Origin of the sequence: Sphingomonas sp., from assembly GCF_017744835.1 — a bacterium.
GTDB lineage: Bacteria > Pseudomonadota > Alphaproteobacteria > Sphingomonadales > Sphingomonadaceae > Sphingomonas.
In genome coordinates this window covers 1-57,671 of sequence record NZ_JAGIAM010000006.1, presented here as the reverse complement: position 1 = coordinate 57,671, position 57,671 = coordinate 1, and the positions used below count along the sequence as shown (strand labels likewise).

The 57,671-nt window shown below is 68.6% G+C and carries 47 protein-coding genes and 1 tRNA gene (1 of these 48 running past the window's edge); 22 read left to right on the top strand and 26 right to left on the bottom strand.

All coding sequences use genetic code 11. The features are described 5' to 3' along the window. The 8 genes from J7500_RS16325 to J7500_RS16290 all read right to left on the bottom strand — a co-directional run. Window positions 1–1,337, bottom strand: the 5' portion of a protein-coding gene (locus J7500_RS16325) for a fimbrial biogenesis outer membrane usher protein (protein WP_294063027.1). It extends 1,159 nt beyond the left edge of the window; the window shows 1,337 of its 2,496 coding nt (coding positions 1–1,337); its start codon is at window positions 1,335–1,337; the stop codon falls past the left edge of the window. A 5-nt stretch (window positions 1,338–1,342) separates the two neighbouring features. Beyond that, window positions 1,343–2,095: a fimbria/pilus periplasmic chaperone gene (locus J7500_RS16320; RefSeq protein WP_294063026.1), complete on the bottom strand. Its 753-nt coding sequence runs from the start codon at window positions 2,093–2,095 to the stop codon at window positions 1,343–1,345. A 105-nt stretch (window positions 2,096–2,200) separates the two neighbouring features. Further along, window positions 2,201–2,371, bottom strand: coding sequence for a hypothetical protein (locus J7500_RS16315; protein WP_294063024.1), 171 nt, complete (start codon window positions 2,369–2,371; stop codon window positions 2,201–2,203). A 52-nt stretch (window positions 2,372–2,423) separates the two neighbouring features. After that, entirely contained in the window at window positions 2,424–2,981 is a 558-nt protein-coding gene (locus tag J7500_RS16310; protein ID WP_294063023.1) for a hypothetical protein, read from the bottom strand. 141 nt (window positions 2,982–3,122) lie between these two features. Next, window positions 3,123–4,145, bottom strand: a complete 1,023-nt coding sequence (locus tag J7500_RS16305) for a hypothetical protein (protein WP_294063022.1) — start codon at window positions 4,143–4,145, stop codon at window positions 3,123–3,125. 14 nt (window positions 4,146–4,159) lie between these two features. Continuing rightward, entirely contained in the window at window positions 4,160–4,456 is a 297-nt protein-coding gene (locus J7500_RS16300) for a hypothetical protein (protein ID WP_294063021.1), read from the bottom strand. 153 nt (window positions 4,457–4,609) lie between these two features. Next, complete coding sequence (locus J7500_RS16295) at window positions 4,610–5,212, bottom strand: hypothetical protein (RefSeq protein ID WP_294063019.1); 603 nt, start codon at window positions 5,210–5,212, stop codon at window positions 4,610–4,612. 139 nt (window positions 5,213–5,351) lie between these two features. Beyond that, complete coding sequence (locus J7500_RS16290) at window positions 5,352–5,981, bottom strand: response regulator transcription factor (protein ID WP_294063018.1); 630 nt, start codon at window positions 5,979–5,981, stop codon at window positions 5,352–5,354. 122 nt (window positions 5,982–6,103) lie between these two features. Here J7500_RS16290 and J7500_RS16285 point away from each other — a divergent pair, with 122 nt between their 5' ends. The 3 genes from J7500_RS16285 to J7500_RS16275 are packed head-to-tail and all read left to right on the top strand — an operon-like array spanning window position 6,104 to window position 8,486. Further along, complete coding sequence (locus J7500_RS16285; protein WP_294063017.1) at window positions 6,104–7,855, top strand: CHASE3 domain-containing protein; 1,752 nt, start codon at window positions 6,104–6,106, stop codon at window positions 7,853–7,855. Beyond that, window positions 7,852–8,217: a response regulator gene (locus J7500_RS16280; protein ID WP_294063016.1), complete on the top strand. Its 366-nt coding sequence runs from the start codon at window positions 7,852–7,854 to the stop codon at window positions 8,215–8,217. Before J7500_RS16285 ends, J7500_RS16280 begins: the two co-directional genes overlap by 4 nt. Further along, on the top strand, window positions 8,214–8,486 hold the full coding sequence (locus J7500_RS16275; RefSeq protein WP_294063014.1) for an Hpt domain-containing protein: 273 nt from the start codon (window positions 8,214–8,216) through the stop codon (window positions 8,484–8,486). Before J7500_RS16280 ends, J7500_RS16275 begins: the two co-directional genes overlap by 4 nt. Window positions 8,487–8,560: 74 nt before the next feature. Here the strand turns inward: J7500_RS16275 and J7500_RS16270 are convergent, their stop codons facing one another. The 3 genes from J7500_RS16270 to J7500_RS16260 all read right to left on the bottom strand — a co-directional run bounded on the left by J7500_RS16270 (window position 8,561) and on the right by J7500_RS16260 (window position 19,646). Next, window positions 8,561–16,699: an autotransporter-associated beta strand repeat-containing protein gene (locus tag J7500_RS16270; RefSeq protein ID WP_294063012.1), complete on the bottom strand. Its 8,139-nt coding sequence runs from the start codon at window positions 16,697–16,699 to the stop codon at window positions 8,561–8,563. Between the two features lie 136 nt (window positions 16,700–16,835). Then, a complete protein-coding gene (locus J7500_RS16265) occupies window positions 16,836–18,143 on the bottom strand; it encodes an Nramp family divalent metal transporter (RefSeq protein ID WP_294063011.1) in 1,308 nt (435 codons plus the stop codon). 126 nt (window positions 18,144–18,269) lie between these two features. Next, complete coding sequence (locus J7500_RS16260; RefSeq protein ID WP_294063010.1) at window positions 18,270–19,646, bottom strand: MFS transporter; 1,377 nt, start codon at window positions 19,644–19,646, stop codon at window positions 18,270–18,272. A gap of 130 nt (window positions 19,647–19,776) precedes the next feature. Here J7500_RS16260 and cyoA point away from each other — a divergent pair, with 130 nt between their 5' ends. The 10 genes from cyoA to J7500_RS16210 all read left to right on the top strand — a co-directional run bounded on the left by cyoA (window position 19,777) and on the right by J7500_RS16210 (window position 31,724). Beyond that, window positions 19,777–20,922, top strand: coding sequence for a ubiquinol oxidase subunit II (gene cyoA / locus J7500_RS16255; RefSeq protein WP_294063009.1), 1,146 nt, complete (start codon window positions 19,777–19,779; stop codon window positions 20,920–20,922). A 14-nt stretch (window positions 20,923–20,936) separates the two neighbouring features. Then, window positions 20,937–22,943 (top strand): cytochrome o ubiquinol oxidase subunit I, encoded by a 2,007-nt coding sequence (cyoB, locus tag J7500_RS16250; RefSeq protein WP_294063008.1) that lies wholly within the window; start codon window positions 20,937–20,939, stop codon window positions 22,941–22,943. Beyond that, window positions 22,940–23,587: a cytochrome o ubiquinol oxidase subunit III gene (gene cyoC / locus J7500_RS16245; protein ID WP_294063007.1), complete on the top strand. Its 648-nt coding sequence runs from the start codon at window positions 22,940–22,942 to the stop codon at window positions 23,585–23,587. The genes cyoB and cyoC overlap by 4 nt, the downstream gene beginning before the upstream one ends. Then, window positions 23,584–23,961 (top strand): cytochrome o ubiquinol oxidase subunit IV, encoded by a 378-nt coding sequence (gene cyoD / locus J7500_RS16240; RefSeq protein ID WP_294063006.1) that lies wholly within the window; start codon window positions 23,584–23,586, stop codon window positions 23,959–23,961. Before cyoC ends, cyoD begins: the two co-directional genes overlap by 4 nt. A gap of 8 nt (window positions 23,962–23,969) precedes the next feature. Next, window positions 23,970–24,668, top strand: a complete 699-nt coding sequence (locus J7500_RS16235) for an SURF1 family protein (protein ID WP_294063004.1) — start codon at window positions 23,970–23,972, stop codon at window positions 24,666–24,668. Beyond that, complete coding sequence (locus J7500_RS16230; RefSeq protein WP_294063003.1) at window positions 24,665–25,981, top strand: ATP-binding protein; 1,317 nt, start codon at window positions 24,665–24,667, stop codon at window positions 25,979–25,981. The genes J7500_RS16235 and J7500_RS16230 overlap by 4 nt, the downstream gene beginning before the upstream one ends. Before the next feature lies 1 nt (window position 25,982). Then, window positions 25,983–26,513 (top strand): response regulator transcription factor, encoded by a 531-nt coding sequence (locus J7500_RS16225; protein WP_294063002.1) that lies wholly within the window; start codon window positions 25,983–25,985, stop codon window positions 26,511–26,513. Window positions 26,514–26,574: 61 nt separating this feature from the next. Next, window positions 26,575–27,651: an ionic transporter y4hA gene (locus J7500_RS16220; RefSeq protein WP_294063001.1), complete on the top strand. Its 1,077-nt coding sequence runs from the start codon at window positions 26,575–26,577 to the stop codon at window positions 27,649–27,651. 69 nt (window positions 27,652–27,720) lie between these two features. After that, on the top strand, window positions 27,721–30,420 hold the full coding sequence (locus J7500_RS16215) for a glycosyl hydrolase (protein WP_294062999.1): 2,700 nt from the start codon (window positions 27,721–27,723) through the stop codon (window positions 30,418–30,420). Window positions 30,421–30,437: 17 nt separating this feature from the next. Further along, entirely contained in the window at window positions 30,438–31,724 is a 1,287-nt protein-coding gene (locus tag J7500_RS16210) for a glycosyl hydrolase family 28 protein (RefSeq protein WP_294062998.1), read from the top strand. Between the two features lie 331 nt (window positions 31,725–32,055). Here the strand turns inward: J7500_RS16210 and J7500_RS16205 are convergent, their stop codons facing one another. The 6 genes from J7500_RS16205 to J7500_RS16180 form a co-directional block, all read right to left on the bottom strand. Further along, window positions 32,056–32,982 carry an aldo/keto reductase gene (locus J7500_RS16205; RefSeq protein ID WP_294062996.1) on the bottom strand — a complete coding sequence of 309 codons (927 nt, stop codon included), beginning with the start codon at window positions 32,980–32,982 and terminating at the stop codon, window positions 32,056–32,058. Further along, the gene (locus J7500_RS16200) at window positions 32,982–33,743 is read right to left on the bottom strand and encodes a hypothetical protein (RefSeq protein ID WP_294062994.1); all 762 of its coding nucleotides are present in this window, start codon (window positions 33,741–33,743) and stop codon (window positions 32,982–32,984) included. The genes J7500_RS16205 and J7500_RS16200 overlap by 1 nt, the downstream gene beginning before the upstream one ends. 3 nt (window positions 33,744–33,746) lie before the next feature. Continuing rightward, window positions 33,747–34,142, bottom strand: a complete 396-nt coding sequence (locus J7500_RS16195; protein ID WP_294062993.1) for a DUF6491 family protein — start codon at window positions 34,140–34,142, stop codon at window positions 33,747–33,749. A gap of 137 nt (window positions 34,143–34,279) precedes the next feature. Beyond that, window positions 34,280–37,963, bottom strand: a complete 3,684-nt coding sequence (locus J7500_RS16190) for a TonB-dependent receptor (protein ID WP_294062992.1) — start codon at window positions 37,961–37,963, stop codon at window positions 34,280–34,282. Between the two features lie 280 nt (window positions 37,964–38,243). After that, on the bottom strand, window positions 38,244–39,659 hold the full coding sequence (locus J7500_RS16185) for a Coenzyme F420 hydrogenase/dehydrogenase, beta subunit C-terminal domain (protein WP_294062991.1): 1,416 nt from the start codon (window positions 39,657–39,659) through the stop codon (window positions 38,244–38,246). Next, a complete protein-coding gene (locus J7500_RS16180) occupies window positions 39,646–40,713 on the bottom strand; it encodes a polysaccharide pyruvyl transferase family protein (RefSeq protein WP_294062989.1) in 1,068 nt (355 codons plus the stop codon). Before J7500_RS16180 ends, J7500_RS16185 begins: the two co-directional genes overlap by 14 nt. A 173-nt stretch (window positions 40,714–40,886) precedes the next feature. On the opposite strand from J7500_RS16180, the gene J7500_RS16175 reads away from it, so the two are divergent. Next, on the top strand, window positions 40,887–42,980 hold the full coding sequence (locus tag J7500_RS16175; protein ID WP_294062988.1) for a TonB-dependent receptor: 2,094 nt from the start codon (window positions 40,887–40,889) through the stop codon (window positions 42,978–42,980). 23 nt (window positions 42,981–43,003) lie between these two features. Beyond that, window positions 43,004–43,711 (top strand): phosphatase PAP2 family protein, encoded by a 708-nt coding sequence (locus J7500_RS16170; protein ID WP_294062986.1) that lies wholly within the window; start codon window positions 43,004–43,006, stop codon window positions 43,709–43,711. Between the two features lie 13 nt (window positions 43,712–43,724). Here J7500_RS16170 and galE read toward each other — a convergent pair whose 3' ends face one another. Beyond that, window positions 43,725–44,723 (bottom strand): UDP-glucose 4-epimerase GalE, encoded by a 999-nt coding sequence (gene galE / locus J7500_RS16165; protein ID WP_294062984.1) that lies wholly within the window; start codon window positions 44,721–44,723, stop codon window positions 43,725–43,727. 94 nt (window positions 44,724–44,817) lie between these two features. Between galE and msrA the strand changes: the two genes are divergently transcribed. Further along, window positions 44,818–45,366 carry a peptide-methionine (S)-S-oxide reductase MsrA gene (gene msrA / locus J7500_RS16160; RefSeq protein WP_294062982.1) on the top strand — a complete coding sequence of 183 codons (549 nt, stop codon included), beginning with the start codon at window positions 44,818–44,820 and terminating at the stop codon, window positions 45,364–45,366. 16 nt (window positions 45,367–45,382) lie between these two features. Here the strand turns inward: msrA and aqpZ are convergent, their stop codons facing one another. Both aqpZ and J7500_RS16150 read right to left on the bottom strand, forming a co-directional pair. Then, a complete protein-coding gene (gene aqpZ / locus J7500_RS16155) occupies window positions 45,383–46,120 on the bottom strand; it encodes an aquaporin Z (protein WP_294062981.1) in 738 nt (245 codons plus the stop codon). Between the two features lie 90 nt (window positions 46,121–46,210). After that, window positions 46,211–47,212 carry an L-threonylcarbamoyladenylate synthase gene (locus J7500_RS16150; protein ID WP_294062979.1) on the bottom strand — a complete coding sequence of 334 codons (1,002 nt, stop codon included), beginning with the start codon at window positions 47,210–47,212 and terminating at the stop codon, window positions 46,211–46,213. On the opposite strand from J7500_RS16150, the gene J7500_RS16145 reads away from it, so the two are divergent. After that, window positions 47,211–48,914, top strand: coding sequence for an acyl-CoA dehydrogenase (locus J7500_RS16145; protein ID WP_294062977.1), 1,704 nt, complete (start codon window positions 47,211–47,213; stop codon window positions 48,912–48,914). The two genes, J7500_RS16150 and J7500_RS16145, sit on opposite strands and share 2 nt — an antisense overlap. 4 nt (window positions 48,915–48,918) lie before the next feature. Here J7500_RS16145 and J7500_RS16140 read toward each other — a convergent pair whose 3' ends face one another. From J7500_RS16140 to J7500_RS16130, 3 genes are read right to left on the bottom strand one after another with little or no spacing between them, the layout of a single operon-like run. Further along, window positions 48,919–49,218 (bottom strand): putative quinol monooxygenase, encoded by a 300-nt coding sequence (locus tag J7500_RS16140; protein WP_294062976.1) that lies wholly within the window; start codon window positions 49,216–49,218, stop codon window positions 48,919–48,921. A gap of 10 nt (window positions 49,219–49,228) precedes the next feature. Then, window positions 49,229–49,585 (bottom strand): GntR family transcriptional regulator, encoded by a 357-nt coding sequence (locus tag J7500_RS16135; RefSeq protein ID WP_294062974.1) that lies wholly within the window; start codon window positions 49,583–49,585, stop codon window positions 49,229–49,231. 18 nt (window positions 49,586–49,603) lie between these two features. Then, window positions 49,604–50,203 (bottom strand): nitroreductase, encoded by a 600-nt coding sequence (locus J7500_RS16130; protein WP_294062973.1) that lies wholly within the window; start codon window positions 50,201–50,203, stop codon window positions 49,604–49,606. 125 nt (window positions 50,204–50,328) lie between these two features. Here J7500_RS16130 and J7500_RS16125 point away from each other — a divergent pair, with 125 nt between their 5' ends. After that, window positions 50,329–51,918, top strand: a complete 1,590-nt coding sequence (locus J7500_RS16125; RefSeq protein ID WP_294062972.1) for a peptide MFS transporter — start codon at window positions 50,329–50,331, stop codon at window positions 51,916–51,918. An 89-nt stretch (window positions 51,919–52,007) separates the two neighbouring features. Here the strand turns inward: J7500_RS16125 and J7500_RS16120 are convergent, their stop codons facing one another. Next, a complete protein-coding gene (locus J7500_RS16120) occupies window positions 52,008–52,196 on the bottom strand; it encodes a hypothetical protein (RefSeq protein ID WP_294062970.1) in 189 nt (62 codons plus the stop codon). 225 nt (window positions 52,197–52,421) lie between these two features. Between J7500_RS16120 and acnA the strand changes: the two genes are divergently transcribed. Together acnA and J7500_RS16110 are read left to right on the top strand one after the other, a co-directional pair. Then, window positions 52,422–55,091, top strand: a complete 2,670-nt coding sequence (gene acnA / locus J7500_RS16115) for an aconitate hydratase AcnA (protein WP_294062969.1) — start codon at window positions 52,422–52,424, stop codon at window positions 55,089–55,091. Between the two features lie 71 nt (window positions 55,092–55,162). Next, entirely contained in the window at window positions 55,163–55,462 is a 300-nt protein-coding gene (locus tag J7500_RS16110) for a zinc ribbon domain-containing protein YjdM (RefSeq protein ID WP_294062968.1), read from the top strand. Between the two features lie 6 nt (window positions 55,463–55,468). Here J7500_RS16110 and mtnP read toward each other — a convergent pair whose 3' ends face one another. Next, on the bottom strand, window positions 55,469–56,335 hold the full coding sequence (gene mtnP, locus J7500_RS16105) for an S-methyl-5'-thioadenosine phosphorylase (RefSeq protein ID WP_294063324.1): 867 nt from the start codon (window positions 56,333–56,335) through the stop codon (window positions 55,469–55,471). A gap of 72 nt (window positions 56,336–56,407) precedes the next feature. Between mtnP and J7500_RS16100 the strand changes: the two genes are divergently transcribed. Then, the gene (locus J7500_RS16100; protein ID WP_294062966.1) at window positions 56,408–56,971 is read left to right on the top strand and encodes a transcriptional regulator; all 564 of its coding nucleotides are present in this window, start codon (window positions 56,408–56,410) and stop codon (window positions 56,969–56,971) included. Between the two features lie 81 nt (window positions 56,972–57,052). Next, on the top strand, window positions 57,053–57,256 hold the full coding sequence (locus J7500_RS16095; protein WP_294062965.1) for a hypothetical protein: 204 nt from the start codon (window positions 57,053–57,055) through the stop codon (window positions 57,254–57,256). A gap of 192 nt (window positions 57,257–57,448) precedes the next feature. Here the strand turns inward: J7500_RS16095 and J7500_RS16090 are convergent. Further along, window positions 57,449–57,525 (bottom strand) — tRNA-Met (locus J7500_RS16090). Window positions 57,526–57,671: the final 146 nt, after the last annotated feature.

The following is a 57,671-nucleotide window of genomic DNA, read 5'->3' as shown; positions in this document are numbered from 1 at the left end:
CGCGCGATCGTGCGCTGGAAAGTGGCGATCCCTGCCCAGCCGACGCCATAGCCCTTGACCTGCGACGCCGAGGCGAAGCCGCCGAACGAGCCGATCGGGCTCGCCACCACGGCCTCGCCGCCCGCCATCCAGCCGCGATCGTCGGCCTGGGCATTGGCGCCGAGCGTCAACCGATCGCTCAATCCGCGCCGGTAGAAGCCGCTGACTGCCGGGCGATTGCTGTAGACCGGGCCGGTCCGCCCCAGCGGCGCGAGCACGCCCGCATAAAGGCCGAACTCGCTGAGCCCTGCGGCGAGCTGGGTCTGGTCGAGGAAGATGTTGAACCGCACCGTCTCCGAGCGGCCGGCGTCGTCGGTGATCGTCAGCCGCACGTCGTTTGCCCCCTGGGCGAAGGGGAAGTCGTGCAGGTCGTACGAGCCGGGGTCGAGCTCGAGCCGGCGCACGAACTGGTCGTTGACGCGCACCTCGACGATCGAGCGGCGATCGAGCTGGAAGCTCTGGCTGCCGCGCGGGCGGATGATCTGCTGCGGCGCGAGCACCGAATAGCTGCGCGAGACGGAGAGCCCGGCGATGTCTGGCGAGGACTGGAAGCCGCGCGCGAGCGGCTGGAGGTCGCCCGCGCTCCAGCGGATCAGGCGATCGGTATCGTCATAGACCAGCCGGGTGCCGCGGCGCTGCAGGTCGGGCCCCGCGCCGCCCGGCTGCCAATTGGCCTCGCTCTCGAGCACCACCCCGCCCAGCCGCGCGGCGCCGTCGAGGAACATCACCGGCGGCGCCAGGCCGGTGTCGGGGCCCTGCTCGACGAAATCGAGCGAGCCGCGGACGTTGAGATAGGCACTGAAGTCGGCGGGCTCGGCATAGCCGACGGTCATGCGCGCATCGCGCTCGGCAATCCCGACCGCGCGGCTGGCTCGGCTCGCGCTCGCGATCTCGAGCTGGATCTCCAGCGCCTGGGGATTGTAGCGCGCGCCGACTTCGGCAGCCTGCAGGTCGGCGAGGCTGAGCACGCCGTCGGCCGCGAGCGCCTTGCGCAGCCGGTCGAGCGCGGCGGGAGTGAGCCGCGGCTCGAGCAGCGCGATCAGCCGCGGGGCGGAGAAGATCGCGCGCCCTTCCGGGTCGAGCGTGACGGTCGCGTCCCCCAGATAGGTGGAACCGTCCATCACCGGCGCGGTGAGCACCACCGGGCGACCGGTGGGATTGATCTCGGTCGCCGCGCCCGGCGGATCGAGCACGACGCGCTGCTCGACGCCGGCTGCGGCCTGCTGTTGCGCCTGCGCGCCAAGGGGGGCCGCGACGCCAGCGAACGCGATGGCACCAGCGGCTGCGGCTCGGATCATGCGAGTCAGCTGTCGGGAGTGAACTGCGCCTCGATCCGGCCCTGCGGCTGCGGGAGCGGAAGCGGGAAAGTGACGCGGCGCGTCTGGCCGCCGGCGATCAGGCCATAGCCGATCATCTGCTGCACGTCCGGCCCCGACAGATCCTTGCGGAACAGCTCGCGCCCGCCCGCATCGCGCTGGACGATGCGCCAGCGCCCGCGCGACAGATAGCCGTGCGCCGCCGCGCTGTTGGCGACGGTGATCACCGGCACCGGCGCGCCCGCGGCGTCGCGGCCGATCTCGGCGGAGGTCACCGCCAGCGCGGGCTTGGCGCCTTCGGGCGAGACGCTGACCAGAATCTGGAAATTGTAGAGCAGCTGGATGTTCGATCCGCCGCTGCCGGTCTGCACCGGAAGCTGCGCGACAGTGACATAGAAGTGCTTGCTGTGCGCGAGATTGGGCTCGCCGACATATTGGACGCGGAAGTTCTGGCGCTGCCCGGGCTGGATCATCGCCTGGGGCGGGAAGACCGCGATCTCGCCGGTGTCACGGCCGGTGGCCCGGACGCCGTCGGCGGTCGGCTCGAGCGCCTCGACACGGATCTCGACCGGGAGCGGCTTGTCGAAGCTGTTCTCCACGGTGAGCACCTGGCTCATGCCGCGCCCGCCGGTGGTGAGGTCGATCACCACGGGCTGGACGGTCATCGCGTAAAGGGCTGTGGAAACGGTGGCGACGCTCGCCACCAGGGCGGGAACGAGCAACATACGCGCGATTTTCAACGCCTGCCTCCCTTTGGCTTCGACCGCCAATCCGGCCGCGCCGCCGGCCGTAGCTGGCCCCGGCCGATCAACCTAAGAGCATCAAAGCCCGATCAGGCAAGTGGTTCACTTCGGAAGCACGACGGGCCGATAGCCCTGCTCCTGGCCCTGGAGGCGCACGGCCAGGCGCTCATATTCCTCCGCGAGGAACAGAAGCTCGACCTGTTCCGCACGCGCGGCCTGAAGCGCGCGCTGGCGGAGCTCGGCCGCAAGTTCGAGGAGCATCTGCGAGTCCATGATCTCCTTTGGCGGGCAGGGCCGTTGGAACCCTGCCCGCCTGGGGGTGAAGTTAGGCCGCGGGGGCGATGATGATCTCGACGTTGCCGGTGTAGGTGCCGGCTTCGAGGATCGCGGTCGAATTGGTGGTCTGGCCGTTGGCGATCGCCAGCGTGACGTTGTTCGCGTTCACCGCCAGGCGGTCGCCGATCAGGCCGGTGGTCGCGCCGGCGGTCACCGACTGGTCGGCAACGCTGGTGCTGCCGCCCTTGGCCATGCCGGCGGTGAGCGTCGCGGTATAGTGGACGGTGTTCGCATAGCCGGTCGGCGTGTTGGTCGCGGCGGCGTTCACCAGCGGACGGGCGTTGACCGAAAGCTGCGGGTTGGCGCCGTTGCAGCGCACCGTGAAGCTGCGGGCCAGGCCGCCCGAGTTGCCCGAGAAGGCGGTGTCGACGGTGCCGTCGGCCTTGGCGAGTTCGCCCAGCGTGATGCTGCCGCTGATCGGCGTGACGGCGGTGCAGCGCGCGGCGACGGTGCCGCTCACGTCGACGGTGCCGGTGGCCTGCGCGAAGGCGGGCATGGCAATGAAAGCGGCGGCGGTCGCAACGGCGGAAAGAACCAGCTTCTTCAACTCAGGTCTCCTTGGAATCTCGCTCGGGAGGTCGATCCCGATGAGTTGGAGATACCCGCAGGAGTCCCGCCGCCCCATTTAGCCCCCGGCCAAAATGGCGCTAACTTGCGGGCGGATCGCCTATACCCAAGGATATAGCGGTCAGAGTCCGGCGCAGGTCTGGGCCGCCGAGCTGGTGACGATCGGCGAGAAGGTGATGGTGATCACGTCGCTATAGCTGGATGAAGGCGTCTTTCCCGAGCCGCCTTCCTTCAGCGTCGCGCGGATCGGCAGCGTGCCGCCCGTGCCGGCCACGCCTGCCCGCGCGCAGGTGCGCGTGCCGAACGAGGCGTTCGACGTGATGTCCTGCCCCAGGAAGCGCGCACTGTAGCGGATCGTCTGGCGCGAATCGGCAAGGTTGCCCCCGGCATAAGCGAGGCGGAAATCATTCTGCGATCGCACGCGGACCTCGAACGGGCCCGAGCTGCGCACGCGCAGCGCATTGGCCGACGAGGTGGTGAAGCGATCGGGCGAAGCGAGCACCGCATCGGTGGTGACGTCGCCGATCTCGCCGAAGTCGAGCGCCGAGCCGGCATAGAAGGCCTGAAGCGCACTCACGACATTGACGTTGAGCCGGACCGCACCGCTGCTGCGCACGGGGATCGGCACCGGGAGCATCCCGCCGTCGCCCGAGCAGATATAGATGATGTCGAAGCTGATCGCCTCGCCCGCCGAAAGATCGGTGCCCGGCGGCACCGTCACGCGCAGGTTGATCGGCGTCGAAAGGTCGGAGGCCGTGAACCCGCCGAACTGGTAGCGGATCTCGCCCGAGGCGAAGGCGCCATTGTCGAACGACGTCAGCGCGCGCGGATGCCCGAGCGTCGCGCCTTCGGGATAGAGCACGCGCTGGCCCTGATACGTGATGTCGAAGGCGGGCGAGCCGGCCGGCGCAGTGAGGATGAAGCTGACTTCGTCGGTGCGGCCGGTGAGCAGGCCGCGGTTGCGGCGGAGCACGAGCGGGATCGTCGCCTGCGAAAGGCCGCTCGAGGAAAAAGGATCATAGGTGATGCTGACCGGCGCTGTCGCGTCGCCGGTGATCCCGCAGAAGGGCGAGATCTGCGTCTGCGCGGCGGCGGGCGATCCGGCGAGCAACGCTGCAAGCGCCGACGCGCCGAGTGCTGCCATGCCGAACCGTCCGCTCATAGCTTGGGCGATACGACGATCTCGATCGTGGCGCGAGGGTCGAATGTGCGCGCCGAGGCGCTGATCGCCGGGCCGAGCTGCGTCACATGTTGCTCGGAGAGCGTCTCCTCGACCGACCCCTGCTCGCCGTCCAGCCGGCGGACCTGCATCGTCAGCTGCGGCAGCGTGACGCTGCAACGGACCTGGGCCGCAGTGTCGAAGCCCGATTCGTCTGAGACCCGCACCGGCATCGTCGCGGTTCCCGCCGCCCAGCAGCGCGGGGAGACATTGCCCGAGAGATTGACGCGATTCACCGTCTGCGCCTGCGCCGTCGATGCGGCGCCCAGGGTTACGACGAGGGCGCAACAACGCCATGCGGCTGTCCGCACGGCATGGCTGGCAAGGCAGTGGCAGGGTTCCATGGCGCCACCGGGAATATGCGCCAATTCCTAAATATTTCCATCGCTTCATGCCGCGACGCTGACCGTCACGACCAGCGAATCGCTGTAGCTGCCGGCGACCAGCGGGTCGGCGCCGGCATAGGGCGGCGCGCTGACGCGCAGATAGGAACCGTTCGCCCGCGTCGAGGCGCTGGGAAGCCGCAGCCCGGTGGCGGTGCCGGCAGTGCCCGCGAAGGCGCAACCGCCCCCGCTGGCCAGGCTCGCGGCGTCGCACTTCGCCGCGGCGGCCGTGCCGTCATCGGCGACCATGCGCAGCTCGACCTGATAGGGCGCGGTCGAGGCATAGCCGGTGGCGCTGGTATCGGTCTTGAGGCCGCCGCGCAGCGAGCTGACCGCCACGCGCGACGGGCTCGAGCAGTTGAGCACGATCGCGAAATCCTTGGTGAAGCCGGTGCGGTCGAACTCCGCCTGGGCGATCGCGCCCGAGGGCGCACCGCCGGTCGCGAAGCCGCAGCGGTCGCGTACCGAGGCGCGCACGTCGATGCCCACCGCGACGCTGTTCACCGCGCCCTGGCCCGGCGCATAGGCAGTCGTCTGGGCATTCGCGGGGAGCGCGAAGAGGGCCAGGACGGTCGCGATGAGCGCGGCAAGGAGCGTGGTTCGGTTCATCATATGCTGCAGACGAGACGGGCAAGGGCCCGCAAATCTGCTGCGTAGATGCAATCGGGGGGCCGCCGCGCCCATGCATCGGCGGGCGAGAAAGCGGCTTACTCTCGGCTGAAACCGCTATATCCTTGGGTATATGGAGTTACTCGTTCGACGCCTTGCCGAGCAGGATCAGCTCGGTACGGCTGCGCAGCTCGAGCTTCTCGAAAATCTTGTGCAGATGCACCTTCACCGTACCCTCGGTGAGGCCGAGCTCCTCCGCGATCTCGCGATTGCGCAGGCCACGCTGGACGAGCGAGGCGATCGCCCGCTCGCGCGCGCTGAGCTTCTCGAGAGGGTCGCGCGCCGCCGCCTCGGGCGACATGGCCAGCTCCATCGCGCGCTGCATCACTTCCTGGTCGAGCCAGCGGCGTCCCTGCACGACCGTCTCGAGGCAGACGAGCAGATCGCGCGGCGCGGTAGCCTTGATCACCAGCCCGTTGACGCCGAGCTGCATCGCTTCCTTCGCGCGCTGGTCGTTCATGCTCCCGGTGAGCAGCACCACCGGCCGCTGGTCGCCGCGGTTGCGCAAGGTGCGCAGCACGTCGAGGCCGCTGCGCTCGGGCATGTCGACGTCGAGCACGAGCATGTCCGGCCGCGCCGCCGCCAGCGCGTCGAGCGCCGCAGCGCCGGTGCGCGCGCTCGCCACGATTTTGAAATTGCTGGCGTCCAGCAGCATCTCGATGCCCGAGAGCGTCAGCGGATCATCCTCCGCAACCAGGACTCGCGTCATCCGGGAACCACATCTTTGCCGCCGTGCGTTACAGGCCCGTACCATTGCGACCGAGGGAGGGTAAAGCTGCCGTTTAGCGTTCCGTCCGATCCCGCCCGCCTCCCGTCCCGGCGGCACGCCCGGTGAAGCGGTTCCGCCATTTGGCGCTGCCCGGCTGGGTGATGCAGCTGCTGCTCGTCGCGGCGATATGCGGCGTGCCGATCCTGCTGGTGCTCTCCGCCCGCCTGCTCACCGCCGAGTTCGAGCAGAGCCGCAGGCTGCGCGACCAGGTGAGCCAGTCGTTCCAGACGCGCGTCGCGCTCGAGCGGCTGCTGCGGCTCCATCTCGACCTCGAGACGGCACAGCGCGGCTATATGCTCGCGCGCGACCCTTCCTTCCTCGATCCCTATGCCCGGGCCCAGACCCAGATCGACCAGGCCTTCGCCAATCTGGTGGAGTCGCTCGACGCGGACTCGCCCGCCACGTCGCATATCGAGGAGCTCAAGGCCCAGTCGATGCGCAAGCGCGAGTTCGCGACGCGGATGATCGCGCTGTCGCGCAGCGGCCATGGCGAAGAGGCGCGCGCGATCGTCGCCAGCGGCGAAGGCCGGCGGATCATGGATCGTTTCCGCGCGATGGTGGCGCAGATCGACGCCCAGGAAAGCGCGCGCCTCGAGGCCCGGGTCGCCCGCTCCGAGCAGGGCCGGCGCCAGCTGCGCGGCCGCATGCTGGTGCTGCAGACCGTGCTCTTCCTGCTGCTGATCGGCGCGGCGCTCGTCGCCGTGCGCATCGACCTCGCGCGCCGCCGGACGATGCGCGCGCTCGAGCACGCCAAGACGCGGCAGGAGGCGATCTTCGACAGCGCCCAGGACGGCATGCTGATGCTCGACACGAAGGGCGCGATCGAGAACCTCAATCCCTCGGCCGCGGCGATGTTCGGCTATGCGCAGCGCGAGCTGCCCGGCCAGAACGTCGGCATGTTGTTCAAGAACAAGCCCGATCCCCAGCGCGTCGAGGCGGTGTTGCGCGCGATCCAGCGCGAGGGCGGCCCGACACAGGAATATGTCGCCTGCCGCAAGGACGAGTCGGACTTTCCCGTCGAAGTGTCGATCAGCCCGGTGCGCGACAGCGACCATGTCAGCTATCTCGCAGTCATCCGCGACATCACCGAGCGCAAGCAGATCGACCGGATGAAGGGCGAATTCATCTCGATCGTCAGCCACGAGCTGCGCACGCCGCTCACTTCGATCGCCGGATCGCTGGGGCTGCTCGCGGGCGGTGCCGCGGGCGAGCTTCCCGAGCGTGCTCGGCGCCTCACGGCGATCGCGCATACCAACACCTCGCGGCTGGTGCGCATGGTCAACGACATCCTCGATCTCGAGAAGATGAGTTCGGGCAAGACCGTGATCGAGCGCGTTCCCGTGCCGCTGGCGCCGGTGATCGAACGCACCGTGCAGGAGCTCCAGGCCTATGCGACCGACTATGGCGTGACGATCGTCGCCGATCCGGTGCCGCCCGGCGCCGCGGTGCTCGCGGCCGAGGACCCGTTCGCCAATGTCCTCACCAATCTGCTCGGCAATGCGATCAAATTCTCGCCCATGGGCGAGAGCGTGCGCATCGCCGTGAGCGAGCGCGGCGACCAGTATCGGATCACCGTTTCGGACCATGGCCCGGGCATCCCCGAGCATCTGCGCGGGCGCGTGTTCGAGCGCTTCGTGCAGGCCGATTCGTCGGACACGCGGCAGAAGGGCGGATCCGGGCTGGGGCTGAGCATCGTCGCGGACATCGTGCGCCTGCTCAAGGGGACGGTGAGCTTCGACAGCGAGCTGGGCAAGGGCACCAGCTTCCACGTCGATCTCGCCCGCGCCGAGCCGATGGAGATCGCCGCGAAATGACGAAGGTCCTCTACGTCGACGACGAGCGCGACATCGCCGAGATCGCGGCGATGGCGCTCGAGCTCGATCCCTGGTTCGAGGTGCAGACCTGCAACTCGGGGGCGGAGGCGCTGGCGTTCGCGCGCGAATGGCGCCCCGACGTCGTGCTGCTGGACGTGATGATGCCGCAGATGGACGGGCCCGAGACGCTCCGTCGGCTCGCCGAGCAACCCGAGACCGCCGGTGTGCCCGTGCTGTTCATCACTGCGCGCACCCAGGTCTCCGAAGTCGCCCGGCTGCGCGAGCTGGGCGCAGTCGGCGTGATCCCCAAGCCGTTCGATCCGATGACGCTCGCCGCGACGGTGCGCGCGCATTTGCCGTGACCGACTTCCACGAGCGGATGAAGTCCTTCCACGCGCGGTTCCTCGCGCGCGCGGCCGAGGACCGGGCGGCAATCGAAGCCGCCTGGACGACCGGCGACGACGCCGCGCTGCGCCGCCTGTGCCACGGACTTGCGGGCAACGCCGGGATGTTCGGCTTCGCCGAGCTCGGCGCCGCGGCGCAGAAGATCGAAGAGACGGTGGACGAGGGAGCGCCGCGCGAGGCGCTGGCGCCGCTCGTCGAGCAGCTCCTCGCGCAGCTGCCGGAGTAGCCCCGAACGAAGAAGAGGAGCCGCGTCGCCGCGACTCCTCCGCTCCCCTCGGGTCGAAGCCCTGAAACCGAAACCTAGAAACCGATGGCGAGCTTGAGCTGCGCCGAATGGTTGCTCCACCGGCTTGCGATCGAGCCGTTGTAGCCCAGGCTCACCTGCACCGGCCCGCTGCGCAGCCCCAGCCCGAGGCCCAGCTCCGCGGCGTCCTTGGCGACCACCGGACCGAGCACCGAGAAGCTGCCCGTCGCCCCGGCGAAGCTCGCGCTGAGCGGCTGGCCGCGGTCGCCCCAGCCGTGACGCCATGCCGCCGAGGCATAGGGCGCCACGCGGAGCCCCTCGCCTTCCGCCGCGGCGTCGGCACCCTTCAGGCGCAGGCCGATGTCGCTGAAGGTCACCTTGCGCGTGTCCTCGGCGATGGCGAGCGCCGCGGGGCCGCCGCTCTCGCTCACTGCGTCGGTGCGGCTCTCGACATGGCTCAACCCGGCGAAGGGCGTGATCTCGATTGCGCCGGTGGCGATGCCGTAGGCGACTTCGCCGAACACCTGCCAGGTCGTCCCCTTGTACTCGTCGCGCAGCGCCCCGCCGATCGTGCCCAGCGACGCAGTGCGGCTGGTGTCGATCGTGTTCCAGGCATGGCTGGCGCCCGCGGTCACGCTGAACCGGTCGCCGGCATAGCCGATCGTGCCGAGCACCAGCGTGGTGTCTCCGCGCGCATGCCCTGCCGACGTGAAGTCCGACGTGAGCTTGCCAACGCCGATCGTGCCGTTGAAGCCCTGGCCGGCCACGCCGACGCCGCCGAGCACGCCCTGCTGCTCGGTCTCCAGCCGCAGGTTCGAAGCCGTTGCCTTGGCCGTGCCCCAGTTGCCCGCGAGCGTCGCCCAGCCATAGCCGCCTTCGGTGGCCGGAGCCGGCGCGCCGAGCATCGTCCGGCGGACCGCCTCGGCGTTCTCGATCATCCCGCTCGCCACGCCGGCATGGAGCTCGCCCGAAAGCGAGGCGAAGCTCGGCGCGACATGGCTGTCCTGGAGCAGCAGCGTCTCTTCGAACAGCACATTGCCGCCGCCCAGCGCCTGGAGCGCGGTGCCCACTGCCTGTTCGTTCGGCGTGGCGCCGAGCGAAGCGAAGCTGGCGTCGTTGCGCGTCAGGTTGAGCGTGACGGCGGTGGCGCCATAGCTCACCGAGGGGGTGAGGAAGGCGAAGTTGCTGGTGACCGTGCCGAAGGTGCCGCTCACTCCACCAGCGGCGGTGAGGATCGTATAGCTGGTGCGTCCGCGGTAGCGGCCCGGCTCGGCGAGCACCTGGAGCTTCGCGCCGCCCAGCGTCGCGCTGCCGGTCGCGTCGATCCGGTCGGCGGCACCGGCCGCGTTGACTTCGACCGCATAGACCGAGGCGGCAGTGAAGACGACCGGGCCGTTGACGGTCAGGTGGCCGATCGAATTGCCCGGTGCCACGGTGCCGCCGCTCATCGACAGGCCGCCGATCAGGCCGTTGCCGCCCAGGGTGCCGCCCGGCTGCACGAGCACGGTGGAATTGGGCAGTGCGCCGTTGACCTTGAGCGTGCCGCCCTCGACCTCGGTATCCCCGCTGTAGCTGCTGGTGCCGGTCAGGTTGAGCGTGCCGCTGCCGGTCTTGGTCAGCCCGCCGTCGCCGGTGATCGAGCCCGAGAAGACGGTGTTGCTGCTCTGGTTCACGGTAAGCTGGCTTGATCCGAGCGCGACCGTGCCCTGGGCGCCGCCCGCAAGCTCGCCGATCGTCTGCTCGCCGCCCTGGACGCCCGACAGGTCGAGCGTGCCGCTCTGCAGGTCGATCTGGGTGTCGTCCTCGAGCTGGCCGGTGAAGCGCACCGAGCCGCCGTTGATCAGCGTGGTGCCGGTGAAGCCATAGAGCCCGCCGAAGGTGAGCACGCCGGCGCCCTGCTTGACCAGCTTGCCGGTGCCGCTGAAGTCGCCCGCGACGGTGTAGCTGTCCGAGCGCGCATAGACGAAGGTGCCGTCGTTGATCAGGTCGCCGGTGAAGCTGCCGCCCTCGCCGAGCTGGAACACGCCGTTGCCGGAAGTAACCAGATCGCTGACGAGGCTCCCGGTGAGCGTCAGCTTGCCGTTCTCGACCAGCGTCAGCCCGGTGTGGGCGATCATGTCGCTGGTGAGCTCGAGCTCGCCCGCGCCGATCAGGCGGAGATTGCCCGTGCCGCTGACCGCGACCGCATCGCCGATCTCCGCGGCTTCGGCGGTGTTGGTGTAGTTGAGCGTCAGCGTGCCGTTGTTGACGACACTGGTGGTGTCGATGCCCGAATCGCCGTCTCCGCTCAGGTTGACCTGGAGCTCGGCGCCGCCCCGGATCGCGACGCTGTCGAACGCATTGCCGGTGGTGCCGGTGCTCCAGAAGCCCGAGACGACGTCGAGCCGCTCGGCATTGGCGAACTGCGCCAGCGTCGCGGCATTGGTGCCGACGAGCTCGACGGTGTCGATGCCCGCGCCCGTGTCGATCGTGCCGTGGACGACCGAGCCCGTGCGCAGCGTCACCAGGTCGTCGGTGGCGTCGAGCACCACCGCGGCCGATCCGGTGCCGGCGTTGATCGTGCCCGCGTTGATCAGGTGCGTCGTGCCGATCGCGGAGATCGCCGGGCCGCTCGTGCCCGAGACGGTGCCGAGGTTGGTGATCGTCGCCGCGCCGCCCGCAGTGACTGCGATGCCCGAGGCGCCCGAGACGGAGCCGCCGGCTTCGACCGTGAGCGCGACGTCGGTGCCGCTCGCCTTGACGCCGAGCTCGTTCGCCGACTTGACCGCGCCGTTGACCAGCACCGTCGCGTCGCCGAGCGACCGGGCCTCGACCGCGCGCTCGACGGCGGTGACCTTGCCCGTGGTGATCGAGGCGCCTTCGAAGCCCGCAGCGAGGATGCCGACATCGGCCGCGGTGACCGAGCTGCTGACCACGCTCGCGCTACCCATGTCCGCGATCGCCTCGATCGCCGAGGAAGTCGCCGAAGCGGTGGTGACCGTGCCGCTGGTCACCGACGCGTCGCCCCCGCCCTGGCTGCGCGCGACCACGGCGACGCCGCCGTCGCCAGTCGTCGCGGCAGTGGTCGAGACCACCGTCGCGTTGCCCGTGCCGCTCGCAAAGGCGACCACCGCGCTGCCATAGAGGCCCGCGCTGCTCGCGCTGTTGCTGGTGACCGATACCGAGCCGTCGACCGAAAGGCCCACGACCGCATCGGCGGTATAGCCGCTGGCCGCGATGCCGGTGCCGGTGAGGTGCGTCTGGTCGGCGGTGATGGCGATGTCGCCCGCGCCGGTGCGCACCACCACGCCCGATCCGCTCACGCCGCTGCCGGTGAGCGTACCGCTGGCGACGGTGACGTCGCCAGCGCCGCCCACCACCATGATGCCGGCCGAATCGGCGGCCTCGTAGCTGAGGCTGTCCGACGCTATGTCGATCGTGCCGTTTCCATGCGCGAAGATGCCGTAGCGATAGTCGCCCGCCACCGACACGCTGCCGCTGTCGATCGCGATCGCGCCCGCGCCGCCCTGGGCGACGATGCCGCCGCGTGCCGCACGGAAGCCGGTATTGGCGTCGAGGCCCGGATCCACCGCCGTGCCGCTTACGGTCACGGTCTTGGAAGCGATGTCGATGCTGCCGGTCGCCGCCGCTCGGATACCGGTGGCGTCGGGGCCATTGCCGGAAACCGTGCCCGCATTGGCGATCGTCACGGTGGTGCCGGTGGCGCTGATGCCTGAGGTACCCGCGACCGAGCCGCCGTTCGCGACGGTCACGCCCACGTTGGTGCCGCTCGCGATCACGCCCACATCGCCGGTCGAGGCGACTGCGCCGTTCACGATCACGGCCGTGTCGCCCGCCGAGGCATGCGCGCTCACGCCATAGCCTTCGCCCGAGATCGCGCCGGTGGTCACGCTGGTGCCGAGCTTGCTCTCGGCGAGGATGCCGCGCGCCAGCGCGCCGGTGGAGGCGATGTCGCCGCTGGTGATCGTCACGCTGCCGTTGAGCGCACGGCCGACGAGCGCGTCGGTATCGGCGCCGGTGCTGGCGATGGTGCCGCTGTCGATCGTCACGTTTCCGGTCGAGGCCTGGCCGAAGACGATCGCGCCCTTGTCGCCGCTCGCGCTTGCCTTGGTGCTGTGGATCGCGACCGAGGCGCCGAGGCCGGCGACGGCGGAGCCGGCCCAGCCCGCGGTCGAGGCGTCGTTGCTGGTGATCGAGACCGCGCCGGTCTGCGAGATGCCGACCACGGCGTCGGCGGTGTAGCCCGCGCCCGCATAGCCGGTGCCGCTGAGGTGCGTCTGGTCGGCGGTGATGGTGATGTTGCCGGCGCCGGTGCGCGCGACCACGCCTGCGCCGCTGACGCCGCTGGCGGTGAGCGTGCCGCTGGTGACGCTCACGTCGCCCGCGCCGCCCACGATCATGATGCCGGCGGAGTCGGCGGCCTCGTAGCTGAGGCTGTCCGAAGTCACGTCGATCGCGCCCGTGCCGTGCGCGAAGATGCCGTAGCGATAGTCGCCCGCAATGGTCACGCTGCCGCTGTCGATCGCGATCGGCCCGGCGCCACCCTCGGCGACGATGCCGCCGCGCGCCGCGCGGAAGCCGGTGGCCGGGTCGATGCCGGGATCGACCGCAGCGCCGCCCACCGTGACAATGTTCGACGTCAGGTCGATTCCGCTGGTCGCGGTCACGCGGATGCCGACGGCATTGGGGCCGTTGGCGGCGACCGTACCGGCATTGACGATCGTCGCGCTGTCGCGTGCGGTGACGTCGATGCCGTAATCGGCCGCGGACGTGGTGGTGCCTGCAGCCGTGATGACGGTTACGTCCCCGCCCAGCCCGCGCACGCCATAGCTGGTGCCGACGTTGTAGGACGCGCCCGTGATCGTGTCGCCGAGCAGCGAGACCGACACGTCGCCCTGGGTCGATTGCGCGAAGACGCCGAAGCGGCTGGTCGCGATGTCGTTCGAGACGACCGTCGCGCCCAGCGTTCCATAGGCCGAGATGCCGTACGAATTGACGCCCGCCCCCGTGATGCTCTCGCTGGTCACGAACACCGCGCCGTCGTCGGTGCTGACGCCAATGCCGCTGGTGTCGGCGGTGCCGAGCAGCGAGATCGTTCCGCTGTTCACCGTCACGTCGCCGGTCCAGGTTCCGACATAGAGCGCCGTGGTGTTGTTGCCGTAGGTGGTGGCGGTGCCGCTGGTGATGGCGACTGCGTCGCCCGCCAGCAGCGCGATCGCGCTCGCGCCTTCGCCGTGCACCTCGGTGGTGCCGGCGTCGACGGTGATCTTACCCAGCGTGTCGGCGTAGATGCCCTCGGCGACGTTGCCCGTGGCGCCGACCGCGCTGTTGACCAGCGTGCCGCTGGTGATGTGGATGTCGCCGCCGTTGAAGCTGACCGCGTCGATGCCCTTCGCACCGACGCCGCTGTTGGCGAGCGACGTGCTGGTGATTGCGATGTCGCCCGAACCGGAGCGGGCGAAGATGCCCGCGCGATCGTCGGCGTCCTTCGAGAGCGTGCCCGAATTGATCGTCAGCGTGCCGGTGCCGGTCGTCGTCGCGGCGATGCCGTAGCGGCCGGGGCCGCTAATCGACGCCGTCTCGCTGGCGACCGACACATTGCCGTTGCCGCCCTGCGATACCGCCGTGATCGCGCCCGCGTTGAAACCGCTGACCGGTGCCGCGTCGCTGTCGACCACGATATTCTTCGAGACGACCGTGACGTCGCCGCCGCCGCTCGAAGTCACCCCGATGCCGGTCTCGCCCGTGCCCTGCGCAACGATCTTGCCGTTGTTAGTGACACTAACCTCGCCCCGCGCCCCCCCGGCCACCGCCGCGGTGCCGCCGTTGCCGGTGACCACCGAGTCCGCGCCGATCGTCACGTCCAAGCTGGCCACCGTGCCGCTGATGCTGATCGCGTTGGCGGCGCGCGAAGTAATGTCGCCCGTCGTAGTGATTGAGACATGGCCGTCGTTGAGCGGAATCGCCGGATCAAGGCTCGTCGCAGCGCGGATCGCCACGCCCGCCACGTCGACATCGCCCGCGACGATTGTGACGCCGCGGCCGAGGGCGTTGATGCCCCAGGCGCCGCTGCTCGAATTGCTGTTGGTGATCGAGCCGGCGGTCACCGACACCGCCCCATTATCCGCGCGCGCATAGATCGCGCTGGCGTTGCTGCCCGTCGCCCCGGTGAAGCTGCCGACGTCAACGATCGTGTCGCCCGCGGTCGTCGACTGAGCGAACACGCCGTGCCCGCTCGACGCCGCAGTGGAGACGGTGGTCGCATGCACTTCAACGCCGTTGCCGCCGATCGCGCTGATCGCGACGCCGGTGCCGGTATTGGTCGCGACGTTGCTGGTGATCGACACCTTGCCGCCGGTCGAATTGGCAACGATCGCCGGTCCCTGCCCGTTCGAGGTGGCAGTGCCGTTGTTGACGATCGCGATGTCCTGCGTGCCGTAGGAGGCAATCGCCGCCGGAGCGATTCCGTTCGGGAGCAGGGCGGTGCCCTGCGCGGCCGTGGTGGTGCCCGCGCCCGTGGTGATCGTGACCGCACCGGTCAGGCGGCTGTTCGCCGAACCCCCGGCGTAGATCGCGGATCCGTTGGTCGAGATGGTGTCGCCGGTCGTCGTGATGGTGACGGGGCCACCCGCACGCTCGACCGCGATGCCCGTCCGCACCGCCTGGACGGTGCCGGAAGTGATGTCGACGCCGGTTCCGCCGATGGCGGAGATGCCGCCGCCGGTGGAGGTCACGCTGCCGCTTGCGATCGTCACATTGCCGTGGCTGGCATAGCCGATGATCGCTCCGCCGGCGCCGGACGGGCTGTTGGCTAGGGCGGTATCGCTGACGATGTGAACATCACCGCCCAGGCCGTTCTGGTAGTAGTAGCCGCTGCCCGAGCCGGTCATGCCGGCATAGCCGCTGAGGCCGACGATCGCCGAGCCCGACTGGCCGCCGCTCTGCGCGTGCCCGCTGGTGATCGAGACATCGCCCGAGACGCTCTCGGCATAGATTGCGTCGGCGGTGTAATAGCCGCCGGTGATCGCCTCCGCCGTGGTGCGCGTGTCGGCGGCCTGGATGCTGATGTCGCCGCTGTTCGACCCGGCATAGATGCCCATCGCGCTGCCGCCCGAGGAAGTCGTCGTCCCCGCAGTGATGCTGACCGCGCCGTCGCCGCCCATCGCGCGGATCGTCGCCGCGGGATCGAGGCCGAAGGCGTCCGCCGCCGAAGTCGCGACATTGCTGTCGATCGTGATCGCGCCCGAGGCATCGGCGAGGATCGCGCCCTGGCCCGATTCGCCGTTGGCGCCGGTCGCGTGGATCGTGCCGAGATTGCGGATCGTCGCCGTGGTCGCCCCTTCGGCTTCCACCGCGCCGCCGCCGGCCGTCACGGTGACGCCCCCGGCGACGGTCACCGAGATGTTTTCGCCCTCGGCGCTCACTGCGCCGTCAGCCACATCGACGTCGCCGTCGAGCGCGATCGTCACGTCGCCGCCGCTCGAGACGTCGACGCCTTCGCCGTCGGAGAGGATCGCCCCGCTCTTGACCGCGATGTCGCCCACGGCATCGGCGTGGATCGCAAAGGCGTCGCCGCTGCCGCGGACCTCGACCGAATCGACCTCGATCGAGACGTTGCCGCCGACCGGCGTCTGCTCGAGGCTGTTGTCGGGAAGCAGGTTCAGCCCGCGCCCGGCGGCAACGGCGTCGAGATCGAAGTCGTCGTCGGGCAGGTCATGGCCGGTGACGCGAACCGCGCCGAGCTTCATCGTCACGTCGCTCGCGCTGTCGGCGAACACGCCCGCGCGGCCGAACACGTCGACCGAGGTGATGTTGATCGTGCTCGCGCCCGCCGACTGGGTGTAGAGCCCGCGCCCGTCGCCCGCGCCCGAAAGCGTGAGCGAATCGATGGTGACGTCCACCGTGCCCGCGTCGCTCGCCGCCCAGACCGCCGGCATCCGGTCGCCCGCGGTAGCGGTGGCGGTGACGGTGCCGATCGTCGCGGTGATCGAGCCGTCGGGAGAATAGAGCTGGACGGCCTGGGGCGCGCCCGAGACGCTGGGCGCGGTATAGCTCACGTCGCCGGGGCCGTTGTCCTCATGCGTCGCCTGCGCCTGGGCCTGGCCCGCGGCGGCGATCCCGATCGCGCTCGACAGAAGCAGCGCCGTACGCAGCCGCAGCTTGCCATGCGGATGCCGATTGCGGACCTGAACCATAAACCCCCCGAAAATTTCAGGCGCACGAACGCCAGTTCGGAGGTGCATAAAGGAGGCCGGCATAGCGCCGCATCTCCCATATGGTATAAGCGCGACGAAAGTCGAAGTGCTTGCAGACCAAGCACTTGCCCGCGGCTCAGATGAGCCAGGTGACGACGAGCGCGACCGTGCAGAGGAAGGTCACCCCCGTCGTCACCCAGCCGAGGATGTTGGTCCCCCGGCTGTTGGTGCGCGCGCCCACCACGCGGCGGCTGTTGGTGAGCAGCATCATCAGCAGGAGCAGCGGCGGCACCGAAAAGCCCTGGACGATTCCCGACCAGACCAGCGCGCGCATCGGATTGAAGCCGAGGAAGTTCATCGCCACCGCGGCGAGCGTGACCACGCCGATGATGCCGTAGAAGAGGTGATTCTCGTCGGGCTTGTCGTGGAGGCTCCCCTCGCGCCCCAGCCCCTGCACCAGGTCATAGGCGGCGCCTGTCGTCATCACCGGCACGGCGAGAAAGCCCACCCCCACCACGCCGGCGGCGAAGAGCCAGGTCGCGGCCGGCCCGGCCAAGGGCTCGAGCGCGGCGGCGGCCTGTGCGGCGGTCTCGATCTGATGCTGGCCCGCCGGATAGAGCGTCAGCCCGGTCGCGAGGATGATGAAATAGAGGATGAGGTTGGAGAAGATCATTCCGATCATCACGTCGCGGCTGGTGCGCTTCATCTCGGCCCTGCTCGCGCCCTTGCGCTGCCACAGCCGGGTGCGGCCGATCGCGATCTGCTCCTCGACCTGCTGGTTCGACTGCCAAGTGTAGACATAGGCCGACAGCGACGTGCCGATGCACGCGACTGCGAGCGACAGGAACTCGGCGTCGAGCCGCACGCGCGGCAGGAAGGTCGCGCGGAGCACCTCCACCGGATCGGGACGCGCCATGATCGCCGCGGCGACATAGGCGAAGAGGATCAGCGCCAGCCAGCGGAAGGTCCGCCGGATGAACGAATAGGAGCCGATATACTGGACCGCGTAGATCACGACGGCGGTGATCACGACGAGCAGCGGCACGGGAAGCGGCACGAGCAGGTTGAGCGCCGCGCCGATGCCACCCAGATCGGCCGCCGCCTCGATGATGTTGCCCGCGAAGGCCAGCACCAGCATCGGCACCAGCACCCAGCGCGGGAACTGGTCGCGGATGCAGGCGAACAGCCCCTTGCCGTACACCTGCCCGATCTTCGCCGAGAGGTAGACGACGACGTACATCATCGGCAGCAGCACGGGGGCGACCCACAGGAAGCCCAGCCCGAACCGCGCGCCCGCGCTCGCATAGGTGCCGATCGCCGAGGGATCGTCGTCGGCCGCGCCGGTGACCACGCCCGCGCCGACGAGCTTGAGTATGCCGGGCGGCGGGGGTGGCGCGTCGACCTGCGTATCGGCTTCGAGCGGCTCGCGGGTCGGATCGGCCACGATGCATCCCCAGCGGTTGAGAAGGCTCAACCGCCGGGTGCCGCTTCGGTTCAGCGGCTGGCGTCCGTTTCAGCAAAGCTGAAACGATTGCGCCGCTTCAGCGAAGCCGAAAGAACGGGGCTTTGATCAGCCCTGCGCGGGGGCCGCGGCGGGCTGGCGGTCGTCCGACAACGAGGTGCGGGCGCCCGCCCACTCCTTGTTGATCCCGAGCGCCGCCAGCGTGCAGATCGCGCCGGAAAGCAGATAGGCGCCCACCGACCAGAGGCCGAAGTTGCTCGCCAGCCACAGCGCGACCAGCGGCGCGAAGCCCGCGCCGATCAGCCAGGCGAGGTTCGACGTGATCGCCGCGCCGGTGTAGCGCCGCTCGCTCGAGAAGCTGCCGTTCACCGCACCCGACGACTGGCCGAAGGCCAGCCCGAGCAGCACGAAGCCGCCGATCATGTACACTGCCTCGCCGAGGCTGCCCGCGCCGAGCAGCTGCGGGGCGAAGCCGCTATAGGCGCCGATCAGCACTGCCGAGACGCCGAGCACCGCGCGCCGCCCGACCTTGTCGGCGATCACGCCCGAGGCGAGGATCGAGAGGACGCAGATTCCCGCCCCCACCATCTCGATGACCAGGAAGCGGGTCGTGCCTCCGATCGTGTTGAGCGCGACCCAGGAGAGCGGGAACACGGTAACCAGGTGGAACAGCGCGAAGCTGGCGAGCGGGGCGAAGGCGCCGAGCACCACGGTGCGGCCCTCCTCGCGCAGCGTCTCGCCGATCGGCGCGGGCTGGAGCTCGCGGCTCTCGAACAGCCGCTGGAACTCGGGCGTCGCGACGAGTCGCAGCCGCGCGAACAGCGCGACCACGTTGATCGCGAAGGCGACGAAGAAGGGATAGCGCCAGCCCCAGGAGAAGAAGTCCTCGAGGCTCAGCGTGTAGAGGAAGAAGGCGAACAGGCCCGAAGCCACGATCAGCCCCATCGGCGCGCCGAGCTGGGGAATCATCGCGTACCAGCCGCGGTGCTCGCGGGGCGCATTGAGCGACAGCAGCGACGGCAGCCCGTCCCACGCGCCGCCGAGCGCGACGCCCTGGCCGATCCGGAACAGCGCGAGCAGCCAGACCGCCGCGATCCCGACATCGGCGTATCCGGGCAGGAACGCCATCGCCATCGTCGACCCGCCGAGCAGGAACAGCGCGATGGTGAGCTTGACGCCCTTGCCGTAGTTGCGGTCGACCCACATGAAGATCGCCGTACCGATCGGGCGCGCGATGAAGGCGAGCGCGAAGATCGCGAACGAATAGAGCGTGCCGGTCAGCCGGTCGACGAACGGAAAGATCACCGACGGGAACACCAGCGCCGCGGCGTTGGCATAGACGAAGAAGTCGAAGAATTCGCTGGTTCGCCCTATGATCACGCCGATGGCGATCTCTCCGGGGGCGATTCGGTGATCGCGCGCATTCACGAGTCGCGCGTCGCGTTCCAGGGGCGTCGACGAGGACGCGGCGATCGGTGCACTCATGTTTTCGCTCCGGCAGCCTTTTTCGATGTTATTGCGTTACAACGCCCGTTGCACCAGAAAAGCACCGCTGCGGGGATAGGACAAAATGTCCAATGTCGGCGCGGGCGGGCGCCGGGATAGGCGGAGGTCCATGCGCGAACATAAGCCAAGGCTCACTGCACGCCGGATCCTCACTCTGTTGCCCCTCGCGGCGCTGCTATCGGCGTGCGATCGGGCGGTGCTGAACCCGGCCGGCGACGTGGCGCTCCAGCAGCGCGACATCATCTACATCTCCACGGCGCTGATGCTGCTGATCATCGTGCCGGTGCTGATCCTGATCGTCGTGTTCGCCTGGCGCTATCGGCAGAGCAACAAGGACGCGACCTACGATCCGCACTTCGACCATTCGACTGCGCTCGAGCTGGTGATCTGGTCGGCGCCGCTGCTGATCATCATCTGCCTGGGCGCGCTCACCTGGTGGAGCACGCACCTGCTCGACCCCTTCCGCCCGCTCAACCGCGTCTCGGCCGAGAAGGCGATCGATCCCAAGGCCAAGCCGCTGGTGGTGCAGGTCGTCTCGCTCGACTGGAAATGGCTGTTCATCTACCCCGAGCAGGGCATCGCGACGGTCAACGAGCTGGCGCTGCCGGTCGATCGCCAGGTGCGGTTCGACCTGACCTCGACCAACATGATGAACACCTTCTACGCGCCGACGCTGGCGGGGATGATCTACACCATGCCGGGCATGCGCAGCACGCTCCACGCGGTGATCAACCGCCCCGGCGTCTATGACGGCATGTCCGCGAACTATAGCGGCGCCGGCTTCTCCGACATGCGCTTCAAGCTCTACGGCGTCGACCAGGGCGGCTTCGACGCCTGGGTGGCGCGCGTGAAGGCGAGCGGCCCCGCGCTCGACACCGCCCGCTATCTCGAGCTCGAGAAGCCGAGCGAGCGCGTGCCGGCGATGTATTTCTCGGGCGTCGAAGGCGATCTGTTCGACCGCGTGTTCAATCGCTGCGTGCGGCCGGGAACGCCCTGCATGCGCGACGTGATGCAGCACGACCAGATGCGCGGCGGCGGCAATCCGCACGATCCGCGCGCCGGCGCCGGCATGCCCGCCGGCCGCGCCGCGCCGCCGCCTGCGGGCCAGAAGCCCGAAGGCCATCTGTTCAAGAAGGGGGAGGAAAAGGGCACCAGCCCCAGCACCTTCGAGCCGCCCGCGGCGAAGAAGTCCCCCGACATGTCCCATAATTCCGATCCCGCCGCGCCGGGCGCCCCCCGCGCCCACGCCGCATGAGCGCCGGAGCCCCCATGTCCAACGAGTCCCTCGGCAAGGCCATCTTCGGCCGCCTCAGCCTCGAATCCTTCCCCTTCCACGAACCCATCCTCGTCGGCACCTTCGCGGTGGTGGCGCTGGGCGGAATCGCGATCCTGGGGGTGCTGACCAAATACCGGCTCTGGGGCTGGCTGTGGCGCGACTGGCTGACCTCGGTCGACCACAAGAAGATCGGGATCATGTACGTGATCCTGGGCATCATCATGCTGCTGCGCGGCTTTTCCGACGCGATCATGATGCGCGCCCAGCAGGCGATCGCCTTCGGTGACAACCAGGGCTATCTGCCCGCGCACCATTATGATCAGATCTTCACCGCGCACGGGACGATCATGATCTTCTTCGTGGCGATCCCGCTGGTCGTCGGCCTGGTCAACCTGGTGATGCCGCTGCAGATCGGCGCGCGCGACGTGGCCTTCCCCTTCCTCAACAATCTCAGCTTCTGGCTGACGGTGGCGGGCGCGCTGCTGGTCATGGCGTCGCTGTTCGTCGGCGAGTTCAGCCGCGCGGGCTGGCTCAACTATGTGCCGGTCGCCAACCTGCAGAACAGCCCCGACGTCGGGCCCGACTATTATCTATGGGCGCTGCAGATAGCGGGCATCGGCACCACGCTGTCCGCGATCAACATGGTGACCACGATCATCAAGATGCGTGCGCCCGGCATGACGATGATGAAGATGCCGGTGTTCTGCTGGACCGCGCTGTGCAGCAACGTGCTCGCGATCGCGATCTTCCCGGTGCTCACCGGCGCCTTCGCGCTGCTGATGCTCGATCGCTACATCGGCACCAACTTCTTCACCAACGATCTCGGCGGCAACCCGATGATGTACTGGAACCTGGTGTGGATCTGGGGCCATCCCGAGGTGTACGTCCTCGTCCTGCCGGCGTTCGGCATCTTCTCCGAGATCACCTCGACCTTCACCGGCAAGCGGCTCTTCGGCTATTCGTCGATGGTCTATGCGACGGTGGTGATCACCATCCTGAGCTATCTGGTGTGGCTGCACCACTTCTTCACCATGGGCTCGGGCGCCAGCGTCAACAGCTTCTTCGGCATCGCCACGATGGTGATCTCGATCCCGACGGGCGCGAAGATCTTCAACTGGCTCTTCACCATGTACCGCGGCCGCATCCGCTTTGAGCTGCCGATGATGTGGGTGGTCGCCTTCATGATCACCTTCGTGGTGGGCGGCATGACGGGCGTGCTGCTGGCGGTGCCGCCGGCCGACTTCGTGCTCCACAACTCGCTGTTCCTCGTCGCGCACTTCCACAACGTGATCATCGGCGGCGTGGTGTTCGGCCTGTTCGCGGGCATGGTCTACTGGTTCCCCAAGGCCTTCGGGTTCAAGCTCGATCCCTGGTGGGGCAAGGTGGGCTTCTGGGGCTGGGTGATCGGATACTGGGTCGCCTGGACGCCGATCTACGTCGTCGGGCTGATGGGGACGACGCGGCGCGTGCGCCACTTCGACGACCCGAGCCTGCAGATCTGGTTCGTGATCGCGGCGATCGGCGCGGTGATCATCCTGATCGGCATCCTGGGCTTCATCATGAGCATCGTGATGGGCGTGGTGAAGCGCGACCAGCTGCGCGACACGACGGGCGATCCCTGGGACGGCCGCACGCTCGAATGGTCGACCTCGTCGCCCCCGCCCGCGTACAACTTCGCGCAGACGCCGGTCGTCCACGACCTCGACGCCTGGTACGACATGAAGTCGCGCGGCGCCCAGCGTCCGGTCGGCGGCTTCCGCCCGATCCACATGCCGCGCAACACCGGCGCCGGCGTGATCCTCTCGGCGCTGGCCATGGTGCTCGGCTTCGCGATGGTCTGGTACATCTGGTGGCTGGCGGCGCTGTCCACCGTCGGGCTGTTCGTCGTCGCGATCGGCCACACGTTCAACTACAACCGCGACTATTACATCCCCGCGGATGAAGTCGCCGAAACCGAGGACGCGCGCACCCGGCTGCTCGCGGCGGGAGCCACGGCATGAGCACGACTGCGCTGAGCGAAGACCGCGAGGCCAACCCGACCTTCTACCTGGTCGAGGAGGACGACCACGACCACGGCCATGCCGCCGCGGGCGGGGGCACGATCCTGGGCTTCTGGATCTATCTGATGAGCGACGCGCTCATCTTCGCCACGCTGTTCGCCACCTTCGGCGTGCTGAGCACCAGCTTTGCGGGCGGCCCCACGCCGCGCGAGATCTTCGAGCTGCCGCTGGTCGCGCTCAACACCGCGCTGCTGCTGGTCTCGTCGATCACCTATGGCTTCGCGATGATCGCGATGCAGCGCGGGCGGCTGAGCGGCACGCAGCTGTGGCTGGTGATCACTGCGCTGCTCGGCGCGGGGTTCGTCGGCATCGAGTTGTTCGAGTTCGGCAATCTGATCGCCGAGGGCGCGACGCCGCAGCGCAGCGCCTTCCTCTCCGCCTTCTTCACGCTGGTGTCGACGCACGGGCTGCACGTGACCTTCGGCATCATCTGGATCGGCGTGATGCTGGTCCAGCTCGCCCAGCGCGGGCTGCATGTCGAGAACCAGCGGCGGCTGATGTGCCTCAGCATGTTCTGGCACTTCCTCGACGTCGTCTGGATCGGCGTCTTCACCTTCGTCTATCTGCTCGGGGTCCTGCGATGAACGACGCCACTCACAAAGACGCGGCGCACGGCCATGGCGACACGCACGGCCACGCCTTCACGATCCGCGGCTATCTGACCGGCTTCCTGCTGTCGGTGGTGCTGACCGCCCTTCCCTTCTGGATGGTGATGAGCGGCAACTTCGATCCGCACGCGACCGCGATCACGATCATCGCCTTCGCGGTGCTCCAGATCATCGTGCATACCGTCAGCTTCCTGCACCTCAATTCGAGCTCGGAGGGCGGCTGGACGCTGATGGCCTATATCTTCACGGCGGTGATCGTGCTGATCGTGATCTCGGGATCGCTGTGGATCATGTTCCACCTCAACGCGAACATGATGCCGATGTCCGCGGATGGAGGCTTCGGCTCCTGAGCACAGGCGTGAAGCGCCCGCTGCTGATTGCGCTGGCGCTGCTTTGCACCCTGGGGTTCGGGGGGCTGGGCGTCTGGCAGGTCGAGCGCCTGCAGTGGAAGCTCGACCTGATCGCCCGCGTGGATGCGCGCGTCCATGCGGCCCCCGCCCCGCTTCCGGAACCGGCGCAATGGGCCGCGCTCGACCGACGCGACTATGAATACCGCCACGTCCGCGCGCAGGGCGTCTTCCTCCACGACCGCGAGACTCTGGTCCAGGCGCTCACCGAGCGCGGGCCGGGCTTCTGGGTGCTGACTCCGCTTCGCACGCCGCAGGGGCTGGTGCTGATCAACCGCGGCTTCGTGCCGCCCGAGAAACGCGTCCCGGCCAGCCGCTTCGGGGGGCAGGTCCCGGGCACGGCGACGGTCACCGGGCTGATGCGCGCGAGCGAGCCCAAGGGCACGCTGCTTCGCTCCAACGATCCCGCGGCGAACCGCTGGTACTCGCGCGACGTGGCGGCAATCGCCGAGGCGCGCGGGCTGGGCGTCGTCGCGCCCTTCTTCGTCGATGCCGACGCGGCTCCCAACCCGGGCGGCTATCCGATAGGAGGGCTGACCGTGATCCATTTCCGCAACAGCCATCTCGTCTATGCGCTCACCTGGTTCGCGCTCGCCGGGCTGAGCGCGGCCGGGGCGTTCCTGCTGTTGCGCACCCGCACTCCGCGATGACCGACGCGCCGCTCCTCGCGCTCACGCTCCGGCGCGCCGGCCGGCCGAGCGGCCCCTCGGCCGAGACCGCGGCGGCGGAGAACATGCGCCAGCTCATCCAGCTGCGCTGGATCGCGGTCGTCGGGCAGACGCTCACCATCCTGCTCGTCCATTTCGGGCTGGGTGTGCACCTGCCGGTGGTCGAGATGCTCGGCGTGGCGCTGGCGCTCGCCGCGGCCAACCTGCTCGCGACCATGGCGATGCTCCGCCACCGTGTGCGCGAGAGCGACGTGCTGATCGCGCTGCTGCTCGACATGGGCGCACTCACGCTCCAGCTCTATTTCAGCGGCGGCGCGACCAATCCCTTCATCTCGCTCTACCTGCTCCAGGTCGTGCTCGGCGCGATCCTGCTGCCGCCCCCGGCCGTTGCGCTGCTGCTGGCGGCGACGGGGCTGAGCTATGCGCTGCTGATCGTCCGGCACGTCCCGCTTGCGCTGCCGACCGGGCTCGTTGCCGACAGCGCGGACCTGTTCGCGATCGGACGCTGGATCGGGTTCGTGATGGTCGCGGGGCTGCTCGTGCTCTTCATCGTGCGCATCAGCCGCAACCTGCGCGCGCGCGATGCCCATGTCGCCGACCTGCGCCAGCATGCCGCCGAGGAGGAAGGTATCGTGCGGATGGGCCTGTTCGCCTCGGGCGCCGCGCACGAGCTGGGGACGCCCCTCGGCACGCTTTCGGTGATCCTCGCCGACTGGCGGCGCGAGCCCAAGATCGCCGAGGACGCGCAGCTGCTCGCCGAAGTCGAGGAGATGCAGACCGAGGTGCAGCGCTGCAAGGCGATCGTCTCCGACATCCTCCACTCCGCCGGCCAGCCGCGCGGCGAGGCGATGGAGCGGATGGCGGCGGAGGACTTCCTCGACGCGATCGCCGGGGCATGGCGGGCGACTCAGCCGCACTTGCCCTTCGACTATCGCCCCGCAGGTGCCGACGGTGCGGTCATCGCGGTCGACCCTGCGCTTCGCCAGGCAGTGTGGAACCTGCTCGACAACGCCGCCGAGGCCTCGCCCGCCGGCGTGCGCCTCTCCGCCGAGATCGAGGATTCGATGCTCGCGATCGCAGTGCGCGACTGGGGCGACGGCTTCGCGCCCGAGACGCTGGCGCATCTCGGCCAGCTGTTCCAGTCGACCAAGGGCGCGGGGCACGGGCTGGGGCTGTTCCTGGCCAGCAACGTCGCGCGCCGGCTCGGCGGACGGCTCGAGGCGCGCAACCTCGTCGGCGGGGGCGCCGAGGTGCGGCTGCTGCTGCCGCTCGTCATTTCGCAGGAGGCGCGCTGACATGGACCAATCCAGCCTCTTCATCGTCGAGGACGATGCGACTTTCGCGCGCACGCTCCAGCGCTCGTTCGAGCGGCGCGGCTACCGGGTGCGCGTCGCGGCGAGCCCGGCCGAGCTGGAGGCGCTGCTCGAAGCGGAAACCCCGGACCGGGCGGTGGTCGACCTCAAGCTCGGCAATGCCTCGGGCCTGCCCTGCGTCGCGCGGCTCCACGCCGCCGACCCGGCGATGCTGATCGTCGTGCTCACCGGCTATGCGAGCATCGCCACCGCAGTCGAGGCGATCAAGCTCGGCGCCTGCCAATATCTCGTCAAGCCGTCGAACACCGACGACATCGAGGCCGCGTTCGGCAAGGCCGGCGGCGACGCCGAAGTGCCGATCACCAATCGCGAGACCTCGATCAAGACGCGCGAATGGGAGATGATCAACGAGACGCTGGCCGAAACCGGCTTCAACATCTCCGAAACCGCGCGCCGGCTGGGGATGCATCGCCGCACCCTTGCCCGCAAGCTCGAGAAACGGCCGCTCAAATGAGGCGTTCGCAAATTCGCGAGCGTCGTTGAAATACCGGCGCCACCGCGAATAGGATAAGCCCATGCAGCGACTGCGTTACACCTGGATCTGGATGCCGCCGCTGCTCGGGGCGCTCAGCCTCGTTTTCGGCGATGCACTGACCTTTCCGGCGCTGCTGCTCGGCGCCGTGCTGATCCTCACCGTGCTGGCGGCGGTGCATCATGCCGAGATCATCGCGCACAAGGTGGGCGAGCCCTTCGGCACCTTCCTCCTCGCGCTCGCGGTGACGGTGATCGAGGCCGGGCTGATCCTGACGCTGATGCTGCAGGGCAAGGAAGGCTCTGCGACGCTCGCGCGCGATACGGTCTTCTCCGCGGTGATGATCATCCTCAATGCGCTGGTCGGCACCTTCATCCTGGTCGGCGCGCTGCGCCATCACGAACAAGACTTCCAGCAGACCGGCGTCAGCGCTTCGCTGGCGACCTTGTGCACGCTGACCGTGCTGACGCTGGTGCTGCCGAACTTCGCCATCTCGGCGGGCGGCCCCTATTACTCGCCCGCGCAGCTCGGCTTCGTCGCGGTGGTGTCGCTGCTGCTCTACCTGACCTTCGTGTCGGTACAGACGATGCGCCACCGCAACTACTTCCTGCCCCCCGCCGACGTGGCGGCACAGGACCCCGACGCGCATGCGCCGCCCCCCTCGGGCCGCCAGACCTTGCTTTCGGCAGTGCTGCTGATCGTCTGCCTGACCGAAGTGGTGCTGCTCGCCAAGGCGCTGGCACCCTCGATCGAGCGCAGCGTCGCCGCGGCGGGCGCGCCGCATGCCGTGGTCGGCGTGGTGATCGCGGGGCTGGTGCTGCTCCCCGAGAGCATCGCCGCGATCCGCGCCGCCTCGTCCAACCGGCTTCAGACCAGCCTCAACCTTGCGCTGGGATCGGCGCTCGCGACGATCGGCCTCACCATTCCGGCCGTCGCCGCGCTGTCGCTCTACGTCGGCCTGCCGCTGGCGCTGGGGCTCGACCCGCGCAGCATCGTGCTGCTCGGGCTGACGCTGCTGGTCAGCACGCTCTCGCTCGGCACGGCGCGGACCACCGTGCTGCAGGGCGTGGTCCATCTCGTCATCTTCGGCGTCTTCATGTTTACGACCCTGGTCCCCTAGACTTCGAAAAATCCCGGACGCATGAAAAGGATAAGCGCTGGTGAAAAGCGCGGGAGGGGAGCCTTGAGGATGCGAACAGGTTTGCTGGCCGGCGCGGCGGCGCTGGTGCTTGCCGCGGCTCCGGCGCAAGCGCAGGCGCCGGCGGGCGAGGATGCGCTCTGGCAATCCTTCGTCGCGCCCCCTGCCGACGCGAAGCCGATGATGCGCTGGTGGTGGTTCGGCCCCGCGGTCGACAATGGCGGGATCGACCGCGAGATTCGCGCGATGAAGGTCGGCGGTTTCGGCGGTTTCGAAGTCCAGCCGGTCTATCCGCTCTCCCCCGACGACGCGTCCAGGGGCGTGCGCAACCTCCCCTATCTCTCCGCCGACTTCCTCGCCGCGCTCCGCCACGCCGCGCAGACCGCGCAGGCCGAGGGAATGCGGATCGACGTGACCGGCGGCAGCGGCTGGCCTTTCGGCGGGCCGCATGTTCCCGTGACGCAGGCGGCGGCCAACATCCGCATGGTGCGCGTGCCCGTGCCGGCGGGCGCCACCGACCTCGCGGTACCCGGCACCGGCCCGGGCGAGAGCCTGATCTCCGCGATGATCGGCCCCGTCACCGCCGCGCCCGGGGCCGCGCGACCATTGGTGCCGCTGACGATCGATGGTCGACGCACCGTCGTCCAGCCGAGCGACCAGCCGCGCGAGGCGCTGATCTTCGTCGCCGGCCGCACCGGCCAGCAGGTCAAGCGTGCCGCCGTCGGAGCGGAGGGCTTCGTTCTCGACCACATGGACGCGAGCGCGGTGGCGCATCACCTCGAGGTGGTGGGCGAGCCGCTGCTCAAGGCGTTCGACGGGATCGCCGCGCCATACGCGTTCTTCTCGGACAGCCTCGAGGCCTATGGATCGAGCTGGACGGGCGATCTGCCCGCCGAGTTCCGCAAGCGCCGCGGCTATGACCTGCTCCCGCATTTGCCGTCGCTGTTCCTCGACACGCCCGAGAGCGCAGACATCCGCTACGACTGGGGCCGCACGCTCGCAGAGCTGACCGAGGAACGCTATCTCGGCGCAATCGACACCTGGACGAAGGCCCATGGCACGCGCTTCCGCGTCCAGGCCTATGGCACGCCGCCCGTGCTGCTCTCGGGCAACGGGCGCGTCGCGTTGCCCGAAGGCGAAGGCGCCGACTGGCGGGCGTTCACCTCCACGCGCTGGGCGACCTCGGCGGCTCATCTCTACGGCAGGCCGGTGGTATCGTCCGAGACCTGGACCTGGCTCCACTCGCCCGCCTGGGCGGCAACTCCGCTCGACATGAAGGTCGAGGCGGACCGGCACTTCCTCCAGGGCATCAACCAGCTGATCGGCCATGGCTGGCCCTATACGCCGCCGGGCACGCCCGAGCCGGGCTGGGCCTTCTATGCCGCCGCCGCGCTCAACGATCACAATCCGTGGTTCGGCGTGATGCCCGACGTGACGCGCTATCTGCAGCGCGCATCGCACCTGCTGCGGCAGGGCGAACCAGCGAACGCCGTCGCGATCTATTTGCCGAGCGAAGACGTGCTCGCCGCGCTCGATCCGCGCTCGGCCTCGGTCAACGATGCGATGAAGCGCCGTATCTCCGAAGCGATGGTGGCGCAGGTGCTCGACGCAGGCCAGGAATTCGACTTCGTCGATGCGCGCGGGGTCTCCGCGCCGGGCTTCCGGCATCGCGTGCTGGTGCTGCCGCGCATCGAGCGGATCGATGCCCACGCCTATGCCGCGATCGAGCGCTGGACGCGCAAGGGCGGCAAGGTGATCGCGATCGGCGGGCTTCCGACGACCGCCGGCGGCCTGCGCGACGATGCCGCACGCGCGGCGGTGCGCAAGCTGTCGCAGCGACTGAAGAGCAAAGTGACGGTCGTCGCGAGCGAGGCCGATCTCGGGCAGGCAGTGGCGCAGGCGACCACCCCCGACGTGCGCCTGGCGCAGCCCAATCCGGCGTTCGGCTTCGTCCATCGCAAGCTGGCGCAGGGCGATCTCTATTTCGTCGCCAACACCGGCAATGTGCCGCTCCGTACCAGCGCGCGCTTCCTGGGCGACCGCGGCAACGGCAGCTGGTGGGACGCGATGACCGGCAAGCGCTGGCCGGCGGGCAGCGGCGACATCGCGATCGAGCTCGCCCCCTATGAGTCGCGCTTCCTGGTGTTCGAGGGGCGTGGCGATGCCCGCCCGCAGCCTGCCGCCGCCGCGGCCTCGGTCCAGCCGCTTGCCGGCGCGTGGCGCATGGCGGTGCCGGGCAAGGGCGAGCAGGCGATCGCCGCACTCGGCTCCTGGGCCGCGGACCCGGCGCTGCGCCACTATTCGGGCACCGTGACCTACAGCCTGCGCTTCACGGCCAACCCGGCGGCGGGCAAATGCCTGGCGCTCGACTTCGGTCAATCCATCCCGCGCGCGCGGGCCGAGGGCGAAAGCGCGGCGCGACCGCTGGCGGCGATCGACGCCCCGGTCCGCGACGCGGCGATCGTCCGGCTCAACGGCGCGCGCGTGGGGGCGGTGTGGGCGCCGCCCTATCGCCTCGACGTCTCCGGCGCGCTGCGTTCCGGCGAAAACCTGCTCGAGGTCGAGGTTTCGAACACGATGCTCAACGCCCTCGCCGGGCGCGCACCCGCCGATTATCGCCTGCTCAACCTGCGCTACGGCGAGCGCTTCCAGCCGCAGGACCAGGACAAGGTCGTCCCCGCGCCGTCGGGCCTGCTCGGCCCGGTCTCGCTCATCGAGGCCCAGGCCTCGGCTCGCCCCTGCGGCGCCTGAACCCGAAAGGACACGCCATGCCCGCACGCCAGACCCGCCGCCGGTTCACGCTATCGGCACTCGCGCTGCCCTTCCTCGCCACCACGGCGCGGGCCACCCGCCCCCGCGAGGCGCGGATCACCGATTTCGGCGCGCGTGCCGATGGCGCGACGGTCAACACCCGCGCGATCCAGGGGGCGATCGATCGTCTCGCTGCACACGGCGGTGGCACGGTGGTGGTGCCCAAGGGCGTGTTCGTCAGCGGCGCGCTGTTCCTCAAGCCCGGCGTGCACCTGCGCTTCGAGCAGGGGGCGGTGCTTCGCTGCACCACCGACATGGCGCATTTCCCGCGCCAGCGGACGCGGATCGAGGGGCATTTCGAGGAAGCCTTCACGCCTGCGCTGATCAATGCCAAGGGCTGCCACGGGCTTCGGATCAGCGGCCCCGGCACGCTCGACGGCGCCGGCCGGCCGATCTGGGACGAATTCTGGAAGCGCCGCAACGCCGCGCCCGTTCCCGGCGAATTCCCCAACATCGGCCTTCCCCGCGCCCGGCTCGCGCTGATCGAGAATTCGCGCGGCGTGACGATCGAGGGCGTGACCTTCAAGGACTCGCAGTTCTGGAACCTCCACCTCTATGACTGCGAGGACGTGCTGGTCCGCGGTGCGCGCTTCGAGGTGCCCGACGACTACAAGCAGGCGCCCAGCTCGGACGGGATCGATCTCGACAGCTGCCGCAGAGTGACGATCGATTCCTGCACGTTCTCGGTCACCGACGACTGCATCGCCGCCAAGGGCTCCAAGGGGCCCTTCGCGCTCCAGGACAAGTCGAGCCCGCCGGTCGAGACCATCCGCGTGCGCAACTGCCACTTCCGGCGCGGGCACCAGGCCTTTTCGTGCGGCAGCGAGGCGACGATCATCCGCGACGTGGTGATCGAGGACTGCCGCGTGACCGGCGACATGGTCCTCACGCGGCTCAAGCTGCGTCCCGATACGCCGCAGCGCTATGAGGACATCACGATCCGCAACATCACGCTCGACAGCGAGGGCGGGACGATCCTCGCGATCCAGCCGTGGAGCCAGTACAAGGACCTGCGCGGCGCGGCGCCGCCGCAGTCGGTGGTGCGCGGCGTGCGGCTCATCGGCATCAGGGGCCGTTTCGGGGCGTTCGGCATGATCAGCCCCAATCCCGGACAGACGACGATCAGCGACATCCTGCTGCAGGATATCGACGTGACGCTGCGCGACGGAAAGCTCGCGGCTTCCGGGGTGAGCGGGCTGCGTTTCGAGGATGTCGTCGTCAATGCCAGGACGGTAACTGCCTGACCTAGGCCGAGTTCGCCCGGCGCGCGCCAGGCAAACTGAGGCCCGTTGCCGGCTAACGGCGCGGCGGATGCTTGGCGCGTGCGTCTCCGGCAAGCCGCAGCTTACGCCATTTGGCGCGGCGGCGATACACGAGCGCCCCAGCCACGACTGCCATTACGATGATTGCGATAAGCCCGTATGCGATCCCGGACCTTATATCGTTGTCGAGTAACAAGTCTTCCATTGCGCGCTGGTTTCTCCCCTGCCCGATCGGCAATATCCCCTTCGCTCAAAGGGTTCCTAGCAGGCCTCCGCCCGGGAGCAATGCTATCTGACGCGAAAAACCGTCGGATCAGCACAGCCACTTGTGAGTGACGAGCGATGCGCGGGTTCCCGCATCGAGAGGTCCGCGCCCCAGCGCCTGCACATTGGCCTCGACCTGCGCCGTATCGCGCATGCCCACCGCGACCGTCGACACGGCCGGGTGCGAGAGCGCGAAACGCAAGGCAAGTTCGCTTACCGACGCGCCTTCGCCGCGAAGCTGCGCCACACGCGCTTCGGTCTCATGCCGGTGCGCCGGGTAGAAATAGGTGCCGCGCCAGTCGTCATACGCGAAGCGGCCCAGCCCCCCGGCATCGGTGAGTGCGCCGTAATAGAGCGGCGCGCGCGCGATCACGCCGACATCGTGGCGCTGGCAGAGCGGCAGGAGCGTGGCCGCGGCGCCTTGGTCGAACAGATTGACCATCACCTGCACCGAGTCCACCGCACCCGAGGCTACTGCCTCCAACCCCGCGTGCACGTCATGGTCGAAGAGCGACAGCCCGACCCCTGCGATTTTTCCCTCACCGCGCAGCGCCTCGAGCGTCTCGCGCCAGTCACCCTCGTGCAGCCATTCGGGGCACCAGGCGTGGAGCTGCTGGAGCGCCAGCCGTTCGACACCCAGGCGCGCGAGCAGCGCTTCGGTCTCGGCGCGGATGTGGCGACCCGGATAGGCCTGGTCCGCGGGCACGTGCGGCGAGGGCAGGTCGAAGCGGACCGGCGACGACACCCGTGCGAAGACATGGACGCGGTGGCCCGCGCGCTCGCGCCGCAGCACCTCGCCAACCAGGTCCACGGCATCGCCGTCGCCGGCGTCGAGCTCGATTGCGTTCACGCCCAGCCCTATCGCCCGCGCCAGTGCCGCCCCGGCCCCCGCTCGTGGCGCGCTCCGCAGCGCGGCGGTGCCGAAGCAGCATTCGGAGACCGCTAGCCCCGTCCGTCCCAGCCGCCGCAGCCGCATCAGTCCGCAGTCGCCGTGATCACCACCTGCAGCCCCGGCGCATGGCGATTGCCCCATGAGGAGCGGTGGTAGGTTCCGGGCTGCGTCGGCGTCTCCACCCGATGGATGCTCGCCGCGCCCGGCGTGACTTCATATTCCTCCGCCGGGTCGCGCACGAAGGGGAAACGCCCGCTGGTCATCGCAGCGAGCTGCTCGGGCCGGTGCGCCCACAACGCCTCGACCGTCGCGCCCGAGCGCATCACGCGCGTGTCGAGCTGGCAAAGCAAAGGATATTCGCGCCGCATATAGGCCCGGTGGAGCCCCACATCGATGTTGTCCGACGGAGTCACGCGCATCCCCGCCGGCCGGCCGAGCGGCCAGAGCAGGCGGAAGGCGGCCGCGTCGTTCACGCGATCGAGGTGCCACACCAGATCGCCCGGCGCGAAGAAGGTGCGTACCGAGACCGAGGCCCGCGCCCCAACCAACGCGCCCGCGAAATCCGCCAGCGCCGAAATGTCTTCGGCAAGCAGCTCCCGCTCGCGCGCGAACGCCCCGGGGCCCAGCAGCTGGTCGGAGACCATTGCCAGCGCCGCGTCGGGCGCAAGGCGGTTGAAGTCCAGCCTGAATCCCTGCCGCCCCAGCAGCGCGCGCACGAAGTCGCGATAGGGCAGCGAGTCGAGCGGTGGCCGCGGGACTTCCACCGCGCCCGTCACCGAGCGATCGAGCAGCGCCCGCGCCGCGCCGGCGCCGGCCTCGAGCGACAGGACTTCCAGCCCACCCATGCGCTACCGGTCGGGCGTCTGCCCGCGCGCTGCCGCGGCTTCCTCGGGCGAGAGCCTGCGGACGTTGGTCACCAGGCAGCGCTGCATGCCGCGACCACTGGCGTTGGGAACGAGCAGTTCCGCCGGCCGGCCGGTGCAGATCCGCTCGCCGCCGCGCGCGCGGATGCCGATCCGCATCGCCCAGTCGATGCCGGGGCAGCCCGGCGAGACCGTGAGCTCCCACATGTCGCGCGCGCCGACGCGCACCAGCGCGCGATTGCGCCCGGCGTCGCTGAAGCCGCGGACCTGCGATGCCCAGAAGCACGAATCCCCCGTCCGGGAGGCAGAGGCGGTCTCGGGCGGCGTGGCGCACCCGGTCGCGGCGGCAAGAAGCGGGAGAAAGAACAGGCTGCGATGCATCGGTACGCCTCCCTGTCGACAAAAGGATCGCGCCGGAGCGGCGGGCCTTCGAGCCCCATGCTCTACACCCCGCCCCTCCGGCGCGCCATCCTCGGGGTCCGGGCGGCGAACCGCCCGGCCTTCATGCAGTCGGCCGCTTAGCGACCGCCGCCGAACTGCACCTTCACGCCGCCCATGATCCGGCGGCCCGAGTAGGTCATGCGCATGACGCGGGGCGTCCCGTCGGCGAAGCGCACATAGTCGCCGGTCGACGTCGTCTGCGCCTCGCGGGTAACGTTACGGCCCTCCAGGAAGACCTGGAAGTTGCGCGTGATGTTGTACGAGGCCTTGAGGTCGATGAAAGTCGACCCGTCCATGAACCGCGGCACGCCCGGATTATAGCCCGGCGCGACGAGGCGGACGTTGGTCCACTGCTCGCCCGGATAGTTGATATCGATGTTGTTGCCACCGCATGGCGTGATGCAGGTGAAGCGTTCGCTGCGCTTCTGATAGGCGGCGCGCAGGTTGAGCTTGCCGTCGTCATACCAGAGCGAGGCGTTGATGTAATATTTCGACTCGTCGGGTGGCAGCATGAAGTCGCCGGTCAGCGGATCCTGCTGGCCCGAAGTCACCGAGGAGGTTAGAATAGAGATGTTGCCGTCCGCGCCGGTGTATTTCAGGAACCAGGGCAGGAAGGTGAACGCTGTCTTGGCCGAGAACTCCCAGATGTCGCGCTTGTAGCCCGGTCCGTTATCCCACGTCGGATAGTTGAACTCGATCTCCGACAGCGGCCGGCCCGTGATCGGATCGATCTCGTCGCTACCTGCGAACGGGAAGGCACTCTTGGTGACCTGGATCGGATTGCCGACCTTAACGTCGAGCTTGCCGTAGGCGACCGAGAACATAGTATCGGCGTTGGGATACCATTCGAGGCTGGCGTTGTAGTTCCAGGCCAGGAACGGCTTGAGCCCCGGATTGCCGACGCGGCCCGAGCAGCCGTACATGTCCTCACCCGAGGGATCGACCACCGAACGCTCGTCCACCGTGCAGGTGCCGGCCGGGACCATGTTCTCCAGCGTGGGCGCGGCGAGCGTCTTGCCCCCGAAGAGGCGGAACACGACCTTCTCGTCGAATGCCCAGAGATTGAGATTGACGCTGGGCAGCCAATCGTTGGTGCTCGAGCTGGTGTTGATGATCTGGCTGAACGACTGGGTAGTGAAGCCGGCCGGGGCGTCCGGATTGTTCGGATCGTACGAGGGGGTGACGCGGTTCGCCGTGATCGTCTGGAGACCAGACGACTTTACGCTCCGGAACACGCCGCGGATGCCCACATTGCCATTGAACAGCAGGCCCCAGGGCAGTTGCTGCTCGAAATCCATCATCGCATAGACGTTCTTGGTCGTCTCGCTGGCCCGCGTGACCGGCTGGTCGTACATCTGGCCGTCGCTGCCCATGCATGACTTCACACAATCGAAGTTCAGGAACTGCGAGGCACCCAGCGCAGCGAAGAGCTCGTCGGTGCGGATGCCCTGCCACGCCGGCGGCAGGTTGCCGCGGTTGGGCAGATCGCCGAAATATTCCGAATCGCTGTTCTCGAGCGTCCGGCTGAAGAGATCCTGGAGCTCCTGTGGCGTGAGCGTGTCCACGCCCGAACGGATGTTCAACGGGTTGGTGCTCGGCACGAAGCCATAGTTGCACGAGAGACCGCCGGGCGCGGACGAACCCGGGGTGGGCTGACAGGCGCGCAGCGTGCCGCGGACCTGCGCGACCGGGACGATGATCGCCGGAACATAGCCCGGCTGGCCATAGGTGCCGACCTGTGACACGGCCGTATAGCCACCGCCGCCCCAGCGCTGGATGCGGCTGTCACGGTACATCCCGCCCACCTTGATGCGCGTGATGAACGGAAGCAGCTCGTCGGTCTTGTACGCCACGTCGAGCTTGGCGATCTTCTCACGCGATTCACCGATGCGCGGCGAATAGGAGACACCGAAGCTCGGCGTCGTCAGCGGCATCTGCGAAACCAGATACTGGGGCGTCGCCGGGCCATTGGGGCCCTCGGCCACCGCGGCCTGGCCGACGCAGGTGGCCGGATCGGTACCGCCGCCGGAAATGCATGAAGCGGGGCGCGGCTGGACGAAATTGGCCGGATTGGTCTCGTCGTAGTTGTCCGGCAGATCGATATCCCACAGGCCGTTGGGCTGGAGCGTCAACAGCGCATCGCCATAGGTGTAGGAACGCGAGGTGCGCATGTCGCCCCGGCGCGTCTCCGCCGTGGTGAGGCCGGCCATGGCGTCGATCTCGAGCCGTTCGCCCCGATATTCGGTGCCGATCTGCGCATAGCGCGTCTTCGAATCGATCCGGTTCTCGATCTGGTCGATCGATACCGAATTGTTGGTCACCATCATCTGCGTGACGTTGTGCGCATCATCCACGACGACGCTGTTCGGTACGACGTTCAGCACGTTGCCGAGCACGGCGGCGTTGCCGACGTTGTTCAGCCCATATTGCGGATCGAACAGATAATAGCCCGCCGGCACATTGGGCGAGAGGGTGCGGGTGCGCGGATTGCCCGTGCCGTTGACGACGAAGCTGCCGGCGGGGTTCGGGTTGAACAGCGTGACCGGATTGCGGCTGCGGTTCTGATCGTGGACCTTGCGGTTGGTGATCGTACCCTTGGCATACACGGTCAACTCGTCGGTGACACGGTAGTCGAGCCGCCCGTCGAACGCATAGCGTTCGTCGGTCTGGGTGTTCATGAAGTTGCGGATCAGCGACGGCGTATAGTCGTTCCACTGATTCAGGCAGGTCTGTTGCTCCAGGATACGCTGGCTGCGCGCACCGGCGCTGGCGGACGTGGCAAGGTGAGGGAATATCTGGAAGCACTGCTCCTTGCTGGTCGCACCTGCAGCCAGCTCGATAAGCTTGCGTGGCGTCAGTGCGCCGCCGCCGGGCGCCGTGCTGTTGGCGAAGGCCACGTCCGCGGCGTCGGTGCCGACGGTGTCGGGATTGAAACTGAAGGTCTTTTCAGGCGAATTGTCGAAATCGTATTGACGGGCATAGCCACGATTATTGCTCGTGGTGGTCTCAAAGCCGTGGCTGTTGTTCTGCAGCTTCGAATAGTTGCCACTGACGATCACGCCCAGCCGATCACCGAAGAATCGGCCCGCCGCGACGCCGTTGAAATTCGGCGTCCAGTCCTTGCCCAGCGAATTCTGCCCGGCGCCCGCGCTCAGCGAGAAATAGGGCTTCTTGAAGTCGAGACCGCTACGCGTTTTGATGATGATGCCGCCGCCGATCGAACCTTCGGTCATGTCGGCCGTCGAGCCCTTGACCACGTCGACGCTCTTGACCAGCTCTGCGGGAAGCTCGCGCATGTCGGCGCCACGGCTGCTCTGGCCATCGATTGCGAGGCTGTTGGTTGCTTGAACACCGACGCCGTCGAGCTCGACACGCGTGAGCGCCGGACCGTTGCCGCGCACCGCTACGCCTTCGCCTTCACCGAACTCGTTTCGGTTCAGCGCGACGCCGGGAATACGTGAGATGGCTTCGTTGACGTTGCGATCGGGGAAGGAGCCGATGTCGTCGGCGACGATCGAGTCGGTAGCGGTCGCTGCGCGCTTCTTGCGATCAATCGCGGACTGCTGGCTCGCGCGGCTGCCGACGACGACGATCGCATCCTCGTCACCGATGGATTCGGTCTGCGGCGCGGCGGCGTCGGTCTCCGGGGCGGCCGGCGCCGTCTGCGCCATCGCCTCGCTGCCGCAGGCCAACAACAGGCCCAACACCGTCCAGGACGCAGTCGCGCCGATGCGCCGGCGCGCGTTGAATCGAATTGCCATTTCGTACCCTCTCCCTGTGTCCGACCCGGATTGTCTTTTTTTGTCCCCCTGGGGCCGGGGCTTATGCTTCGATGCGTTTCGAGCCCGAATCCATATGTCCCATCATATGGAATGATCGCTCACGTTCTAAGAGTACCATGCGTTCGCAGAGTTGCAACCCGTTCGTCGGACAAATGTGACAATGGCGCTGCGCCTGCAGCGATTCCGTCCCGCAGCGGCACTACGCCGAACATTTTTGCCGCATTTTCAAGTGCGTACTGGATCCCGCAATCGCAGTGAATTACGCAGACAAATCTCGGCTCTTCGCGAGGAAATGCCGCTCCAGCCAATCGATGACGGTCCCGATCCGGCCTCGCGAATAAGTAACGCCCTGATAGGTCGCCAGCGCGAGCCGAGCCCAGCCGATGTAAATGCCGGGCCTACCGAGCAGGCGCGCAAGGCGGAAGATGCGGTGGCTCCACTCGGCGATCTCGCGGCGGAGCCGATAGATCAGCCGCCGCCGGAGCGGCAGGCCGGCCTTGCCCGGCCGGACGCGCTTGCGCGGCTGCAGCCCCGCGCGCGGCTGCGCCAGTCGCCAGGCGAGGCCCTCACGCCTGTGGCGCAGTCCTGCTGCCTGAGTCTGCGCGACGAAATCCGCATCCACCGGCTCCAGCTGCAGCCGCCCCTGCCCCATTCCTTCGGCGACCAGCGCGGCGAGTGCGGGCGAGCGGGCGATCACGACATTGGTCCCGCGCCCGTCGGACGAATAGGGCTCTACCCAGGCGTCGCCGAACGCGATGTCCGCGGTCTCGGCGACCACGTCGTCGCACCAGCTGCACGCCGGGCTCTGGAAAAAGCCCGCACCCCAGTCGCCGTCGGCGAGGTGCCACCAGTCCTGCGCGCGCGTGCTTCCGTCGCGCAGCTCCAGATGCGCGCGATACCAATTGGCCGGGCGGCCGGGATCCTTGATCCGATAGTCGAGCGCCCGCACCGCCGCCGGATCGGCGCCGAGCTGCCAGGCGAAGCTCTCGACCATGCGCGCACTCTTCATATGGCCGCAGAAGAGGCCGAGCGTGAACGCGATCCGCTCGGCGAGCAGCGGGTCCTCGGCCCGGAGCAGGTTGATCGCCTTGATGAAGCAGGGGATGCCGACAACGGCATAGCGGCCGGGCGTGGCCCGGATCTCGGCGAGCACGCGCGAAAGCTCGACCGGATAATAGCGCGACTTGGCGCCGGCGCGGACCTCGTCGACCGTGCGCGCGATGCGATAGGCGAAGAAGCGCCCTTCCCGCTCCGGATCGGCGGGCGCGACATGCGCGACGCCGTCTACGAGCCCCTGCCGCAGCAGCTCGGCCGCGGCCCAGCTCACCAGCCCGCCCGAGCTCCCGCCCATGCGGAACGCGTCTTCGGCATGACCGACATAGGCGGCCTCGAAGCGGCCGATGCGCGAGTCGGCTGCAGGCGCATCGGGGAAGCGGGCCAAGGCGATCGCATCCTCGTCCGCCGACGCGGGCGAGAAAGGGCAGGTGCGGGCGAGTGCGGCGTCGGGGGCGCGTAGCCAGCGATCGGGACCGCGCGGCTTGAGCAGCCCGTGCGCATCCCAGTCCATCCGCCCGTCCGGCGCGGCATGCGCGCAGGCGCCGCAGCCGATGCACAGGCCCGAGTCCACGATCTGCCGGCGGCTCACCGGCGCGGCGGCGCGGTCAGGCGAGCGCATGGCGCAGATAGGCATCTGAATGCGCGCGAAGCTCGGCGATGCGCGCGGGAATCGCGGCATCGAGCGGCGTGGCGAGCAGGTCCGGGATGCGCGTCGGGCCCGTATCCTCCTCCACCAGGTGCCGCGCCGCGCCCAGTCCCTGCGTGAGATCGCGCAGCTTGTTCGAGCGATAAGCCGACCCGACGCAGGCGAAGGGTTTGGCGTTTGCCAACGCGAAGACGCATCCGTGGAAGAAGTTGGTCGCCACGGCGGCGGCGGCCGCGATCAGCCGCGCGAATTCTTCCGGCCCCGCCTCGATCCGGTGCTCGTCGGCCCAGTCGTTGCGGTAGCCGATGCTGAGCAGCCGCAGCCCCGCCTGGCTCGCCCGGCGCCGCACCGCCTCGGCGTACCAGCCGGGGAAGCTGTGCCCATAGACCGCGACATAGGGCGCTTCGGCTGCTTCGGGTTCTGCGCGGGGCGGGAACTGCAGCACCGGGTCGAGCACCAGCGCCGGCTCGCGGCCCGTGGCGTCGCGCACCAGCCGGCGCGAGTTCTCGTCGCGGACCGAGATCGCGTCGAAGCGATCGAGGCTCCTCGCCCAGTCGGGCCCCAGCCCGGCCGAGGCGTCGTGATTGCCGAAGCTCGCGGCATAGGAGACCAGCCGCGCGGCGGTGAGCCCTTGGCCGTAGAAGATCGGCTTGCCGCCGTACCAGGGGTGGCGGAGGTTCCACACCTCGTCGCTACCGACGACGACCGTCTCCTGCGGCCCCAGTTCCTCGGGCCGGTCGAGCGGGAAGGGGCGCGAGCGCGGCAGCCGATCGAAGGCGGCGAGGAACTTGCGCGCCTTGGCGCCGTAGCGCGGCAAATCCTCGCGCGCGGTGCGGCGCGGCAGCAGCGGCTGGAAGGCGCAGCGCCACTCGGCGCGCGTGACTTGCGGCGACTCGTGCTCGAGCAATTCGGTCTCGGCGCGATAGCCGCGCAGCCCCTCGGCCAGGCAGCGCGCCTGCCAATAGGAGCCGTAGTTGATGCAGCGGTGGAAGGTGAGGACGCCGATCCTGCGGGCCGGGAGGGTCATCGCGACATGTGCCTCGAACTCGGCGGCGCGGGGGCGTCGCGGGGACACACACCAATGCCCCCCGCTCCACGCGGTTCCTCTGCGGCCGCACGGTTCACCGAAAAGCTCTTGATACTTTATATCATCGCCGTTACCGCGTCGCCGCACTGCACACCGAAAGGTCCCGACCGTCCATGTTGCGTACCCTGTTGCTCGCGTCCGCCGCACTGATCGCCTTCCCCGCCCATGCCGAGGAAAAGCCCGCCCCCACGGCGAGCGATGCTCCGGCGGCCGACTCGCAGGACCATGACGAGCCCGAGCAGGAAATCGTCGTCACCGGCACGCGCGCCCGCGCAGCCGCGGACGTGCTCGGCGGCACCGCCGTGCTTACCAACGAAGAGCTCAGCCGTGAGCGCCGCACCACGATCGGCGAGACGCTCGCCGCCCAGCCGGGCGTGTCGGCGACGTCCTTCGGCCCCAATGCCTCACGCCCCGTGCTGCGCGGCTTCACCGGCGACCGCGCGCGGCTGCTGATCGACGGCATCGGCAGCATCGACGTGTCCAATACCTCGGCCGATCACGCCGCGATCATCAATCCGCTGACCGCCGACCGCATCGAAGTGCTGCGCGGCCCCTCCGCGCTGCTGTTCAGCCCTTCGTCGATCGGCGGCGTGGTCAATGTCATCGACAGCCGCATCCCGCGCAAAATGGCCGAGAGCCCGCTCCATTTCGACGGCATCGCCGGCTATGGCAGCGCCGCCGACGAGCGCACGATTTCCGGGTCGGCCGATGTGCCCGCCGCGGGCAAGATCGTGCTCCACGCCGACGGGAGCTACATGAAGTCTGGTGACCTGCGCTCGGGCGGCCATGTCCTCGCCCCCGCGCTCCGCGCCCAGGCGGCGGCCAGCGCCGATCCAGCGATCCGCGAACTCGCCGACCTGGAGGGCGAAATCCCCAACACCGCCGCGCGCACCTGGGACGTGGCCGGTGGCGCCGCGATCGTCGACGAGCGCGGCAATCTGGGCTTTTCGGTGTCGCACTACGACAGCCTCTACGGCGTTCCGGTGCGCTATTCGCTCGATCCCTCCGTCGAGGCCGAGCAGGTGCGCCTCCACGCCCAGCAGACCCGCTTCGACGCGCGCGGCGAAATCACCACCGAGACCGCGGGCATCCACCAGATCCGCATGCGCCTCGCCGCCGCCGACTATAAGCACAGCGAGATTTCGGACACCGGCGAAATCGGCACGACCTTCTACAGCCAGGGCTTCGAAGGGCGGCTCGAGCTGGTGCAGGAGACGCACGGCCGCTGGGAAGGCGTGAGCGGCGGTCAATTCTCGACGCGGACCACGCGCATCGTCGGCGACGAGAAGTTCCTGCCGCGCAACGAGAGCAACCAGTACGGGCTGTTCACGCTCCAGTCGCTCGACTTCGGCGCGCTGAAGGCCGAAGGCGCCCTGCGCTACGAGCACAACGACCTTCGGGCGCAGGCGGATGCCGACATCGGCAATCCGCTGCTTGACCGCAGTTTCGACAGCTTCTCGGCATCGCTGGGCGCCAGCTATGCGCTGGGCAGCGGATTGCGTTTCGGGCTCAACCTGTCGCGCAGCGAGCGCGCGCCCACGGCGGAGGAGCTTTTCGCGAACGGCCCGCACGCCGGCACCCAGGCGTTCGAGATCGGCAATCCCGACTTCACCACCGAAAAGGCCTGGGGCGCGGAGGCCACGCTCAAGGGTTCGGGCGACGGCTGGAACCTCTCGGCGGCCGCCTATTACAGCTGGTTCAAGGACTATATCTTCGACGCGCCCACCGGCGCAGTCGAGGACGATCTTCCGGTGTTCCAGTACAACCAGGCCGACGCGCGTTACTATGGTTTCGAAGTCGAAGGCTCAGCGCGGCTCGGCACCGTCGGCGGCTTCACGCTCAACGCCGATGCGCTCGCCGATTACGTCCGTGCCGAAGTGGTGGATCAGGGCCCCGTTCCCCGCATTCCGCCGCTGCGCATGATGGGCGGGATCGAGGCGCAGTCCGATGCGCTCGACGCTCGCGTCGAAGTCGAGCACAGCTTCGCGCAGGAGCGGATCGCCGCCTTCGAGACCCCGACCGCGGGCTTCACTCTGGTCAACGCCTCGCTCGCCTGGAAGCCGTTCGGCGCGAGTTCGAACACCAGCCTGACGCTCTCGGCGAACAACATCTTCGACGTCGAGGCGCGCCGCCACGCCAGCGTGCTCAAGGACTATGCCCCGCTCGCCGGCCGCGACCTGCGCGCGACGCTGCGCGTGCAACTCTGACGCCGCTGCACCATTAGGAGCGGATGGAGAGTCCACCCGATCCGGTCGCGACGCTGAAGCCCGAGGCGGCGGCGTCGCGACGCGTCCCCTGGCCGATCGTCGGGCTCGCCGCCGTCGCGCTGCTGCTCCTGGGCCTGGTCTGGTTCGGCCATGAGATCATGGAGGGCGACACCGCGGCTATCGACCGGGCGATAATGCAGGCGATGCGCGTGCCCGGCCATCCCGGGCAACCGGTCGGACCAGCCTGGCTGCCTTCGGCGGTGCGCGACGTGACCGCGCTCGGGAGCACGACGGTGCTGACGATGGTGGTGCTGGTCACCGCCTGCTTCCTCGCGCTGCGCCGCCGCTTCCGCTCGGCGTTGCTCGTCCTCGCCGCCACCAGCCTCGGCGCGCTAGCCGTCACGCTGGTCAAGGCGCTGATCGCCCGCTCGCGACCCGACCTGGTCGAGCGGCTGATGCAGGAAGCCTCGCACAGCTTCCCGAGCGGCCACGCCGCCAACAGCGCGATCGTCTATCTGACGCTGGCGACTCTGCTCTTCCCCGTCCTCCGCGGCTGGCGGATGCGCGGCTTCGTGCTCGGCGTCGCCATTCTGCTCGTCGGACTGATCGGGGTCAGCCGCGTCTATCTCGGGGTCCACTGGCCCAGCGACGTGCTCGCCGGCTGGGCCTTCGGAAGCTGCTGGGCGCTGCTCTGGTGGGGAATCGAGCTCAAGCTGTTCGGCAAGTCCTGAGCCCCCCGAGGACTCAGCCCTGCCGCTCGGCCAGCGTTCGCTCCCACGCCAGCGCATCCTTGACGATCCCTTCCAGATCGTCGTGCTTCGGGCGCCACGGCAGCGTCGCCAGGATGCGGCTGTTGTCGGCGACCAGCGCATCGGGATCGCCGGCGCGACGCCCCTCCAGCCGGCGCTCGATCTTGCGGTTGGTCACGCGATCGACTGCGTCGAGCACCTGGAGCACCGAGAAGCCGCGGCCATAGCCGCAGTTCATCGTATGGCTCTCCTCGGGCCGTGCGATCAGCAGGTCGAGCGCGTCGACATGCGCCGCCGCCAGATCGGTGACATGGATATAGTCGCGCACGCCGGTGCCGTCTTCGGTCGCGAAGTCGGTGCCGAACACCGAGACCGCGGCACGCTTGCCCGTCGCCGCCTCGGCCGCGATCTTGATCAGATGCGTCGCGCCTGCGGTCGACTGGCCCGAGCGGCCCTGCGGATCGGCGCCGGCGACGTTGAAATAGCGCAGCGCGCAATAGTTGATCGGGTGCGCCGCGGCGACGTCGCGCAGCATGAACTCGGTCATCAGCTTGGACATGCCATAGGGATTGATCGGCGACTTGGGGCTGTCCTCGGCGACCGGCACCTTCTCCGGGATGCCATAGGTCGCGGCCGTGGAGGAGAAGATGAAATGCTTCACGCCCTCGGCGACCGCGCTCTCGATCAGCGATCGGCTCGCGACGGTGTTGTTGCGATAATATTTGAGCGGGTCGCTCACCGACTCCGGCACCACCACCGATCCGGCGAAGTGCATCACCGCGATCACGCCCTCGTCGCGCATCGCCTGGCGGACGGTCGCCTCGTCCTCGATGTTGGCCACGACCAGCCGGGCGCGCTTGTCCACGGCCCAGTCGAAGCCGGTGACCAGATTGTCGACCACCACAACTTTCCAGCCCGCATCGAGCAGCGCGAGCACCGCATGGCTGCCGATATAGCCCGCCCCGCCCGTCACCAGCACCGTACCGTCGCGCATTCCCGTCTCCCTTTTCGCAGGCGCAGCACTAACCGCCCGGTTTGCAGAGCGCCATGCCGTCCTTATCTTGTGGCGACGAAGTGAGGAGATTTTGATGACGACCGAAACCGCGACCCTGGCAGGCGGCTGCTTCTGGTGCACCGAAGCGGTGTTCAACGACGTGATCGGCGTCACCAAGGTCGAGAGCGGCTATATCGGCGGCACCAAGGCCAACCCGACCTACAAGGAAGTCTGCAGCGGCGACACCGGCCACGCCGAGGCGATCCGAGTCAGCTTCGACACCGACCAGATCAGCTATGGCGAGCTGCTCGACATCTTCCTGGCGACGCACGATCCGACCCAGCTCAACCGCCAGGGCAACGACATCGGCACCCAGTACCGTTCGGCGATCTTCCCGCACACGCCGGAGCAGGAAGCCGAAGCGCGCGCGGCGATCGCGCGTGCCCAGCCGGACTGGCCCGCGCCGATCGTCACCACCATCGAGCCGCTAGGCGAGTGGTGGCCCGCCGAGGACTATCACCAGGAATATTGGCAGGGCGAAGGCCAGCGGAATCCCTATTGCCTGGCGGTGATCCCGCCCAAGCTGCGCAAGCTCCGCAAGAGCTTCGCCAATCGCACCCGCGAAGGCGCGGCCGCGCAGTAAGCGCGACCGCCAGACCCTACTCCACAGCCGACGGAAGCGGCTCGCCCTCGACGGGCGGGCGCTTCGCGGCTTCGGCGCCCAGCGCCTTGTAGACCAGACCGCCGAGCACGCCGCCGACGATCGGCGCCACCCAGAAGAGCCAGAGCTGCTGGAGCGCGATCCCGCCCTCGATCAGCGCCGGCCCGGTGCTGCGCGCCGGATTCACCGACGTATTGGTCACCGGAATACTGATCAGGTGGATGAGCGTCAGCGCCAGCCCGATCGCGATCGGCGCGAAGCCGGCGGGGGCGCGGCTGTCCGTCGATCCCATGATGACGAGCAGGAAGCCGAGCGTCAGCACCACTTCGATCACCAGCCCTGAGCTCAGCGCATAGCCGCCCGGCGAATGTTCGCCGAAGCCGTTAGAGGCGAGGCCGCCGGCATAGCCCTCGGCGCCGCTCGCGATGTAGCGCAGCACCAGCGCCGCGACGATCGCGCCGAGCACCTGCGCGGTCACATAAAGCGGGATGTCCCGGGCCGGAAAGCGTCCGCCCGCCCAGAGCCCGAAGGTCACCGCGGGGTTGAGGTGGCAGCCCGAGATATGGCCGATCGAATAGGCCATGGTGAGGACGGTGAGGCCGAAGGCGAGCGAGACGCCGAGCAGGCCGATCCCGACATCCGGGAAAGCCGCTGCGAGCACGGCGCTTCCGCATCCGCCGAACACCAGCCAGAAGGTCCCGATGAACTCCGCAAGTCCACGCTGCACGTTGGTCATGCCACCTCTCCTGCGATTGTTTCTCCAAGGCACGCGATTACCTGCGCGCATCCTAGCGCACCGGCAGGGAGGCGACAGGGTAAATAGCTGTTACGTGCGCGGGTGCGCGGCGCGGCGGAGCCGGTCGTTGATCGCCAGGCCGATGCCGGCCTGCGGGATCGGTGCGATGGCGATGGCGCCCGCGGGCGATGCATCGGCGCGGTGGAGCGCGTCGAAGAGATTGGCTGCAGCCTCGGTGAGATCGCCCGCGGGCGAGAGCGTGTCGTCCCCCGCAACCGCGCCGAAGCCGATCAGCCATTCGCCTTCGCGGCGCTCGGTCGCGCCCAGCCGCAGCGGCTTGGCCGGCGCGTAGTGGCTTTCGAGCTGGCCCGGCGACGTCATTGCTTCGGTCGGCGAAGGCCGAGGCCCGGCCGCCGACCGGATCGGCGCGGTACCGGGAAACAGGTCGGCCTGGCTCAGCGGACCGGGGCGGAGGATGATCCGGCCCTGGACGATCGTCGACTCGATCCCCGCAGGCGTTGCGCCGTCGTCGATCACCAGCGGAATGCGCCCGGCGAGGCTCTTGGCAACGTGCTCGGCGCGCGTTGGCGAGATCGATCCGCTGGCGTTGGCCGAGGGTGCCGCGAGCGGCAGCCCCGATGCGTCGAGCAGCGCCTGCATCGCGCGGTGGTCGGGCACCCGAAGCGCGATCGTGTCGAGCCCCGCAGTGACCAGCGACGAAATCCCCGCCTCGGGCCGCACCGGCAGCACCAGAGTCAGCGGCCCCGGCCAGAAGCGCCGGGCGAGCGCGCGCGCGTCCTCGTCGAACACCGCGACCAGCTCGGCCGCCTCCAGGTCCGGCACATGGACGATCAGGGGATTGAAGCTCGGCCGCCCCTTGGCTGCATAGATGCCCGCCACGGCCTGCGAATCGGTTGCGTCGGCGGCCAGGCCATAGACCGTCTCGGTGGGCACCGCGACGCACCCGCCGGCGCGAATCACCGCCGCTGCTTCCGCGATCGCGGCCTCGCCGTAGGGTAAGATGCGCGGATTTGTCGGGCTCACCTGGCGGGCGCTATACGGCGCAAAACCAGACGACAAGAGAGAGTCCATGTTTACCCCCGCCACCGCCGAGCAGCGCTTCGTCCTCGATCACCTCGTCCGCCTCGGCGAGATCGCACCCGACGCCGCGGAAATGGCCGAAGCCGTGCTCGAGGGGGCAGGCCAGTTCGCGGCGGGCGAATGGGCGCCGCTCGAGCGGCTGGGCGATACGGACGGCCCCAAATGGACCGAGGACGGCGTGAAGATGCCCGCCGGCTTCGCCGAGGCCTATCGCGCCTATGTCGAGGGCGGCTGGGGCACGATCGGCTCGCCGGCCGAATTCGGCGGACAGGGGCTGCCGGTCAGCCTGTCGGCCGCAGTGCTCGAGACGCTGGGCAGCGCGAACATGGGCTTCGCGCTGGCACCGATCCTCACCGTCGGCGCGATCGAGGCACTGACGCACCACGGCACCCCCGAGCAGCAGGCGCTCTACCTTCCCAAGCTCGCGACCGGCGAATGGACCGGCACGATGAACCTCACCGAGCCGCAGGCCGGCAGCGACGTCGGCGCGCTCAAGACCCGCGCCGAGCCGGTCGGTGACGGCAAGTGGAAGATCAAGGGCACCAAGATCTTCATTTCGTTCGGCGACCACGACATGGCCGACAACATCGTCCATCTCGTCCTCGCCCGCACGCCCGATGCGCCGGCGGGCACCAAGGGCATCTCGCTCTTCCTCGTCCCCAAATACCGGCTGAATACCGACGGCACGCCCGGCACCTTCAACGACGTGCGGGTGGTGTCGATCGAGCACAAGATGGGCCTCCACGCCTCGCCCACCTGCGTGCTGAGCTTCGGCGATCACGACGATTGCATCGGCGAGCTGGTCGGCCCCGAAATGGGCGGCATCCGCGCGATGTTCACGATGATGAACAACGCGCGGCTCAACGTCGGCCTGCAGGGCGTGCAGGTCGCCGAGCGCGCTACCCAGCGCGCGGTCGCCTATGCCCGCGAGCGCATCCAGTCGCCCCGCGCGGGCTCGGCCAGCCGCGAAAGCGTCGCGATCGTCGAGCATCCCGACGTGCGCCGCATGCTGCTGCGCATGAAGGCGCAGACGCAGGCCGCGCGCGCGCTGGTCTATTACGCCTTCGGCCAGCTCGACCGCGCCCGCGCCGGCGATGCCGCAGCGGAGAAGCGCGTCGAGCTGCTCACTCCGCTCGCCAAGGCGCATGGCACCGACCTCGGCAACGAAGTCGCATCGCTCGGCATCCAGGTCCATGGCGGCATGGGCTATATCGAGGAGACCGGCGCCGCCCAGCATTTCCGCGACGCGCGGATCACGCCGATCTACGAAGGCACCAACGGCATCCAGGCCGCCGATCTCGTCGGGCGCAAGCTGAGCATGGACAATGGCGCCACGCTGATCGCGCTGCTGGCGGAGATGCGGGGCGATGCCGAGAACGCCGAGCTGCTCCAGCTCATCGAGGCCTGCGAGGAAGTCGCGCGCAACCTGCTGGTATCGGAGACCGACGACCGGCTCGCCGCGAGCTATCCGTTCCTCACCATGCTCTCGGTCGCAGTCTGCGGCTGGCTGATGGAGGAACAGGGCCGCGTCGCCGCGCGCAGCGAGGGCGACCCCAGGTTCCTGGGCATGAAAGCGGCGGCGGCGCGCTTCTATGTCGAGCAGATCGTCCCCGAAGCACTGGGGCTGCGAGCCGCGGCGATGGCCAGGGCGGACGTGCTCTATGCGATCGACGCCGAAGATTTCGCGGTCTGAGGTCTCAGATCGCGCTGCCCCCGTCCGCCTCGAACAGCGTTAGGTCGCGCTCGCCGATCCCCAGCGCGGGCCAGGCGGCGCGCCAGGCCTGGATGTGCACGGAGGCGGCATGCGCCGCCAGCGCCTCGCGCGTCGTCCAATGTTCGACGACATGGATCAGCCCGGGCTCGAGCACGTCCTCACCATAGCTGTAATGGAGGCAACCCGGCTCGGCGCGGCTGGCGGCGATCATCGCGGCCATCGCCGGGCGGGCGTCTGCGAGCCTGTCGGCAGGCACGCGGAAGGTGCCGGTGATCACGAGCATGGCCGCGGCTTCAGGCGAGCTCGCGGTCCAGCAGCTCCTGCACGTCGAGCCCGAGCAGCGCGATATGCTCGCGCACGCGCGGCCAATAGCCGGTCAGGAAACGCTCGCGCTCGGCCAGCCGCAGCCGCTCGACCGCGCCCGGCAGCACGAACATGCCCACGCCGCGCCGGACCTCGACATAGTCGTCGTCCTGGAAGCTCTGATAGGCCTTGGCGACGGTCAGCGGGTTGGCGCCATGCTCGGCCGCGAGCGCGCGGACCGAGGGGAGCTGGTCCCCTGCCTTGTACTCGCCCCGCAGGATCGCCGCAGCGATGCTGGCGCGGAGCTTCAGATAGACCGGACTGTCTTCGTGCTCGAGCGCTGTCATGCTGGTTTAATACACCAATCAGCCGGCGGGTCCAGCATCAAGAGTCCATTCGTGCACGATTTCGGACAGTTCGCCGCGCGGGCGCTCCTCGAGCGGACGCGACGGCGTGCCGATGAAGACGAACCCCGCGATCCGCTGCGGCGCGGCGCCGAACAAGTCGCGCACGGCGTCCGAATAGGCCGCCCAGCCGGTGAGCCAGCCGCCCGCGAACCCCATCGCATGCGCGGCATGGAGCAGGTTCATGCACGCCGCCCCGGCCGAGAGCTGCTGCTCCCACAGCGGGATCTTGTGCTCTTCGTGCGGCGCCGAGAGCACCACCACCAGCGCGGGCGCCTGCGTGACGAACTGCACCGTCGCCTCGGCGTCGCGCTCGGTCGCGTCCGGCTTCCCGGCGCGCTGGATCGCCACCAGCTTCTCGGCGAGCGCCGGGCGCAGCGCCTCGGGCACGATCACGAAGCGCCACGGCGCGAGCTTGCCGTGATCGGGCGTGCGCGCGGCGATCGTCGCCATCTCGCGCAGCTGCTCCGGGCTCGGCCCCGGCGCCGCCAGATCTCGCGGCTTGCCCGAGCGGCGGGTCTTGAGGAGCGTGAGCGGCGTCGAACGGTCGTTGAAGGTCATTTTCCAGCCCTATCAATTGGTAACATGCGCAACAACCGGGCTTCACAGCGCCCGATTCGCCGCTAGTCTGCCTCGCTTTGGCCCCTTGCAGGGCCCGACAAGAATTCGAAAGGTGCATGGGTCGCATGGCCACCACAGCAGCCGGCGGGCAGCTCCCCGCCCCCGTCAAGACGTTCCTGGGCCATCCCCGCGGCCTCTATATGCTGTTCTTCGCCGAGATGTGGGAGCGCTTCTCCTACTACGGCATGCGGGCGATCCTGATCTTCTACCTCACCAAGCACTTTCTGTTCGCCAAGGACCCCGCCTACGCCGTCTACGGCGCCTATACTTCGATGGTCTACATCACCCCGGTGATCGGCGGCTATCTGGCCGACAAATATCTGGGCGCACGCAAGGCGGTGCTGGCCGGCGGCATATTGATCTCGATCGGCCATCTGCTGATCGCGCTCGTCGAGGGACCGCAGGGCGAGCAGGGATTCTACCTCAACGGCTTCTACGCCGGCCTGGCGTTCATCATCGTCGGAACGGGCTTCCTCAAGGCGAATATCTCGGTGCTCGTCGGCCAGCTCTACCCCCGGGACGACGTGCGGCGCGATGGTGCCTTCTCGATCTTCTACATGGGGATCAACCTGGGGGCGCTGATCGGGCCGATCATCGTCGGCTATCTCGGCGAGCGCGTCGGCTGGTCGTGGGGCTTCGGCGCCGCGGGCGTCGGCATGCTGCTCGGTCTCGTCGTCTTCGTGCTGTTCCGCAGCGAGCTCCACGGCTCGGGCGATCCGATCGACCCGGTGCTGCTGCGCGCGCGCTCCGCGATCGGCGTTTCGCGCGAATGGGCGATCTATCTGGGCGCGCTCGCCGGCGTGGCGCTCTGCTGGTGGCTGATCCGTGACGAAGGCCTGGTCGGCACGCTGCTGCTCGCCTGCTTCGGCATCACCTTCCTCTACATCTTCTACCGCTCGCTGTTCACCCTGCCCAAGGTAGAGCGCAACCGCGTCTTCGCCGCCCTCTACCTGATCCTGCTCTGCCCGCTCTTCTGGGCGCTGTTCGAGCAGACCGGCTCGTCGCTCAACATCTTCACCGACGAGCGCGTCGACCGTCACCTGTTCGGCTGGGAAATGCCCGCGAGCTGGTTCCAGTCGGTCAACAGCTTCTGGATCATCACGCTGGCGCCGCTGTTCGGCGCGCTCTGGGTCTGGCTCGGCAAGCGCGGGCTCGAGCCCAGCGCCCCGCTCAAGTTCGCGCTCGGCCTGATCCAGGTCGGCCTCGGCTTCGTCGTGCTCGTCTGGGGCGCGGGCCGCGGCGACGCGATGACTCCGATGAGCTTCATCATCCTCCTCTACCTCCTCCACTCGACCGCGGAGCTGTGCTTTTCGCCGGTGGGGCTTTCGAGCATGACGCGCCTGTCGGTCCGCTCGATGGTCGGGCTGATGATGGGCACCTGGTTCCTGGGCACCGCCGCGGGCAATTTCCTCGCCGCGCAGATCGCCAAGATGACCGAGGGCGCCAACCCCGATCAAGTGCTCGTCGTCTATAGCTGGATCGGCTGGGGCACGATCCTGATCGGCGTTGTCGCCATCCCCGTCAGCTGGCTGATCACCCGGCTGATGCACCTCGACACGATCGGCCAGGACGAGATGGGCCATGCGCTCGCCGGCGAGAAGCAGCTCGCCGAGCCCGCCGCGCCGGGCACGCGGACCCAAGGCGAGCAAGTCTGAACCGGTCAGGAAGAGGCTGAAAACGAAAAGGGGGAGCGTCGCCGCTCCCCCTTTTTCTTCATGCATCGAAGCTGCGTGCGTAGCGCGGCTCAGCGCGCGGCGCGACGATGCTCGATGTAGAGCGCGATCAGCGACAACATCTCGAAACCCCTGTGATGATGATCTTTGCTGCGGTGCAGCATGAACGTCATTTGGCCGGGGCTTGCCTTTCCTGCAACTGCAATGGTTTGCAGAATTGGTTGCAGAACGTGCAACCGCATGGCCCGCAAAACCGCCAATTCCCTCTTGGTGGGAGCCCCCGGGCACCACGCCTGCAGCGGCCATCGGGCCGCCGACTTCGCGGAAGGATCGCGCGCGGCGCCCCGCAACCCTTCCCCCCGCCCGAGTCCCGCGCTAAGGCGCACCCGAATCTTGGCATTCGCACATCTCCCAGCGCGCCCGCGCGGCCACTGCCGCCTCCCCGAGCGCCCGGGACCGGACAGACAGGGAAGGAACCCGCGCCCATGACCGCCATTGGCAACGACACGCTCGGCACCCGCGACACGCTGGATGTCGGCGGCAAGACCTACAGCTATTATTCGCTGCCCAAGGCCGCCGCGAAGCTCGGCGACGTCAGCCGGCTGCCCTTCTCGATGAAGGTGCTGCTCGAGAACATGCTGCGCTTCGACGACGGCGTGACCGTCACCAAGGACGACGCGCAGGCGATCGTCGACTGGCAGAAGGACGCGCGCTCGAACCGCGAGATCCAGTATCGCCCGGCGCGCGTGCTGATGCAGGACTTCACCGGCGTTCCCTGCGTGGTCGACCTCGCGGCGATGCGCGACGCGATCACCAAGCTCGGCGGCGACGCCGCCAAGATCAATCCGCAGGTTCCCGTCCACCTCGTCATCGACCACTCGGTGATGGTCGACGAGTTCGGCAATCCCAAGGCGTTCGAGGCGAACGTCGAGCTCGAATATGAGCGCAATCTCGAGCGCTACGAGTTCCTCAAATGGGGCTCGAAGGCGCTTGACAATTTCTCGGTGGTTCCGCCGGGCACCGGCATCTGCCACCAGGTGAACCTCGAATATATCGCGCGCTCGGTCTGGTCGTCCGAGGCCGCCGACGGCAGCACGATCGCCTATCCGGACACGCTCGTCGGCACCGACAGCCACACGACGATGGTCAACGGCCTCGGCGTTCTCGGCTGGGGCGTGGGCGGCATCGAGGCGGAGGCCGCGATGCTGGGCCAGCCCGTTTCGATGCTCATCCCCGAGGTGGTCGGCTTCAAGCTGACCGGCGCGCTGCAGGAAGGCATCACCGCCACCGACCTGGTGCTCACCGTCACCCAGATGCTGCGCGCTAAGGGCGTGGTCGGCCGCTTCGTCGAATTCTACGGCCCCGGCCTCCACTCGATGACGCTCGCGGATCGTGCGACGATCGCCAACATGGCGCCCGAATATGGCGCGACCTGCGGCTTCTTCCCGATCGACGACAAGACGCTCGATTACATGCGCCTCACGGGCCGCCCCGAGGAGACCGTCGCGCTGGTCGAGGCCTATGCCAAGGCGCAGGGCATGTGGCATTCGGTCGACAGCGTCGATCCGATCTTCACCGACACGCTCGAGCTCGACATGGCGACGGTCAAGCCGAGCCTCGCCGGCCCCAAGCGCCCGCAGGACCGCGTCGGCCTCGACGCCGTGGACGAAGTGTTCAACGGCGACCTCACCAAGGTCTACAAGAAGGAGCGCCCGGCGCGCGTCGCAGTCGAGGGCAAGGACCACGACATCGGCGACGGCGACGTGGTGATCGCCGCGATCACCAGCTGCACCAACACCTCCAACCCCTCGGTGCTGATCGCCGCGGGCCTGGTCGCCCGCAAGGCGCGCGCGCTCGGCCTGACGCGCAAGCCCTGGGTCAAGACCTCGCTCGCCCCCGGCAGCCAGGTGGTCACCGACTATCTCAACAAGGCCGGCCTCACCGAGGATCTCGACGCGATCGGCTTCAACCTCGTCGGTTACGGCTGCACCACCTGCATCGGCAACTCGGGCCCGCTCGCCGAGCCGATCAGCCAGGCGATCAACGCCAACGACATCGTCGCGGCGTCGGTCCTCTCGGGCAACCGCAACTTCGAAGGCCGCGTCTCGCCCGACGTGCGCGCCAACTTCCTCGCCTCGCCGCCGCTCGTCGTCGCCTATGCGCTCAAGGGCACGGTGACCGAGGACATGTACGAGACGCCGCTCGGCGAGGGCACCAACGGCCCGGTCTTCCTCAAGGACATCTGGCCCTCGAACGAAGAGATCCAGGGCCTGATCGCCGCCAACATCGACGACGACATGTTCCGCTCGCGCTACGGCAACGTCTATCTGGGCGACCGCCACTGGCAGGGCATCACCGTCACGGGTTCGGATACCTACAGCTGGCCGACCAGCTCGACCTACATCCACAACCCGCCCTATTTCGAGGGCATGACGATGACTCCCGCCCCCGTGCAGGACATCATCGAGGCCAAGCCGCTCGCGATCCTGGGCGATTCGATCACCACCGACCACATCTCACCGGCAGGCTCGATCAAGGCGGACAGCCCCGCCGGCTCGTTCCTCCAGGCGCACCAGGTGGCGAAGAAGGACTTCAACAGCTACGGCGCGCGCCGCGGCAACGACGAAGTCATGGTCCGCGGCACCTTCGCCAACATCCGCATCAAGAACGAGATGGTGCCGGGCATCGAAGGCGGCATGACCAAATATGGCGATCAGGTGATGCCGATCTACGACGCCGCGATGCGTCACAAGGCCGACGGCACGCCGCTCGTCATCGTCGCGGGCAAGGAATATGGCACCGGTTCGTCGCGCGACTGGGCCGCCAAGGGCACCAACCTGCTCGGCGTTCGCGCCGTGATCACCGAGAGCTTCGAGCGCATCCACCGCTCGAACCTCGTCGGCATGGGCGTGCTCCCGCTCCAGTTCGCCGAGGGCGTGACGCGCGAGACGCTCAAGCTCGACGGCAGCGAGACCTTCACCATCACCGGCGTCGCGGGCCTGCGCCCGCGCCAGGACGTGGAAGTGAAGCTCACCCGCGCCGACGGCAGCAGCGAGACTTTCCTGACCCGCTGCCGCATCGATACGGTCAACGAGCTCGAATATTTCCTCAACGGCGGCATCCTGCAGTACGTGCTGCGCAACCTCGCCGCCTGAGGGCGCGAACCAGGGAACAAGGGAAAGGGAGGGGCGATCCCCTCCCTTTTTCATTTGAGGGAGAATCCGCGATGAGCGGCGAAGACTATGTCTATGACGAAGCGACCGGCGAATGGGTGCCTGCGGACCAGGCCGGCGCGGCTTCTGCCGGCGATCAGGTCGAGGTGCGCGATTCGGTCGGCAATCTGCTCGCCGACGGCGACAGCGTGACGCTGATCAAGGACCTGAAGGTCAAGGGCGCCAACCAGACGCTCAAGCGCGGCACGGTGATCAAGTCGATCCGCCTCACCGGCGACGATCAGGAGATCGACTGCCGGTTCGAGGGCATCAAGGGTCTCGTGCTGCGCGCGGAGTTCGTGAAGAAGCGCTGAGGCGGCTCAGCCGAGCGCGCGCCCGGCGACCGCGTCGAGCTTGGCGATCAGCGCCGGGTCGCGGGCTGCCGGCGCGGTGATCAGCGCAGTGTCGAGGCAGGTGTCGATCGGCGAGGCCGGGCGCTCCTCGGGCAGGTTCAGCAGCAGGTGCATCACCAGCGCGCGTGCCTTGGCGGCATTGGCGGAGAGCTGGGCGATCACCTGCGCGACGTCGACGGCCTCCTCGCCCTCGCGCCAGCAGTCGTAGTCGGTGACCATGCCAACCAGCGCATAGGGAAGCTCGGCCTCGCGCGCGAGCTTGGCCTCGGGCATGGCGGTCATGCCGATCACCTGGCAGCCCCAGCTGCGGTAGAGGTGGCTTTCGGCCCGCGTCGAGAATTGCGGCCCCTCCATCGCCAGATAGGTGCCCCCGACATGCGTCTCGGCGCCCGCCGCGCGCGATGCCTCGGCGGCAAGCGCCGAGAGCCGCGGGCAGACCGGATCGGCCATCGAGACATGTGCCACCATGCCGCTCCCGAAGAAGCTCGACGGCCGGCCCTTGGTGCGATCGATGAACTGGTCGACGATCGTGAAGCTGCCCGGCGCGCGCTCCTCGGCCAGGCTGCCGACCGAGGAGATGGCGAGCACGTCGGTGACGCCCAGGCGCCTGAGTACGTCGATATTGGCGCGCGCGTTGAGCTCGGAGGGGCTGATCCGGTGGCCGCGGCCGTGGCGGGGTAGGAACACCACCCGGGCATGGCCGACGCGGCCCACGAAACAATCGTCCGAGGGCGCACCCCAAGGGCTGTCGGTGCGGACCCAATGTCCGTCCTCCACGCCGCCGACGTCGTACAGCCCCGATCCGCCGATGATTCCGATCGTCCAGCCTGTCATGATGTCCCCCTGGTGCTCGGTCGCTGCCATGCGGCGATCCATGGCGCGGCGTCAATCGGGAGCCGCGCGGCCTTGGCGGAGGTTGTGGAAGCGATGCTGGTCTTTCTCGACTTCGAAGCCTCGTCGCTGTCCAAGCGGAGCTATCCGGTCGAGGTCGCCTGGGTGTTCGAGGACGGTCGCGAGGAAGCGCATCTGATCCGCCCCGCGCCCGCCTGGACCGACTGGGATCCGGTGGCGGAGGCGATCCACGGGATCGATCGCGCAACGCTCGAGCGCGACGGCACGCCGCATGGGGTCGTGGCGGAGCGGATGGTCGCCGAGCTGAGCGGGCACGATCTGCGCGCGAGCGCGCCGTCGTGGGACGGCAAATGGCTCAGCGCGCTGCTCCGCGCAGCCGGCTTGCCGCGGCGCAGCTTGCGGCTCGCCGACAGCGACGACGCCTTGCTCGACGCCGCGCGGGACGGGCTCCGTGACACGGTGCCCGCGGCCGAGCTCGAGGCAGCCGCCGCCGCATTGGTCGCACGGGTCGAGGCGCGGCTTTCCGGCCCGCCGGCGCACCGTGCACTCGCCGACGCGCGGGCCGAGCATGCACTCTGGCTGGCCGTGCGCGAGGCGGCGGAGGCGCCCCGAACATAACCCGCGCTCCGGCAGGGTTTTCCCGCATTGCTTCGGGGTCGATTGAGCGGGAGGATCGGCACGCTTCGAAGGAGCATGCACATGGCGACTCAACCGGACGCATCCATATTCCTGCCGAAAAAGCTTCTCGGCATGCTGCTGATACTGGTCGGCCTGGTGGTAGGGGCGATCGGCGTCGTGCAGCAATCAGGCCGGCTTACCGTGGGCGGCATCATCCTGCTCGCCGCCGGGGCGCTGCTTCTAGCACTCAAAATCGTTCGCCGAAACCAACCCGACCCGCGATAGAATCGTCAGAAACGGGAAAGCCGCGTTAGGCGGGGGCGGGACAAGGGGCGGCCCCGCGCTCCGGCGCGCGCGGCCGGATGCGTAGCGCTTTTCAGGCAGTGCTGCTGGCTGGGAAGGTGGCGAGATCGCGATCGGGCGAGCTCGGCCCCAAACGAAAACGCCGCCTCGAAGGGCGGCGTTGTTTCATGGCGTTGGTTGCGGGGACAGGATTTGAACCTGTGACCTTCAGGTTATGAGCCTGACGAGCTACCGGACTGCTCCACCCCGCGCCAATGCGGATCCCCTGACGGGGATGTTCGTGAATGGGTTTTGGTCCAACGTGCGAGCTAACGCAGGCTGCAATGCCTGGCGGCGACCTACTCTTCCATCGCTTAGGCGATAGTACCATCGGCGCTGTCTGGTTTCACGTCCGAGT

Bases quoted from the DNA above. Each gene is read 5' to 3' on its own strand.
- J7500_RS16315 (WP_294063024.1), bottom strand. From the start codon at position 2,371: ATGGACTCGCAGATGCTCCTCGAACTTGCGGCCGAGCTCCGCCAGCGC.
- J7500_RS16305 (WP_294063022.1), bottom strand. From the start codon at position 4,145: ATGGCAGCACTCGGCGCGTCGGCGCTTGCAGCGTTGCTCGCCGGATCG.
- J7500_RS16295 (WP_294063019.1), bottom strand. From the start codon at position 5,212: ATGAACCGAACCACGCTCCTTGCCGCGCTCATCGCGACCGTCCTGGCC.
- J7500_RS16290 (WP_294063018.1), bottom strand. From the start codon at position 5,981: ATGACGCGAGTCCTGGTTGCGGAGGATGATCCGCTGACGCTCTCGGGC.
- J7500_RS16280 (WP_294063016.1), top strand. From the start codon at position 7,852: ATGACGAAGGTCCTCTACGTCGACGACGAGCGCGACATCGCCGAGATC.
- J7500_RS16270 (WP_294063012.1), bottom strand. From the start codon at position 16,699: ATGGTTCAGGTCCGCAATCGGCATCCGCATGGCAAGCTGCGGCTGCGT.
- J7500_RS16260 (WP_294063010.1), bottom strand. From the start codon at position 19,646: ATGAGTGCACCGATCGCCGCGTCCTCGTCGACGCCCCTGGAACGCGAC.
- cyoA (WP_294063009.1), top strand. From the start codon at position 19,777: ATGCGCGAACATAAGCCAAGGCTCACTGCACGCCGGATCCTCACTCTG.
- cyoB (WP_294063008.1), top strand. From the start codon at position 20,937: ATGTCCAACGAGTCCCTCGGCAAGGCCATCTTCGGCCGCCTCAGCCTC.
- cyoC (WP_294063007.1), top strand. From the start codon at position 22,940: ATGAGCACGACTGCGCTGAGCGAAGACCGCGAGGCCAACCCGACCTTC.
- cyoD (WP_294063006.1), top strand. From the start codon at position 23,584: ATGAACGACGCCACTCACAAAGACGCGGCGCACGGCCATGGCGACACG.
- J7500_RS16230 (WP_294063003.1), top strand. From the start codon at position 24,665: ATGACCGACGCGCCGCTCCTCGCGCTCACGCTCCGGCGCGCCGGCCGG.
- J7500_RS16225 (WP_294063002.1), top strand. From the start codon at position 25,983: ATGGACCAATCCAGCCTCTTCATCGTCGAGGACGATGCGACTTTCGCG.
- J7500_RS16220 (WP_294063001.1), top strand. From the start codon at position 26,575: ATGCAGCGACTGCGTTACACCTGGATCTGGATGCCGCCGCTGCTCGGG.
- J7500_RS16215 (WP_294062999.1), top strand. From the start codon at position 27,721: ATGCGAACAGGTTTGCTGGCCGGCGCGGCGGCGCTGGTGCTTGCCGCG.
- J7500_RS16210 (WP_294062998.1), top strand. From the start codon at position 30,438: ATGCCCGCACGCCAGACCCGCCGCCGGTTCACGCTATCGGCACTCGCG.
- J7500_RS16205 (WP_294062996.1), bottom strand. From the start codon at position 32,982: ATGCGGCTGCGGCGGCTGGGACGGACGGGGCTAGCGGTCTCCGAATGC.
- J7500_RS16200 (WP_294062994.1), bottom strand. From the start codon at position 33,743: ATGGGTGGGCTGGAAGTCCTGTCGCTCGAGGCCGGCGCCGGCGCGGCG.
- J7500_RS16195 (WP_294062993.1), bottom strand. From the start codon at position 34,142: ATGCATCGCAGCCTGTTCTTTCTCCCGCTTCTTGCCGCCGCGACCGGG.
- J7500_RS16190 (WP_294062992.1), bottom strand. From the start codon at position 37,963: ATGGCAATTCGATTCAACGCGCGCCGGCGCATCGGCGCGACTGCGTCC.
- J7500_RS16185 (WP_294062991.1), bottom strand. From the start codon at position 39,659: ATGCGCTCGCCTGACCGCGCCGCCGCGCCGGTGAGCCGCCGGCAGATC.
- J7500_RS16180 (WP_294062989.1), bottom strand. From the start codon at position 40,713: ATGACCCTCCCGGCCCGCAGGATCGGCGTCCTCACCTTCCACCGCTGC.
- J7500_RS16175 (WP_294062988.1), top strand. From the start codon at position 40,887: ATGTTGCGTACCCTGTTGCTCGCGTCCGCCGCACTGATCGCCTTCCCC.
- J7500_RS16170 (WP_294062986.1), top strand. From the start codon at position 43,004: ATGGAGAGTCCACCCGATCCGGTCGCGACGCTGAAGCCCGAGGCGGCG.
- galE (WP_294062984.1), bottom strand. From the start codon at position 44,723: ATGCGCGACGGTACGGTGCTGGTGACGGGCGGGGCGGGCTATATCGGC.
- msrA (WP_294062982.1), top strand. From the start codon at position 44,818: ATGACGACCGAAACCGCGACCCTGGCAGGCGGCTGCTTCTGGTGCACC.
- aqpZ (WP_294062981.1), bottom strand. From the start codon at position 46,120: ATGACCAACGTGCAGCGTGGACTTGCGGAGTTCATCGGGACCTTCTGG.
- J7500_RS16145 (WP_294062977.1), top strand. From the start codon at position 47,211: ATGTTTACCCCCGCCACCGCCGAGCAGCGCTTCGTCCTCGATCACCTC.
- J7500_RS16150 (WP_294062979.1), bottom strand. From the start codon at position 47,212: ATGGACTCTCTCTTGTCGTCTGGTTTTGCGCCGTATAGCGCCCGCCAG.
- J7500_RS16140 (WP_294062976.1), bottom strand. From the start codon at position 49,218: ATGCTCGTGATCACCGGCACCTTCCGCGTGCCTGCCGACAGGCTCGCA.
- J7500_RS16135 (WP_294062974.1), bottom strand. From the start codon at position 49,585: ATGACAGCGCTCGAGCACGAAGACAGTCCGGTCTATCTGAAGCTCCGC.
- J7500_RS16130 (WP_294062973.1), bottom strand. From the start codon at position 50,203: ATGACCTTCAACGACCGTTCGACGCCGCTCACGCTCCTCAAGACCCGC.
- J7500_RS16125 (WP_294062972.1), top strand. From the start codon at position 50,329: ATGGCCACCACAGCAGCCGGCGGGCAGCTCCCCGCCCCCGTCAAGACG.
- acnA (WP_294062969.1), top strand. From the start codon at position 52,422: ATGACCGCCATTGGCAACGACACGCTCGGCACCCGCGACACGCTGGAT.
- J7500_RS16110 (WP_294062968.1), top strand. From the start codon at position 55,163: ATGAGCGGCGAAGACTATGTCTATGACGAAGCGACCGGCGAATGGGTG.
- mtnP (WP_294063324.1), bottom strand. From the start codon at position 56,335: ATGACAGGCTGGACGATCGGAATCATCGGCGGATCGGGGCTGTACGAC.
- J7500_RS16095 (WP_294062965.1), top strand. From the start codon at position 57,053: ATGGCGACTCAACCGGACGCATCCATATTCCTGCCGAAAAAGCTTCTC.